This window comes from Pseudoalteromonas sp. 2CM39R, assembly GCF_023161845.1.
The window spans coordinates 1-51,386 of the sequence record NZ_JALNTM010000034.1 but is presented as its reverse complement, the minus strand read 5'-3'; the positions used below and the strand labels follow the sequence as shown (position 1 = coordinate 51,386).

The 51,386-nt window shown below is 41.3% G+C and carries 48 protein-coding genes and 1 tRNA gene; 17 read left to right on the top strand and 32 right to left on the bottom strand.

The genetic code is table 11. The annotated features are described in order from the left end of the window. Positions 1–113 precede the first annotated feature (113 nt). From MTF66_RS36010 to murB, 4 genes are all read right to left on the bottom strand, one after another. Positions 114–189 (bottom strand) — tRNA-Thr (locus tag MTF66_RS36010). Between the two features lie 117 nt (positions 190–306). After that, on the bottom strand, positions 307–1,005 hold the full coding sequence (locus MTF66_RS36005) for a type III pantothenate kinase (RefSeq protein WP_248530165.1): 699 nt from the start codon (positions 1,003–1,005) through the stop codon (positions 307–309). Further along, positions 1,002–1,994 carry a bifunctional biotin--[acetyl-CoA-carboxylase] ligase/biotin operon repressor BirA gene (gene birA / locus MTF66_RS36000; protein WP_248530164.1) on the bottom strand — a complete coding sequence of 331 codons (993 nt, stop codon included), beginning with the start codon at positions 1,992–1,994 and terminating at the stop codon, positions 1,002–1,004. The genes MTF66_RS36005 and birA overlap by 4 nt, the downstream gene beginning before the upstream one ends. After that, the gene (murB, locus tag MTF66_RS35995; protein ID WP_248530163.1) at positions 1,991–3,001 is read right to left on the bottom strand and encodes a UDP-N-acetylmuramate dehydrogenase; all 1,011 of its coding nucleotides are present in this window, start codon (positions 2,999–3,001) and stop codon (positions 1,991–1,993) included. Before murB ends, birA begins: the two co-directional genes overlap by 4 nt. Before the next feature lie 145 nt (positions 3,002–3,146). On the opposite strand from murB, the gene MTF66_RS35990 reads away from it, so the two are divergent. After that, positions 3,147–4,991 (top strand): M1 family metallopeptidase, encoded by a 1,845-nt coding sequence (locus tag MTF66_RS35990; RefSeq protein WP_248530162.1) that lies wholly within the window; start codon positions 3,147–3,149, stop codon positions 4,989–4,991. Between the two features lie 52 nt (positions 4,992–5,043). Here the strand turns inward: MTF66_RS35990 and MTF66_RS35985 are convergent, their stop codons facing one another. Further along, entirely contained in the window at positions 5,044–5,667 is a 624-nt protein-coding gene (locus tag MTF66_RS35985; protein WP_248530161.1) for a DUF2057 domain-containing protein, read from the bottom strand. A 105-nt stretch (positions 5,668–5,772) separates the two neighbouring features. On the opposite strand from MTF66_RS35985, the gene MTF66_RS35980 reads away from it, so the two are divergent. The 8 genes from MTF66_RS35980 (at position 5,773) to MTF66_RS35945 (ending at position 13,398) form a co-directional block, all read left to right on the top strand. After that, on the top strand, positions 5,773–6,144 hold the full coding sequence (locus MTF66_RS35980; RefSeq protein ID WP_054563916.1) for a histidine triad nucleotide-binding protein: 372 nt from the start codon (positions 5,773–5,775) through the stop codon (positions 6,142–6,144). Positions 6,145–6,374: 230 nt separating this feature from the next. Beyond that, the gene (locus MTF66_RS35975) at positions 6,375–7,031 is read left to right on the top strand and encodes a response regulator transcription factor (protein ID WP_054563917.1); all 657 of its coding nucleotides are present in this window, start codon (positions 6,375–6,377) and stop codon (positions 7,029–7,031) included. A 117-nt stretch (positions 7,032–7,148) separates the two neighbouring features. Next, positions 7,149–9,305, top strand: coding sequence for an ATP-binding protein (locus MTF66_RS35970; protein WP_248530160.1), 2,157 nt, complete (start codon positions 7,149–7,151; stop codon positions 9,303–9,305). Between the two features lie 144 nt (positions 9,306–9,449). Then, positions 9,450–9,590, top strand: a complete 141-nt coding sequence (locus MTF66_RS35965) for a DUF3149 domain-containing protein (protein WP_119852677.1) — start codon at positions 9,450–9,452, stop codon at positions 9,588–9,590. Positions 9,591–9,732: 142 nt separating this feature from the next. Next, positions 9,733–10,713: a hydrolase gene (locus tag MTF66_RS35960; protein ID WP_054563919.1), complete on the top strand. Its 981-nt coding sequence runs from the start codon at positions 9,733–9,735 to the stop codon at positions 10,711–10,713. Further along, entirely contained in the window at positions 10,710–10,967 is a 258-nt protein-coding gene (locus tag MTF66_RS35955; protein WP_054554495.1) for a YheU family protein, read from the top strand. Before MTF66_RS35960 ends, MTF66_RS35955 begins: the two co-directional genes overlap by 4 nt. Before the next feature lie 60 nt (positions 10,968–11,027). Then, complete coding sequence (locus tag MTF66_RS35950; protein ID WP_248530159.1) at positions 11,028–12,221, top strand: dipeptidase; 1,194 nt, start codon at positions 11,028–11,030, stop codon at positions 12,219–12,221. 292 nt (positions 12,222–12,513) lie between these two features. Further along, positions 12,514–13,398 carry a hypothetical protein gene (locus MTF66_RS35945; protein ID WP_248530158.1) on the top strand — a complete coding sequence of 295 codons (885 nt, stop codon included), beginning with the start codon at positions 12,514–12,516 and terminating at the stop codon, positions 13,396–13,398. A 199-nt stretch (positions 13,399–13,597) separates the two neighbouring features. On the opposite strand, the gene rpsQ is transcribed toward MTF66_RS35945, so the two are convergent. The 11 genes from rpsQ to rpsJ are packed head-to-tail and all read right to left on the bottom strand — an operon-like array spanning position 13,598 to position 18,565. Beyond that, entirely contained in the window at positions 13,598–13,855 is a 258-nt protein-coding gene (rpsQ, locus tag MTF66_RS35940) for a 30S ribosomal protein S17 (RefSeq protein WP_054552372.1), read from the bottom strand. Further along, on the bottom strand, positions 13,855–14,046 hold the full coding sequence (gene rpmC / locus MTF66_RS35935; protein ID WP_054552371.1) for a 50S ribosomal protein L29: 192 nt from the start codon (positions 14,044–14,046) through the stop codon (positions 13,855–13,857). Before rpmC ends, rpsQ begins: the two co-directional genes overlap by 1 nt. Beyond that, positions 14,046–14,459 carry a 50S ribosomal protein L16 gene (rplP, locus tag MTF66_RS35930; protein ID WP_036974208.1) on the bottom strand — a complete coding sequence of 138 codons (414 nt, stop codon included), beginning with the start codon at positions 14,457–14,459 and terminating at the stop codon, positions 14,046–14,048. Before rplP ends, rpmC begins: the two co-directional genes overlap by 1 nt. Positions 14,460–14,471: 12 nt before the next feature. Then, the gene (gene rpsC, locus MTF66_RS35925) at positions 14,472–15,173 is read right to left on the bottom strand and encodes a 30S ribosomal protein S3 (protein WP_054552370.1); all 702 of its coding nucleotides are present in this window, start codon (positions 15,171–15,173) and stop codon (positions 14,472–14,474) included. A gap of 11 nt (positions 15,174–15,184) precedes the next feature. Continuing rightward, entirely contained in the window at positions 15,185–15,517 is a 333-nt protein-coding gene (gene rplV, locus MTF66_RS35920) for a 50S ribosomal protein L22 (protein ID WP_004588690.1), read from the bottom strand. A 14-nt stretch (positions 15,518–15,531) separates the two neighbouring features. Further along, positions 15,532–15,810, bottom strand: a complete 279-nt coding sequence (gene rpsS / locus MTF66_RS35915) for a 30S ribosomal protein S19 (RefSeq protein WP_010376377.1) — start codon at positions 15,808–15,810, stop codon at positions 15,532–15,534. 16 nt (positions 15,811–15,826) lie between these two features. Next, entirely contained in the window at positions 15,827–16,651 is an 825-nt protein-coding gene (gene rplB / locus MTF66_RS35910) for a 50S ribosomal protein L2 (RefSeq protein ID WP_248530157.1), read from the bottom strand. Positions 16,652–16,668: 17 nt separating this feature from the next. Beyond that, a complete protein-coding gene (rplW, locus tag MTF66_RS35905) occupies positions 16,669–16,971 on the bottom strand; it encodes a 50S ribosomal protein L23 (protein WP_054552368.1) in 303 nt (100 codons plus the stop codon). Continuing rightward, positions 16,968–17,573 (bottom strand): 50S ribosomal protein L4, encoded by a 606-nt coding sequence (gene rplD, locus MTF66_RS35900; protein ID WP_054552367.1) that lies wholly within the window; start codon positions 17,571–17,573, stop codon positions 16,968–16,970. Before rplD ends, rplW begins: the two co-directional genes overlap by 4 nt. 17 nt (positions 17,574–17,590) lie before the next feature. Further along, entirely contained in the window at positions 17,591–18,226 is a 636-nt protein-coding gene (gene rplC, locus MTF66_RS35895; protein ID WP_036974218.1) for a 50S ribosomal protein L3, read from the bottom strand. Between the two features lie 27 nt (positions 18,227–18,253). Continuing rightward, the gene (gene rpsJ / locus MTF66_RS35890) at positions 18,254–18,565 is read right to left on the bottom strand and encodes a 30S ribosomal protein S10 (RefSeq protein ID WP_002957900.1); all 312 of its coding nucleotides are present in this window, start codon (positions 18,563–18,565) and stop codon (positions 18,254–18,256) included. A gap of 431 nt (positions 18,566–18,996) precedes the next feature. On the opposite strand from rpsJ, the gene plsB reads away from it, so the two are divergent. After that, positions 18,997–21,447 carry a glycerol-3-phosphate 1-O-acyltransferase PlsB gene (gene plsB / locus MTF66_RS35885; protein ID WP_062564692.1) on the top strand — a complete coding sequence of 817 codons (2,451 nt, stop codon included), beginning with the start codon at positions 18,997–18,999 and terminating at the stop codon, positions 21,445–21,447. On the opposite strand, the gene tesB is transcribed toward plsB, so the two are convergent. Next, positions 21,444–22,301: an acyl-CoA thioesterase II gene (gene tesB / locus MTF66_RS35880; RefSeq protein ID WP_054552365.1), complete on the bottom strand. Its 858-nt coding sequence runs from the start codon at positions 22,299–22,301 to the stop codon at positions 21,444–21,446. The genes plsB and tesB overlap by 4 nt on opposite strands. Positions 22,302–22,380: 79 nt before the next feature. On the opposite strand from tesB, the gene MTF66_RS35875 reads away from it, so the two are divergent. Next, a complete protein-coding gene (locus MTF66_RS35875) occupies positions 22,381–22,842 on the top strand; it encodes an EVE domain-containing protein (RefSeq protein ID WP_058583714.1) in 462 nt (153 codons plus the stop codon). Between the two features lie 85 nt (positions 22,843–22,927). Beyond that, positions 22,928–23,959 (top strand): cytosolic protein, encoded by a 1,032-nt coding sequence (locus MTF66_RS35870; protein ID WP_248530156.1) that lies wholly within the window; start codon positions 22,928–22,930, stop codon positions 23,957–23,959. Positions 23,960–23,987: 28 nt separating this feature from the next. On the opposite strand, the gene MTF66_RS35865 is transcribed toward MTF66_RS35870, so the two are convergent. Both MTF66_RS35865 and MTF66_RS35860 read right to left on the bottom strand, forming a co-directional pair. Further along, positions 23,988–24,200, bottom strand: a complete 213-nt coding sequence (locus tag MTF66_RS35865) for a hypothetical protein (RefSeq protein WP_054563926.1) — start codon at positions 24,198–24,200, stop codon at positions 23,988–23,990. Between the two features lie 6 nt (positions 24,201–24,206). Further along, a complete protein-coding gene (locus MTF66_RS35860) occupies positions 24,207–25,271 on the bottom strand; it encodes a potassium channel family protein (RefSeq protein ID WP_248530155.1) in 1,065 nt (354 codons plus the stop codon). A gap of 145 nt (positions 25,272–25,416) precedes the next feature. Between MTF66_RS35860 and MTF66_RS35855 the strand changes: the two genes are divergently transcribed. Next, positions 25,417–26,370, top strand: coding sequence for a chemotaxis protein CheV (locus MTF66_RS35855; protein WP_248530154.1), 954 nt, complete (start codon positions 25,417–25,419; stop codon positions 26,368–26,370). 115 nt (positions 26,371–26,485) lie between these two features. Further along, positions 26,486–27,799 (top strand): short-chain fatty acid transporter, encoded by a 1,314-nt coding sequence (locus MTF66_RS35850; protein WP_248530153.1) that lies wholly within the window; start codon positions 26,486–26,488, stop codon positions 27,797–27,799. 541 nt (positions 27,800–28,340) lie between these two features. Here the strand turns inward: MTF66_RS35850 and MTF66_RS35845 are convergent. The 7 genes from MTF66_RS35845 to MTF66_RS35815 all read right to left on the bottom strand — a co-directional run bounded on the left by MTF66_RS35845 (position 28,341) and on the right by MTF66_RS35815 (position 34,227). Continuing rightward, positions 28,341–28,487: a hypothetical protein gene (locus MTF66_RS35845; RefSeq protein WP_161805755.1), complete on the bottom strand. Its 147-nt coding sequence runs from the start codon at positions 28,485–28,487 to the stop codon at positions 28,341–28,343. A gap of 130 nt (positions 28,488–28,617) precedes the next feature. Continuing rightward, a complete protein-coding gene (locus MTF66_RS35840) occupies positions 28,618–30,768 on the bottom strand; it encodes a peptidase domain-containing ABC transporter (protein ID WP_282454252.1) in 2,151 nt (716 codons plus the stop codon). Between the two features lie 26 nt (positions 30,769–30,794). Beyond that, positions 30,795–31,178 (bottom strand): hypothetical protein, encoded by a 384-nt coding sequence (locus MTF66_RS35835; protein ID WP_152968931.1) that lies wholly within the window; start codon positions 31,176–31,178, stop codon positions 30,795–30,797. A gap of 49 nt (positions 31,179–31,227) precedes the next feature. After that, positions 31,228–31,443 (bottom strand): hypothetical protein, encoded by a 216-nt coding sequence (locus MTF66_RS35830; RefSeq protein WP_248530152.1) that lies wholly within the window; start codon positions 31,441–31,443, stop codon positions 31,228–31,230. Next, positions 31,427–31,570: a class IIb bacteriocin, lactobin A/cerein 7B family gene (locus MTF66_RS35825; protein WP_082422993.1), complete on the bottom strand. Its 144-nt coding sequence runs from the start codon at positions 31,568–31,570 to the stop codon at positions 31,427–31,429. The genes MTF66_RS35830 and MTF66_RS35825 overlap by 17 nt, the downstream gene beginning before the upstream one ends. Before the next feature lie 200 nt (positions 31,571–31,770). Then, the gene (locus MTF66_RS35820; RefSeq protein ID WP_248530151.1) at positions 31,771–33,015 is read right to left on the bottom strand and encodes an HlyD family efflux transporter periplasmic adaptor subunit; all 1,245 of its coding nucleotides are present in this window, start codon (positions 33,013–33,015) and stop codon (positions 31,771–31,773) included. Positions 33,016–33,210: 195 nt separating this feature from the next. Beyond that, a complete protein-coding gene (locus tag MTF66_RS35815) occupies positions 33,211–34,227 on the bottom strand; it encodes a metalloprotease (protein WP_248530150.1) in 1,017 nt (338 codons plus the stop codon). A 175-nt stretch (positions 34,228–34,402) separates the two neighbouring features. Between MTF66_RS35815 and MTF66_RS35810 the strand changes: the two genes are divergently transcribed. Beyond that, entirely contained in the window at positions 34,403–35,623 is a 1,221-nt protein-coding gene (locus tag MTF66_RS35810) for an EAL domain-containing protein (protein ID WP_248530149.1), read from the top strand. On the opposite strand, the gene MTF66_RS35805 is transcribed toward MTF66_RS35810, so the two are convergent. Beyond that, positions 35,620–36,684 carry a hemolysin family protein gene (locus tag MTF66_RS35805; RefSeq protein WP_248530148.1) on the bottom strand — a complete coding sequence of 355 codons (1,065 nt, stop codon included), beginning with the start codon at positions 36,682–36,684 and terminating at the stop codon, positions 35,620–35,622. The genes MTF66_RS35810 and MTF66_RS35805 overlap by 4 nt on opposite strands. A gap of 144 nt (positions 36,685–36,828) precedes the next feature. On the opposite strand from MTF66_RS35805, the gene MTF66_RS35800 reads away from it, so the two are divergent. Together MTF66_RS35800 and MTF66_RS35795 are read left to right on the top strand one after the other, a co-directional pair. Continuing rightward, a complete protein-coding gene (locus MTF66_RS35800) occupies positions 36,829–39,324 on the top strand; it encodes a S9 family peptidase (protein WP_248530147.1) in 2,496 nt (831 codons plus the stop codon). Between the two features lie 165 nt (positions 39,325–39,489). Further along, positions 39,490–40,194: a response regulator transcription factor gene (locus tag MTF66_RS35795; RefSeq protein WP_054563933.1), complete on the top strand. Its 705-nt coding sequence runs from the start codon at positions 39,490–39,492 to the stop codon at positions 40,192–40,194. Positions 40,195–40,202: 8 nt separating this feature from the next. Here the strand turns inward: MTF66_RS35795 and MTF66_RS35790 are convergent, their stop codons facing one another. From MTF66_RS35790 to MTF66_RS35770, 5 genes are all read right to left on the bottom strand, one after another. Then, positions 40,203–41,714, bottom strand: coding sequence for a YifB family Mg chelatase-like AAA ATPase (locus MTF66_RS35790; RefSeq protein WP_248530146.1), 1,512 nt, complete (start codon positions 41,712–41,714; stop codon positions 40,203–40,205). A gap of 38 nt (positions 41,715–41,752) precedes the next feature. Next, positions 41,753–42,367: a trimeric intracellular cation channel family protein gene (locus MTF66_RS35785; protein WP_248530145.1), complete on the bottom strand. Its 615-nt coding sequence runs from the start codon at positions 42,365–42,367 to the stop codon at positions 41,753–41,755. 70 nt (positions 42,368–42,437) lie between these two features. Then, the gene (locus MTF66_RS35780; protein WP_248530144.1) at positions 42,438–42,809 is read right to left on the bottom strand and encodes a hypothetical protein; all 372 of its coding nucleotides are present in this window, start codon (positions 42,807–42,809) and stop codon (positions 42,438–42,440) included. Between the two features lie 53 nt (positions 42,810–42,862). Next, entirely contained in the window at positions 42,863–46,366 is a 3,504-nt protein-coding gene (locus MTF66_RS35775; RefSeq protein WP_248530143.1) for a cadherin-like domain-containing protein, read from the bottom strand. Between the two features lie 296 nt (positions 46,367–46,662). Next, the gene (locus tag MTF66_RS35770) at positions 46,663–50,649 is read right to left on the bottom strand and encodes a two-component regulator propeller domain-containing protein (protein WP_248530142.1); all 3,987 of its coding nucleotides are present in this window, start codon (positions 50,647–50,649) and stop codon (positions 46,663–46,665) included. Positions 50,650–51,386 lie beyond the last annotated feature (737 nt).

Genomic DNA, 51,386 nt, shown 5'->3' with positions numbered 1-51,386 from the left:
CTGGATTCGAACCAGCGAAGGCTGAGCCGTCAGATTTACAGTCTGATCCCTTTGGCCGCTCGGGAACCCCTCCACGAAAATTCTTTACTAAGTCACTTCCGGTAAAAGGAAAGTGGTGCCGACTATCCGAGTTGAACGGATGACCTACTGATTACAAGTCAGTTGCTCTACCAACTGAGCTAAGTCGGCACTGCTTTAGTACGGGGCGAGATTCTAAGGTAAGGTTTATTGTGATGCAACCATAAAATTAAAAAAAATGTGAATTTATGTGTTAAACGCTCACTATTCAGGCAAATCCCCGTATTTTTACTGCTTTATAGCTAATTCACGCCAATAATTCAGTCCTTTAAACACGAGCAAGCTGTCAAACTTAGCATCTATATATGTATCTGCTAACAATTTGCCATAACCACCAGCAAATAATAACTGACAACCCTGTTGGTTAAGATGTTGCTTTGCTTGCTCGATTGCACCGAGAGTAGCAACCATAGCGCCATTTTTTAGGCCATTTGGAGTATTACGCCCTAACTCAGTAGTAAATGAGGTTTGCTCATCATCAAACACGCGTTGCGTATTTTGGGTAAGTGATGAGGTCATTAAATCAAGGCCAGGTAAGATCCAGCCTCCTAGATGCGCGCCTTCTTTATTAAGCACATCAATTGTCGTTGCTGTACCGGCATCGATAATAATGCAGTTTTGCTCGGGATATTCTACATACGCAGCGATCACCGCGAGCCAGCGATCAATTCCTAGGTTTTGAAACTGTTGATAAGCACAGGTTAAAGTAGCAAGTTTAGCGGTCACCTCTGCTTCAAAGTAAGGAACAGCATGTTGCTGCGCCTTTGCTAATAACGGTTTAAGTAGCTCTGTGCTACCTACGCAGGCATAGACCAGCTCTGTTATTTGTAACCAAGGTAAATTGCTGAGTTCACAGGTTTGGTAATCCTTGCCATCAAACAAAACGGCTTTAATTGCGGTATTGCCAACATCCACTAATAGTTTCATAGCTCAGCCTTACGTAATGAAATTTCACCACCATAATAACTTTTCACTTCGCCATCTTGACGAATACGTACGCCACCTTGGTTATCAATCCCTTCGCAAATACCACGCCAGCTACGATGACCCGTATTGAGCTCAACACACTCGCCAGCAAATGCATTTAATTGATTCCACTGTAGATACATATCGTTTAAACCTGATTGCTGATACTGAGCTAAACGCTTTTCTAAATAAAAGCATAAATAGGCCACCAGCTTGTTTTTATCTAACCCCTGCACATGCTGACTTAAGTCAGTCCATGCTTGATCTATGTGTTGGCTAACACTTTCTGGCATATGTAAATTGATACCTATACCTATTACAAGCTGACAAGGACCTTGTGGTTGGCCATCAAGTTCAACTAATACGCCCGCTAATTTTTCACGGTTTAAGTAGATATCATTTGGCCACTTAAGCTCTACATCTAATTGATATAAGGCTTTAAGCGTATCGTAAACAGCAAGCCCAACAGCAATAGATACCCCCATAGCAGCTTGCAAACCATCATCCAAACGCCAAAAGTAACTAAAGTATAAGTTTGCGCCAAATGGAGATTGCCAAACGCGCCCACGGCGCCCTCTTCCCGCTTGCTGCATTTCTGCAACTAATACGCTTCCTGATGGCAGTGATACTTCTGTTTGCAAACGGCGCATTAACTCACTGTTTGTTGAGTCAATAATAAGCTGCACTTCAACATTAGCGGTGCTGCCACCTAACTCATTATAATGCAGACCGATCTTATCTTTGTTCAGTAAGCCTGCACTATTATTTAGGCAATACCCTTTGCCCGTAACCTTAAATATATCGAGCCCCATCTCCTGCAAAGAGTGAATATGTTTACCCACTGCTGCACGGCTAATACCGAGCTGCTCGCCCAATTGCTGACCAGAAATAAAACCACCGGTATTTAGAGCTTGTAAAATAGCGAGCTTATTTCCATCTGGCGCTTTCATGATGAAGCTCCCAATTCAATGTGGCATTCATGTTCAGCATTGATCAGGCGTACTTCGTGCTGTAAAGCAATCTGATATTTATGCCAAACCTGTTGTTGTACATGCTTTACCATGGCAATTAAGTCATCACCTGTACTATTACCGTGGTTTACTAGCACTAAAGCTTGCTGCTGATGCACTTCAATACCTGCGACCTTAAAGCTTTTTAACCCAGCTTGCTCAATCAACCACCCCGCCGCAACTTTATGGTGCCCAGCATCCACAAAGTAATGAGGTAGCTCTGGGTAGCTATTTAAAAGTAACGCAAGTTGCTCATTCCTGATCACTGGGTTTTTGAAAAAACTGCCTGCATTAGCAAGTTCACTGGGGTTTGGTAGTTTGCTGTTTCTGGTTGTGATGATTTGCTCAAATACCTGTTGTGGAGAGGGTTCTGAAAGCTGTTGCAATGGTCCATAACTCAGAACTGGCTGCCATTTTTTAGGTAGCAGTAACCCTACTTGGGTGATTACAGCTTTATTCTTCAGTGCATGCTTGAAGATAGAGTCACGATAGCCAAATTGGCATTCGCCTTTAGTTAAGCGCTTTGTGGTTTTGGTGGCAATATCAAAGTATTCGACATAACTCACAAACTTTTCAAGCTCTACACCATAAGCACCTATATTTTGCACTGGTGCAGCACCAACAGTCCCAGGTATTAAAGCAAGGTTTTCAAGCCCAGGCATGTCATTAGCAATAGTCATAGCAACTAATTGGTGCCAGTTTTCTCCGGCTGCAATGTGCAATAAAAAGCCATCGCTTTGCTGCTCTATATCTATGCCCTTCGTATTCATGTGGATCACAGAACCTTGGTAGTCAGATAAAAACACCGTATTACTGCCTTCACCCAAAATACAAAATGGCCCAGAAAAGTCTGTGCTTAAAAGTTGATTCACTTCATCAATTTGATAAAAATGCTGGCATTGGCTTGGCAAAGAAAAGGTATGAAAAGATTGCAGGGACTGAGCCACAAAACGCCTCAAAGGTTACCGGTAACTAATCGCATTAGTGTAACCTATCGTCGCAAAATACGCATTAGATTGTAAAAATCACTCAACCCACTGCACTAATCATGTTATAAAACGGGCTCTTTTTCATTTCCGTTCCAGGGTTATTATGAAGTTTAAACCATTACTTTTAAGTCTTGCTATGGCCGGTGCTTGCTCTCAAGCAACTGCAGATGCAATCAGCCAGCACACTTACGCAAACTTAGATGACGTAACAACCACTCACCTACTACTAGATTTAGATGTTGATTTTGATGACAAACAACTAGAAGGTTTTGTTGAGCACACGCTAGATTGGCACAATGCAACAAGCAAAACACTGGTACTTGATACACGCGATTTAGATATCGACAAAGTAATGTATCAAGATCAAAAAGGCAGCTGGCACAAAGCTGACTTCACCCTTGCTGCACGTGATGACGTGAAGGGCTCAAAATTAACAATTAAATTTAAAAGCCAAGCGGTTAAAGCACGTATTTACTACAACAGCCGCCCAGAAGCTTCAGGTTTACAGTGGTTAACACCAGAGCAAACAGCCAGTAAGTCACACCCATTTATGTACAGCCAATCACAAGCAATTCATGCTCGTAGTTGGATCCCAGTACAAGATACGCCAGCAATGCGCGTAACCTACTCGGCACGTATTCACACTCCTAAAGACATTCGTGCGGTAATGAGTGCTGATAACAAAGATGCACTTTATAAAGACGGCGATTACCTATTTAATATGCCACAACCAATTTCGCCATACTTAATCGCAATTGGTGCAGGTAATTTAGAATTTAAAGCCATGTCTAAGCAAACGGGTATCTTTGCTGAGCCAACAATTTTAGATGCATCAGTTGCTGAGTTTAACGATACGCAAGCGATGATCGATAAAACTAACGCGATGTATGGCGAATACGCATGGGGTCGTTATGACTTATTAATGCTACCGCCAAGCTTCCCATTTGGTGGCATGGAAAACCCACGTTTATCATTCATCACACCAACGGTTGTTGCTGGCGATAAAAGCTTAGTAAACCTAATTGCTCACGAGCTTGCTCACTCTTGGTCTGGTAACTTAGTAACTAATGCGACGTGGGAAGACTTATGGCTAAACGAAGGTTTCACGTCTTACGTTGAAAACCGCATTATGGAAGAAGTGTTTGGTCGTGACCGTGCAGTTATGGAACAAGCGCTTGATGCAGCCGGCTTACGTGCATTACTTAAAACTCTACCAGCACCAGATACGCGTCTTAACTTAAAACTTAATGGCCGCGATCCTGATGATGCATTTAGCTCAGTGCCTTACACTAAAGGTCAGCTTTTCTTAATCTATCTAGAAAACAAATTTGGCCGTGATAAGTTTGACCCATTCGTAAAGGGTTACTTTGACCAATTTGCGTTTAAGTCTCTTACAACAGCGCAATTTGTTACTTACTTAAAAGCTAACTTGATCGAAAAATATCCAGGCGTTGTGAGCATGGATAAAGTTAATGAGTGGATCTTTGAGCCTGGTTTACCAAGCGATGCTCCTAACCCAACGTCTGATGCCTTCGATAAAGTTGATGCTGAAACCAAAACATGGTTAAACGGTGAGATCAGTGCAGCCCAGTTACCAACAGCGGATTGGTCAGTTCACGAATGGCTACACTTTTTGAATAACCTACCTCGCGATTTAAGCATCGAAAAAATGACTGAGCTTGATAATCAATTCAACCTAACACAGTCAACTAATGCAGAGCGTGCTTTCGCATGGTTTATGCTAGCGGTAGGTAATGGTTATCAACCAATTTACCCAGCGCTTGATGAACACCTATCAGGCATCGGTCGTCGTAAATTAATTGTGCCACTCTATAAAGCACTTATTAAAAACGGTAAAAAAGACTGGGCGCATGATGTGTACTTAAAAGCACGTCCGGGTTACCACCCACTTGCACAAGGTACTGTTGACGACTTATTTGCAAAGTAAGTCATCAAACACAAAAAAGGCGCTGCAATCAGCGCCTTTTTTAATTATTTTATTAGTTACTTACTTTTTGTAAGAACGCACGGCGCTCTTCAGGGCTTGCTTGTTGCCACCAAAACTCAAGCATCGCAGCCGCACTTGGCATATTTTTCAAACCCGCTTGTCCGCCGGGTACTTTTGCAGGCAATGTGACAGGGACTGCAGTCGCAGGCTTGTTGCTTGTAGCAGCAACTGGGGCACTGGCTACAGCTTGTGCAGGCGCGCTAGCTGCACGATAGCTAACTATCGATAGCGGAACAGCAAGTTCACTGCCCTTGGCTTTTAAGCTTACTTGCGGTGATTCAGCAAACACTTCTGCAGCAACAGCATTACTGGCACGATTAAACACTAGGTCATAGTCTTTGCCACTCTCTACCGTAAGCTCAACCCAAAATGGCTCTGACTCAACAACTTGATGGTCATCATAACCTTGCTCGTAAAGATCGGTATATTTCATCTTCACTTGGTAGGTACCAGGAGCAAGCTCAACATCGTCAACACGACTGAAAAACGACTGTTCAATTAGGCGCTCTCCAACTTGTAAGGGTACAAACTCTTCGGGAAAGTGAATAGTCTCAGCTACACTGCTGAAACTATTAAATAGCATTAACGCACTACTCAGTAATACTAACTTACGCATGTTCACTCCTTGGTTGTTCAACTTGCGGCAGTTTCAGTTTGACACTGCAAATAAAGTTTGTCATTAGTGGACGGTCATTTAACCACATTTATAAGAGAGCTAAGTATGAGCCAAGAGACTATTTTTACAAAGATTATTAACCGAGAGATCCCTGCTGATATTGTTTATGAGGACGATCTATCTTTAGCTTTTAAAGATATTAACCCACAAGCCCCTTTTCATGTGCTGATCATCCCAAAAACGCCAATAGCGACGATTAATGATGTTACGGAGGAAAACTCAGCTTTAGTCGGTCACTTATATGTAGTTGCTGCAAAACTCGCTAAACAATTTGGCTTTAGTGAAGACGGATTTCGCGTCGTAATGAACTGTAATGACCACGGCGGACAAACTGTGTACCATATACACCTACACATGTTAGCAGGTAAAGAAATGGGCTGGCCTCCATATCAGGACAAGAAAAAAACAGCAATCTAATACTTTGATATGTAAACAAGTGTAAAAAGTAGCACAAACATATTATTTTTGGCTATAATAAATATATATCAGTTAGTTAACATATTGCGATTAGTTAACTAACTGTAATTTTTGACACAAAACAGACACAAACTGTACTTTTCCTGCACAACTCTCAGAAATTTCTAATACGAAAGGGGTGGATTGCGTGATAGGATTTAACTGTCAACTTTATTCAAGAGTGTATATATATGAGTAGTTCAGCCTTTTTATTATTAGATCCAGAGCCAATTAACACTATTGGCATTAACGTATTAGAGCCATTGTTAAAAACACAAGGACTAGCAGTGACATCTGGTACTGATATCTCTGAAGTACCAGAAGGAACACGCTTGTTATTTATTGAAACGTCAAGCACAGATCCGTGGGGCAAGTTAAAAGAGCAGCTAGTTAATTTACGATTAAAATGCGATATCGTGCTGTTTAACCTAGATGAAAATCCTGAACTTGCAAACCGTGCTCTATTAAGTGGTATTCGTGGTGTGTTTTACACAACAGATAATGCTGATGTGTTAATGAAAGGCATTCGTTTATTACTTGAAGATCAACTATGGTATCGCCGCGACATCATGTGTAATGCACTAAATCGTATGTTGCAGTTCAATAAAGACGCACTCCACAAATTGACAGATGGTGACATCGAACCGGTTAAACTTACTAAACGTGAAAAAGCAATTATCTCACTAATGAGTAAAGGTTCGAAGAATAAAGAAATTGCTGAAGACTTAAGCATCAGCCCACATACAGTTAAAACTCACTTATATAGTGCATTTAGAAAAACTAAATGTCGTAACCGTATCGAGCTATTGTCTTGGGCACAGCAGAATATTCCAGACGAAATTCGCTAAACTAAACAAAACATCCTACAAGTTAAAACAGACGCAGCCGCGTCTGTTTTTGTTTCTGGTTGCTAAACATTGTAATTGACTTTATGCTCAAACTGATTGCAAAACACCGGAAATACAATGCTCGACTCAGCCACTTTATATTACGCCAGTGCTGCCATGATGGCAGTGATGACTCTTCTTAATTACCTTACATGGCGAACCAATAATAATACTCCGGGCACCTTACTCTATATTTTCTACCCTCTAGTGATGTTTGCATCGGTAATGAGTTTTGCACTGCATGGTCATATCAATAATATTGCCAGTGTTGCTATCGCAAACACCCTACTCTTTAGTGCTTCCATTATTCATGTACTTGCGATTTGCCAATTTTTAAATGCCAAATGCGTTGGCTTTAAAACCTTTGTTGCGATAACGGTGGCACTCGCGATTACCATGATTTACCTTGCCACTGATAGCGCAGAGTTACGTAGTCGAATTTTGGTTTCTGATCTTCAGCATATAGTTGAAGCCTTGTTTTTACTGGCATTATTTATTCGAAATGGCCGTAAAAGTTACCCTAATGGCAGCATTGTCTACATTTTAATTCTCAGCATTATTCTGGCTATATTTACAGGCCGAACCTTAATGATGGGAGATGTCACAACAGCAAGCTTATTGTCAGCGGATTGGTTTAGTATCACTTTATTTATTAATGGTGTTATTGCGCCGATGTTTTATGCAACTGGTATGGCACTATTATGTAATGAACGCCGCGAACAAAACCTCAATCAGTTAGCAGAAAAAGCTCATAAAGACTTAGAAATTCGTGGTTTATTCCTATCAACTATTAGCCATGAAATACGTACACCGTTAAATGGCATTTTGGGTAGTGCACAGCTAATCATGAACCAGTCGAGTGACCCACGTGACAAACCTTATTGCGAAGCAATAATTAACTCAGCTGAGTCGCTAAACTTACTGGTAGATAAAGTACTCGATTACGCTAGCCTTGATCAGCGTGATGAAGCGCTCTACGAAGAAGACGTCGAGTTTAAAACCTGGCTCAATAACCTGTGTCTTTTACTCAGCCCTTTAGCAGAGCAAAAACATTTAAAGTTTGAACTTATATACAACTTGCCCGATCAAGCATGTTATTACTGCGACCAACAAAAGCTCAGACAAGTTATTATTAACTTAGTAGGTAATGCGATTAAGTTTACCGACCAAGGAGCCGTAAAAATCCAAGTAAAATTGCTCAATGAAGGGCAATTAGATCACCTTGTTCGCATTAGTGTTATTGACTCAGGACCTGGTATTGAAGATGAAGAAATTGCATACCTGACAGAACCTTATGTTCAAAGCAGCGCAGGTAAAGAAAAAGGTGGTACAGGCCTTGGCTTAGCAATCACCAGCCGCTTACTGGAAAAGTTAGGCAGCAAGCTCAATATTGAGAGTGAACTTAATAAAGGCAGTACTTTCAGCTTTGATATTCCACTTGCCATTGGCGAGCTTAGCCTTGTTGAACAGCGCCACCAATCAAAAGATTATGTTACTGGCCTAGACGTGTTATTAGTTGAAGACCTCGATTTAAATCAGAAAATTGCCATTGAGTTCATGGCAGATGATGAGCACAAAATTAAGCTGGCAAAAGATGGGACAAGTGCCATTGAATTGATGCAAAAACATCATTTTGATGTGGTGTTACTCGATATGAACTTGCCTGATTTAACAGGCCAAGAAGTGCTGAAAAAGCTAAAAAATATCGACCATTTAAACCAGCGAACCCCGGTGTTAGCGTTCACCGCGAGCCTTAGCCCTGATGAAATAAAAGAATACTTAGCACTTGGCATCAAAGATATTGTTGGCAAACCAATTAAGCAACAAAAACTACGCCAAGCACTTAGTGATTCACAAAGTAATCAAGCAGCAAGCATTGCTGTTGAGCTGCGCGATACACTCTATGATGAAACAGCCGCAGCAACTCTTGTCAGCTCATTCAGTGAAGACGAAGTGTCATCGATTTACAACGAATTTGTATTGTCAGCCAGAAACAAACTGATCCGCTGCCAACAGCTCGTCGAGGGTGATAAAGAGCAGTGCATCAAGCTACTGCACCGCCAAGCCAGCACCGCTTTACAACTAGGCTTTAACCGCTATGGTTTAGAGCTTAAGAAAATCGAGCGCAAACTGCTCGACAACAAGCCTTTAAAGGAATCACTTACCGACGCATTAGTCCTATGGCAAGAAAGCCTACAAGCCTACTTAAAGCATGTTAGAAGTGAATTAGCATAGGAGCTCCGAACTCCCCAAATAAATTTGATCCAAATCAACTATTAAATCGCCTTATTTAGCATCAGGAAAATAGCTTGATCTGGATCATATCAGCCGCCCTCAAGCCAGCCTATGATTAACTCATAGACATTAGGAGGCACAACCATGAACGTATTCTTCAGAGATTTTTTTAGCGACCCAGTTTTATTTATGTCATTCGGCATTTTGGCAGTTGTTATCGTTTTATGCCTTTTCTATGTTGGTTTCTTCATTAAGAAAATACACGACGCAGAAGTTCCTAAGTAAGAATTAAGCACGACGCACAAAGCCCCTATCCAATTTATTGTTTAGGGGCTTTTTATTTGCAGTTAGCTAAAACCCTGTAGCTGTTCTCAAAAAGCAAAAACTTGCTACAATAGGCGCTTATTTTGTTTCGAAAGTGTCAGCTATGTTACCTGAGTTTAAGCCTGCGTGGTGGATGCGCAATCGCCATTTACAAACCATAATGCCGCGCTTTTTTCGCCCTTTTCATAATACCCGCTACGACTTATCGACAATCGATACTCCAGATGGCGACTTTTTAGAACTGGCTTGGGCAACACCTCATAACGAGCAAGCACCCCTCGCTATTGTATTGCATGGTTTAGAAGGCAATATAAACAGCTTTTATGCTAAAGGCATGATGAAAAAGCTTAAACAACAAGGCTTTGCTGTTGTATTGATGCATTTTCGAAACTGCTCGCGCGAAGTTAACCGTTTAGCACGTGCTTATCACAGCGGCGAAACAGAAGACCTGCGCTTTTTCATCAACCACCTTAAGAGTAAATTTCCAAAACGTCCGTTATTTGCCGTGGGCTTTTCGTTAGGTGGTAATGTACTGGCAAAGTATTTAGGTGAGCAAGGTACTAAATCGAACTTAACAGGCGCAGCCGTTGTGTCTGCACCATTTGACTTGTCATCATCTTGCGAAGTTATTCGCAAAAGCTTAGGTAAGATTTATCAAAAGTATTTGCTCGACCGTATGAAAAAGTCGATGCAAAGAAAGCTGCCACAAATCGAACAGCAAATTAGCCTAACGCCAGAAAAGCTCATGGCGATTGATGACTTATGGCAATTCGATAATATGCTCACGGCACCATTGCATGGCTTTGCCGGTGCTGAAGATTACTATCAGCAAGCGAGTGCAAAACCATTTTTAAAAAGCATTGCAACACCTACGCTGATTGTGCACGCAAAAGATGACCCGATGTTATCAATAAAAGCCGTGCCAGATAGCTTAGATGTGAGTGAACATGTTACGCTGCGCATCTCAGAACAAGGGGGCCATGTCGGATTTATTAGCGGTAAAAACCCTTTTAAGCCCGAATATTGGCTTGAACGAATTGTTCCTGAGTATTTTCAACAATTAGTTAAAAAAGAGCAGTTATGATCATTCCCCACGAACGCCTCGATAAAGAGACTCTGTATAATTTAATCGAAAGTTATGTTTTACGTGAAGGCACTGATTACGGCGAACAAGAATTTAGCATTGAAAGCAAAGTAGCGCAGGTTCATCAACAGCTTAAAAATGGTGAAGCCATGGTGTTTTTTTCTGAGTTACATGAGTCAGTTACGATTATATCTAAAGCTGAATTCATTGCTCTACAAGCTGACCCAGAGTACCAAGCGTCGTTTAACGACTAAACTTGTAAGTTACACTGTAACCCTTCACAATGGCTTTTTAACTTAAAGAGCCATTAAAAAATGAAAAAACTAAGCTCACTGGTTGCTGCAGTTTCTTTGGCCTTAATTGGTCAAGCAAATGCAGATCAGGTTACTGCATCAGATAAAGCCATTAAACTGGCAAAAGACACTATTTTAATCGATACCCATATCGATGTGCCTTACCGTATTCATAATAAGTGGGCTGACGTAACCAAAGCTACAAGCGACGGTGACTTTGATTATCCGCGTGCTGTGCAAGGTGGTTTGAACGCTCCTTTCATGTCAATTTACATTCCTGCAAACCTAGAATTTGAAGGCAAAGGTAAAAGCTATCAATTAGCAAATCAGCTAATCGATTCTATGGAAGCCATTGTGCAACGCGCACCAAGTAAATTCGCTATTGCTGACTCAACTGCCGATATTAAAGAGCAGTTTAAACAAGGTAAAATGTCGATTGCTATGGGCATGGAAAACGGCTCACCTATCGAAGGCGACATTAAAAACCTTAAGCACTTTTATGAGCGTGGCGTACGTTACATCACGCTAGCTCACTCGCAGAGTAACCACATTTCTGATTCATCTTATGATATTCGTCGTAAGTGGAAAGGCCTGAGCCCATTTGGTAAAGAGCTGGTAAAAGAAATGAACAACATTGGTATGCTGGTTGATGTTTCGCATATTTCTGATGATGCGTTTTACCAAGTGATGGAAATTTCAAAGGTACCCGTGATTGCTTCACACTCGTCACTGCGTAAATACACCCCAGGCTTTGAGCGTAATATGAATGACGACATGCTGTTAGCACTTAAAAAGAATGGTGGTGTTATTCAAATTAACTTCGGCTCAAGCTTTGTTACAGCAAAGGCTGGCTCTTGGTACGATCAACTTAAATCAGCAAAGGCTGAAAAGAAAAAAGACGGTACTAAGCTAAGCAAAGATTTTGATGCTGCTTATCGCGCTAAAAACCCGTTTCCATTTGCAAGCTTAGAACAAGTACTTGATCACATTGACCATGTAGTTGAGCTAATTGGTATCGATTATGTGGGTATTGGCTCAGATTACGATGGTGTAGGCGACTCTCTACCTACTGGCTTAAAAGATGTATCTAGCTATCCTAACCTAGTGCAAGGTCTAATGGACCGTGGTTATAGTGATAAAGACATCAAAAAGATTTTAAGTGGTAATATGCTACGTGTATGGCAACAAGCTGAAGCATACGCAAGAGCTCATTAATCGACCTAAACTCTATTTAAAAGCGCAACTAACTAGCTGCGCTTTTTGTTTTTATCATCATAATACCAATCCGCAATAATACTTAATCATTTTGAGGGATTAAACCTGTCGCTATCTGCGTTAAAAATTTCTGATTTAGAACAACTAAATAACGAAATTTTTGCCTTGCTATCAACGAGGTTTTATTGCCTCAAAATAGATCACTTAATTAAGCGAATTGGTATAAGTAATTGATAATACAAATAGCTTGTTTTAATCTGCTGATATTACAAAGCAACTTGGATGATGTGATATGTCGACTTGGCAAGGGAATACTGCGCTGGCATTTGCAAGCATTGCGTTGGGCTTATCAATTTATAGCTACACAAAAGCAAACTCGACTGACAAGCCTATAGTTATTCAGCAAGCAAAACCTAATTTAAAAGAGTTAGCCATTCCAGAGCAAGACAGAGAAAATCTAGTCGCCTTACATGGCTATATTTTAGATCTCGAAACACGCATTCACGAGCTTGAAAATCAAGCGCCAACAATTGATCCTGAGCGACTTTCCTCATTAGTTAAACAAGCAATGGAGCAGCAAGAAAAAGAGCGACGAGTCGAAATCGAAAAAAGAAATCCAGCGCTTGGCTGGCTAAGTAATTTACCTGATGACTACCGCGAACGCATCAAAGCAGACCCACAATATGCCGACAGCTCAATAAATGAAGCACTTGCCACCTTACTGAATTTAAGCAAATCAGAAAATGAGCGCTTAGCAGCCTACGGGCAACTAAAAATGACCCTAAGCATGCTCAGACGCGACTTGGACGACAGCCAAGCAAATGCAGTAATCGATGCCATGATAAGTATTAGCGAATACACAAACGATCCTAAAATTCGTGTCAGTACATTAGAGAATTTATCCCGCCAAAATAACGTCTCACCTAAGCTCGCTGAGCATTTTCAAAAACTGTTACAAACTGATGATAATGATTATGTTCGCAATATTTCTGCCACAGCCCTCATTGGCCAATTTTTCCGCGCCACAAGAGACGGCAACAATAGTTATGCCAGTGATTTAGCAGAACGAATTACCATTCTTGAGAATAGCAGTAATGCAAAGGTTGCCAAAATCATGGCTGAAAACCTAAAAGGCCCACGGTTAAGAGAAGAGATAGATAAAGCGTTGGGGAAATGATTGAAGGTGCTAGGTGCTAGGTGCTAGGTGCTAGGACAAACTAAACCCAGTTTAACCTGAAGTAACTTTTCTTACACTGAAATGAAAGCCCCTTCTCGATCTAATCTGACGTCTGACAGCTGAAAGCTTCCAGCTATTTTTAAAAACAAAAAGCCCCAGCAGATGCCGGGGCTTTTTAGTAAGGAAACTTAATTAAAAATTAAGCTTTCTTTGGACGCTCAACAACGTCTACTAAAGTCCAAGACTTAGTCTTAGAAATAGGAGCACACTCAGAAATAGTAACTACGTCACCAGTTTGAGCTGTGTTGTTTTCGTCATGTACGTGTAGTTTAGTCGTACGTTTGATGAATTTTCCATATACTGGATGCTTCACGTAACGTGCGATAGCAACAGTGAAAGATTTATCCATCTTGTCGCTGATTACACGGCCTTGAAGAGTACGGATTTTATCGCTCATTATTGACCTGCCTTCTGGTTAATAACTGTTTTTACACGCGCGATATCGCGACGTACTGTTCTTAGCGTGTGTGTCTGAGCTAACTGACCAGTGCTTGCTTGCATGCGCAGGTTGAACTGCTCACGAAGAAGTCCTAGAAGTTCAGCATTTAGCTCTTCTACGCTTTTGTCTTTTAGTTCGCTAGCTTTCATTACATCACCGTCCGAGTTACGAAAGTTGTTGTGAATGGTAATTTACGCGCTGCAAGGTTAAATGCTTCACGAGCAAGCTCTTCAGAAACACCTTCCATTTCGTAAAGTACTTTACCAGGTTGAATTTCAGCAACCCAATATTCAACAGAACCTTTACCTTTACCCATACGAACTTCTAATGGTTTGTTCGTAATTGGCTTATCTGGGAATACACGAATCCAGATTTTACCTTGACGCTTTACGTGACGTGTCATAGCACGACGAGCTGCTTCGATTTGACGAGCAGTCATACGGCCACGGCCAGTAGCTTTCAAACCGAAAGTACCGAAGCTTACTTTGTTACCGTTTTGCGCTAAACCGCGGTTGCGGCCTTTGTGCATTTTACGGAATTTTGTACGTTTTGGCTGTAACATTACTCGCTACCTCTACTTAGCACTTTTTTTGGCTTTCTTTGGCGCGCGTTTAGCTGGCTTCTCTTGCTCTTGTACTAGTGGTAAACCACCAATAACTTCGCCTTTGAAGATCCAAACTTTAACACCAATGATACCATAAGTGGTTAAGGCTTCAGAAGTTGCGTAGTCGATATCAGCACGAAGAGTATGTAGAGGTACACGACCTTCACGATACCATTCTGAACGTGCGATCTCAGCACCGCCAAGACGACCGCTAACTTCAACTTTGATACCCTTTGCACCAATGCGCATTGCATTTTGTACCGAACGCTTCATAGCGCGACGGAACATAACACGACGCTCTAGCTGTGACGCAATACCGTCAGCTACTAGTTGTGCATCAAGTTCAGGCTTACGAACTTCAGCGATATTAATCTGAGCCGGAACACCTGCAATCTTAGTTACTGCTTGACGTAGTTTTTCAACGTCTTCGCCTTTTTTACCGATAACAACACCAGGACGAGCTGTGTGAATTGTTACACGGATAGATTTAGCTGGACGCTCGATAACGATTTTAGACACAGAAGCCGCTTTTAATTCCTTAGTAAGGAAAGTACGTACTTTGTGATCGCCAAAAAGCTGATCAGAGAAATCTTTTGAATTCGCGTACCAGGTAGAAACCCAAGGTTTAGAGATACCTAGGCGAATACCAGTAGGATGAACTTTTTGTCCCATTACTTATACTCCTAGCTATCTGAAACCACAACAGTGATGTGGCTTGTACGCTTAAGGATGCGGTCTGCGCGTCCTTTAGCACGTGGCATAATACGCTTCATTGTTGGACCATCGTCCACAAAGATCGTAGTTACACGAAGCTCATCAATGTCAGCACCTTCGTTATGCTCTGCGTTAGCAATAGCAGACTCAAGTACTTTTTTAACTAATACAGCCGCTTTTTTAGGGCTGTACGCCAGGATTTCTAGAGCGCGATCAACCGGAAGTCCGCGGATCTGATCTGCAACTAGACGTGCTTTTTGCGCCGAACCAGAGGCGAATTTATGTTTAGCTAATGCTTGCATTTATCATTCCCCTCTTAACGTTTCTTCGCTTTCTTATCCGCAGCGTGACCGCGGTAAGTACGAGTTGGTGCAAATTCACCTAGTTTGTGACCGATCATTTCGTCTGTGATGAACACAGGAACGTGCTGACGACCATTATGGACAGCGATGGTCAATCCGATCATGTTAGGTATGATCATTGAACGACGGCTCCAAGTTTTAATTGGCTTCTTGTCACCGCTTTCCAACGCTTTCTCTACCTTCTTCAGCAAGTGTAGGTCAATAAAAGGACCTTTCTTGAGAGAACGTGGCATGGCTATTCCTCAACTATTATTTAGTACGACGACGTACGATAAATTTATCAGTACGCTTGTTCTTACGTGTCTTAGCACCTTTAGTCGGCTTACCCCATGGAGACACAGGATGACGACCACCAGATGTACGACCTTCACCACCACCGTGCGGGTGATCTACCGGGTTCATGGCAACACCACGAACTGTCGGACGGATACCACGCCAGCGATTTGCACCAGCTTTACCTAGTGAACGAAGCATATGCTCAGAGTTGCCTACTTCACCAAGTGTTGCGCGACAGTCAGCTGGAACTTTACGAACTTCGCCAGAACGAAGACGTAGAGTCACGTATTGACCTTCACGAGCAAGGATTTGAACGTATGCACCAGCAGAACGTGCGATTTGCGCGCCTTTACCTGGTTTTAATTCTACGTTGTGAACAGTCGAACCTACAGGTATGTTACGCATTGGTAACGTGTTACCAGCTTTGATTGGTGCATCAATACCAGATTGGATTGAATCACCAGCTTTTAAACCTTTAGGTGCAATGATGTAACGACGCTCACCGTCTGCATATAATACAAGAGCGATGTTTGCGCTACGGTTTGGATCATACTCTAGACGCTCAACAACAGCTGGAATGCCATCTTTAGTGCGTTTAAAGTCGATTACACGGTAATGATGCTTATGACCACCACCGATATGACGAACCGTGATACGACCTTTGTTATTACGACCACCAGACTTAGAGTTTTTCTCTAGTAGTGGTGCGTAAGGTTTACCCTTATGTAGATCTGGGTTAACCACTTTAACCAGGTGACGACGACCCGCAGAAGTTGGTTTACACTTTTGAAGTGCCATAATTCTAACTCCCCTTATTACTCGGCGCCGCCGACAAAGTCTAGCTCGCTACCTTCTTTAAGAGTAACGTAAGCTTTCTTCCAGTCTGAACGACGACCGAAACGCATGCCAGTACGTTTTGTTTTACCCTTAACGTTTAGTGTGCGAACACCAGTTACTTCTACTTCAAAAAGCTTTTCTGCTGCAGCTTTGATTTCAGCTTTAGTTGCATCAGAAGCTACTTTGAAAACAATCGTGTTGTTCTCTTCAGCAGCGATAGTGCTTTTTTCAGAGATGTGTGGAGCAAGGATCACTTTTAAAAGACGTTCTTCACGGATCATGCTAGCGCCTCCTCAAGTTGCTTAACAGCAGCAGCTGTAATAAGTACCTTATCGAAAGCGATTAGGCTTACAGGATCGATACCAGCTACATCACGCGTGTCAACCTTGTATAGGTTACGTGCCGATAAGAAAAGATTCTCATCTACTTCTTCAGTCACGATTAGAACATCTTTAAGCTCAAGTTCTTTAAGCTTAGAAACTAGTTCTTTAGTTTTTGGTGCTTCAAGACCAAACTGCTCAACAACGATTAAACGCTCTTGACGAACTAATTCAGATAAGATGCTTTTGATCGCACCGCGGTACATTTTACGGTTTACTTTTTGGCTGTGATCTTGTGGTTTAGCTGCGAAGCTAACGCCACCTGAACGCCAAATTGGGCTACGAATTGTACCAGCACGTGCACGGCCAGTACCTTTTTGAGACCATGGTTTTTTACCACCACCGCTAACTTCAGAACGTGTCTTCTGAGCACGAGTACCTTGACGAGCACCTGCTGCGTAAGCAACAACTACTTGGTGTACTAATGCTTCGTTAAACTCACGTCCAAAAGTAGCTTCAGAAACTTCAAGAGCGCCAGAAGCGTCTTTAATTGCTAATTCCATCACTAAATCTCCAGGACTTATGCTTTAACAGCTGGTTTAACGATAACGTCACCGCCGATAGCGCCAGGTACTGCACCTTTAACTAAAAGCAAGTTACGCTCAGCGTCAACGCGAACTAGTTCTAAGTTTTGAGTCGTTACACGCTCAGCACCCATGTGACCGGCCATTTTCTTACCTTTAAACACCTTACCAGGTGATTGGTTTTGACCGATTGAACCAGGAGCACGGTGAGATAGAGAGTTACCGTGAGTAGCGTCTTGCATGCTGAAGTTCCAGCGCTTAACACCACCTTGGAAACCTTTACCTTTAGAAGTACCGGTTACGTCAACTTTGTTGATTTCGTTGAATAATTCAACAGTAAGCTCAGCGCCTACTTCAAAATCGCCTTCACCACCATTTAGGCGGAATTCCCACAGACCGCGACCCGCTTCAACACCAGCTTTAGCGAAGTGACCCGCTGCTGCTTTGTTTACACGGCTTGCTTTTTTAGTGCCTGCGGTTACTTGAAGCGCGTTATAACCGTCAGTTGCTTCAGATTTGATCTGAGCAATGCGGTTAGGTGTCGCTTCGATAACTGTCACAGGGATAGATACACCATCTTCAGTGAAGATACGTGTCATACCCACTTTACGACCGACTAGACCTAATGCCATTTTCCTAAAACCTCTCTAATCTTCCGATTAACCCAGGCTGATTTGAACATCAACACCAGCAGCAAGATCTAAACGCATTAGAGCGTCAACAGTCTTGTCAGTTGGTTCTACGATGTCGATCAGACGTTTATGGGTGCGGATTTCGTACTGATCACGCGCGTCTTTGTTAACGTGCGGTGAAGTTAGTACAGTAAAACGTTCAAAGCGTGTAGGTAGTGGGATTGGACCACGTACTTGTGCGCCAGTGCGTTTCGCAGTTTCCACGATTTCCGCCGTTGATTGGTCAATCAAACGGTGGTCAAAAGCTTTTAGGCGAATACGAATGCGTTGATTTGACATTCTTAAACCTCAATATAAAGAGCATTTAAAAAGAGCATAAAAAAACGACCGAAACAATCTTAATAACTAAGATGTCGGCTGCTTTCTTATATCTACGATGAATTCCAAATCGGAATTCCTGTTTATTAGCTTGAAATCCAAGCTTAATCTTTCCTTCCAAGTTCCCGAGGGAATTTTGAAAGCCTGCGTATTATAGATAGATTGGTGATAAATGCAACAACTATTTTGAAAATCTCAAAGGTCTAAATTAAATTTTGTTTAATTTTCGAACTTTATCAATAACATTAGCGTCTTTAAATTATACTTGTGCGAGTAAAGAGGCTAGAAAATCGCTTTTAAATGGTCAGTCCAGTTAATAATTGTTATTCTATGCCGCTTATTTTTGACCACACTCGGTCTATTTAATATCTACTAATAACTTTGGTGAGTTGATGCGTATCATTAATCGTTGTTTAAATTTCATTTCTGCCGGTATGAACCGCTTGTTTGTAAAAAGTAAGGTACTGCCAGAAAATCCGATTGAACAATACAATCTAAACCCAGCCAACCCTACTTTTTATATTGTTAGGTTAAATGCACGCTCTGATTTAGCGGCACTGGCAAGGGTATGTAAAAAATACGGCTTACCTAACCCGACCGAAGAGCAGTTATTAGGTAATGCAGAACTTGATCGCTTTATAGGTATTCAAAACCCACCACCGCTATTTGGTAATAAAAGCAAACCAAGCAATGCCCTGCAGCAAGGCAAACAAATTATTGACCACCTGATGCAATCAGGTGAGAAAAACGTCCAAGTGATCCCGGTGACTATTTTATGGGGCCGAAACCCAGGCAAAGAAAAGCCTGGTTTAGGTACTTTGGTGTCTCATTCATTAACACCCAGCTGGTTTCGTAAATTCTTTGTGTTGCTATTTTCTGGGCGCGATAATTTTATCCGCTTTAGTCAGCCGCTCGATTTATCGTTATTGGTCAATGAAAAAGCTGAGGTTGATGAGCTACCGCATAAACTATTACGTGTAGCCCGCGTGCACTTTCGTCGTCAAAAATTGGCAGCGACAGGCCCGAAAATGCCATCACGTGAGCAGCTATTTAATTCGCTACTTGCCTCACCAACAATAAAAAAAGCAATTCAAATAGAAGCGAAAGAAAAAAACATCAGCCAAGAGCAAGCTCGCCAAAATGCGCTGAAGCTACTTGATGAGATTGCCGCCAATTATAGCGATGCCACCATTCGTGTTGCAGACCGTATTTTAACTTGGCTGTGGAATAAGCTTTATAACGGGATTGATATTAAGTTTTCTGAGCAGGTGCATGAGCTTACAGATAAAGGCCACGAAATTATCTATATGCCATGTCACCGATCGCATATGGATTACTTATTGCTGACCTATTCTATTTACCATTTAGGGTTAGTTCCGCCACATATCGCTGCGGGTATTAACTTAAACTTCTTCCCAGCAGGGGGGATTTTCCGTCGCAGTGGTGCTTTCTTTATTCGCCGCTCATTCGCGGGCAATAAACTGTATTCGTCAGTATTTAAAGAGTACCTGAGCCAGTTATTTATCAAAGGTTATTCAGTAAAGTTTTACACTGAAGGTGGTCGTAGCCGTACTGGTCGCTTGTTACCGCCAAAAACAGGTATGCTCGCTATGACATTACAAGCTATGTTACGCGGCATTGATCGCCCTATTTCGATTGTGCCTGTATACATTGGTTATGAGCACGTAATGGAAATTAATACTTACTTAAAAGAGCTTGCCGGTAACGATAAAAAAGGTGAGTCGGTATTAGGTATCTTTAAAGCAATTAAAAACCTGAAAAACTATGGTCGTGGTTATTTAAACTTTGGCGACCCTATATCGATAAACCAATACCTCAATGATCAACAACCTGATTGGCGAGAATCGATCCACCCAACCGACGTGCAAAAACCACAATGGCTTGGACCGCAGGTCGCTAACCTCGCTGATAAGGTAATGGTTAATATTAATAGCGCCGCTGCACTCAATGCAGTGAATCTACTTGCGATGATTTTACTGGTAAATGATAAGCACGCGTTAAGTAAACCTAAGCTGATTGCTCAGCTAGAGTTTTATTTACATTTACAGCGTAGCGCAAGCTACAGCGAAAAGGTGACCACACCAGACGAAAGCGCCGAGCAGCTATTAGAGCATGCACTTAAACTTAATAAGTTTGATGTGATAAGTGACGAGTTTGGTGAAATTATCGCGATTAACGATAAAGAAAAAACACTATTCAACTACTACCGTAATAACGTGTTGCACTTATTTGCAGTACCGAGCTTATTGGCGCTGCATTTATTCAAAGCACATCAAACTACCATGGCTGATTGCCAAGCCTTGATTGCACGTTTTTATCCGTTGTTTGCCAAAGAGTGGTTCTTACACGAGCTAGATGAAAACTACATTACTCGCGTACTCGCAAGCTTCGTTGATCAAGACCTGATTGAAATTGATGGCGATAATATCAAGATCACTAACAGCAACGATTGCTTAGCGAAACTCGAAATGCTCGGTCGTGCCCTAAGCTTAACACTACAACGCTACGCTATCGTGGTTGGTTTTATTCAAACTAGCAGTGGTATTGAGCGTGAAGAACTTGAACATGAAAGCCAAGTGTTAGCAGAGCGCTTAGGCACCTTGCACGGCATTAAAACCCCTGAGTTCTTCGACAAAAAAGTACTTATTGGTTTTATTTCAAGCTTGCGAGAGCAAAAGCTAATTACCGAAACAGAGCAAGGCCTAACGGGCAGCAATGAGCTGTGTGAAGTGTATTTATATCTTAAAGCATTGCTGCCAGCACGGGTCTGGCAGTCAATTGACGATATAGTGCAAAGCCAAGCTCAGCACGTAAAAGATTAACGCTGACGCATGACCCCTTCTTGGATCGTTGAGGCAACCAAATTGCCTTGACGGTCAAAGAACTGACCTCGCACCAAACCACGACCCGAGCTCGCACTTGGGCTATCAATCGAATATAAAATCCAATCGTCTAGTCTAAACGGGCGGTGAAACCACATTGCATGGTCAATTGTTGCAACCTGCATATTCGGCTGCATAAACGATACGCCGTGCGGCTGTAATGCAGTTGGTAAAAATTCAAAGTCAGATGCGTACGCAAGTAAGTAATTATGAATGCGCTGATCGTCAGGCATCTCGCCATTAGCTTTAAACCAAATATGCTTAACTGGCTCCATCACTTGTGGTTTGAATGGGTTATGAAAAGTCACAGGGCGCATTTCAATTGGCACTTCACGAATGAACTTATTTCGAATTGGTTCAGGAATAAGCTCTGCATTTGCTTGGTAAAATTCAAGCGATGACTTTAGTTCTTCAGGCTGAGGTACATCAGGCATCTGCGCTTGGTGTGATAAGCCCTCTTCTTCACCTTGGAAAGAAGCAGTCATGTAAAAAATCGGCTTACCATATTGAATTGCTTTTACACGGCGAGTACTAAAACTTTTACCATCACGGATATTCTCTACATCATAGACAATCGGCTTTGCAGCATCACCTGGGCGCAAAAAGTAAGAGTGTAAAGAGTGAACAATACGACCTTGTGGTAATGTTTCTTTTGCAGCAGATAGGGCTTGGCCCATTACTTGGCCGCCGAATACAGCTCTAAACCCTAAATCTTGGCTTTGCCCGCGATATAAGCCTTGCTCTATCTCTTCTAACGACATTAATGACAGTAGGTCATCTAATACTTGGCTCATTTATTTATCCTCAATCCCGACAAGCGTTTAATGATACTATAGACTAATTGGAAGTAAATCTTTGTAAGAGCACCTTATTATGGCTTATTGGCTTTTTAAAACCGAACCCGATGCATTTTCAATTGATGATCTAAAAAACGCACCTGAGCAAACCTCTATGTGGGATGGCGTGCGGAATTATCAAGCTCGCAACTTTCTTCGCGATGGTATCAAGCACGGTGACTTGGTGATGATTTATCATTCAAGTTGTAAACAGGTGGGTGTTGCAGGTATCGCTTTGGTGACTCGCGAAGCCTATGCCGACCCAACACAGTTTGATTTAAATAGCGATTACTACGACGCCAAAGCAACCGCTGATAACCCGCGCTGGTTTGTGGTCGATGTGCAATACCAATCACACCTTAAAAAGCTAGTTAGCCTGCAAGCGATTAAAGCCAATCACTCAATTACCGAAATCGCCCTTAAAAAAGGTGGCCGATTGTCAGTAATGCCAGTCACCGAACATGACTGGCAACAGATCATAGCAATGAGCGAAAGCTAAGATTCTAAAATGGAAGCCATTTTTAATTAGCTGCTATTTTTGCTATAATTTTGCCCCTTTATTTTAGAGGTAACGTGGGGGATGTATGAAATTATTGTATTGGTTAGAGGAATGGACCAACCTCCAACGCGATGAGCAACAAAGCCTTGTCCCTATGACTGGCGGTGATTTGCTCGGCGATGTTTATGTGAAATACCATATCATTGATGCCAATAAGCCCCTGCTAATTACCTTCTCTCCTGCTGGAACAAATTATCAAGAGCATGATATTAATGATGATTTTTCGCCTTGGGCTTATAAGCTCGCGAAAAAGCAAGATGTAAATATCATCGCCTTTCAACATTTAGGCATTAGCAACTGGTTTAGGCACCGTAATCTGTTGTTTTTCATTGAGCAGCTAGCACCACTGATTGGCGGCTTCAAAGAACGATTAGGCTACGGTTTGAGCCGAGGAGGCTTTGCCGTTGGCGCCTTTGCCAATCTATTAAAGCTTGATAAAGTTTTACTCTTTCACCCTGTTAGCACAAAAAATAAAGAAAAAGCGCCATGGGATGATCGTTCAAGTACCGACATCGCGCAAAAATTTGATTGGAACGGTGATTACCACGATTTAGATTTAGGTCATGCAAAGGGTTATATTATTTACGACCCAACTAATCGCATCGACCGAGCTCATGCTAAACGCTACCCTCAACTAACCCATTTACGCGTGTTTGGTATGGGTCATAGTATTCATGCAACATATTTAAATAAGTTTGGTTTTTATAAAGATGTTGCTGTTGATTTTATTAGCCACCAGCAAGTTGATATAGCTCAGTTCCGCCAGCAAACAAAAACGCTGCGCTTTAAAGAAGACTATTATCGTCGCCTAAATAAGGCAAATAAGAGTTCACCACATCGATTAGCCTTACTGAGCACCGCGCATACAATTTTAGCTGAAGAAAAAGCTGAGCATATACAAGAGCAAAAGAATGCAATTGATGTGCAACCGCTGATTGATGTTGCAATCAAACATCAAGATGAACACCCAAACGATGCTATTAAGGTCTTAGAAGTGGCTCAGCAACTCTCACCCGATGATCCTGTGATAGATCATAAACTAAAACAGTTGAAGTGATACAGCTGCTGTAAGCTTAAGGTGTAAGTTAACCCTTAGGTTTTACTTTACGGTGTTTTTTGACCCGCCCGTGTTTAGGGATGATTGTTAAATACATTACCAAAGCTAACCACGAAAAGAAGATGATACCTATTAACCAAGCATTCTTTTCGTGGCCTTGTGTGCGTTTACTATTGAGCACAATGACCACAGGTAAAATGTAGGCACTGAGTACAATAATTAAAAACACAACTTCATTCATAGCTCATCAAACCAACGCAGACCAATCAACTTCGTCACTCAAAACACGCTCCGCAGCAATATAATGCAAAATATCTCCCTCACTTACTACATAATCAAGTGGCGGGTTTAAGTCCATATTTTTTGCACTCAAATTATGTGCAACACCCAGCAGTATAGCATCGTGACTATATTTAAAGTGATGAAACAGCTTGCCAAATTCCATTGCTTGCACGCCTTTTGGGATAGGTAAACTAAACTGAGTATCCCCATGTAGTGTCGATAACAGCTCTTCTTGCACACGACTTGAACCTGGGTCTTGCATTGAACGCACTAATATCTCGGCTGATTTGGCACTGCTACATTCAACATTGTGGCAATGCTCATGTAGCATTTCGATTTTAGTTTCATCATCAAAGTGCGCACTAATGTGGCACTGTTCATTGACCAACTTGCTAATGCGCAGGGCTGTTGTAAACGTTTGGTCATCGTCTTGGCCATCAATGATAACTTTGTCGGCGCGATCAATGGCAATTCTTTTCAACTCATCTAAATCAGTAAAGCTACTTAGACGAGCAAAATCAACCATTGGATTTGCTAAAAACGGATGTTCCATTTGTTCAGTAACCGCCAATAAAATACGACGATCTAAGCGTTTATGATCGGCCAAGATATAGTCAACCATCTTTTTAGTACGTGTATCGTGCCAACCAAAGATAATAATGTGATTGTTTATATGTGCGAAACTTTTATCACCCGTCATAGCGCGCCTAATTAAATAAGTTACTGTTTGCCCTGTTTTTCCTAACAGAACGCCAAATAATGCTAAACCAAAAGGTATTTGCAGTAATGCGACGATCCAACGGCCAAGCTCAGTGCTAGCACTAAAATCGCCATAGCCAACTGTAGATGTAGTTACTACATAATAATAAAAATAAGTACTAAGTGGTGTGAGCGCTTGCTCTCCTGCAAGCATAAGCAGCCACCAAATAAGTAACATATGCAAAAGCGTAGTAAATACCACAGCCTGCCAACTTACTTGATCAATGTGACTGCGAATAAGTACCACTAAACGATTAAATATATGATGCATAATCCTTGCGATTTATAGTGGAAGAAATTATCGATACGGTACTGTAATGCTTGCATTTTGGCAACTGATGGAAAATTACTAATGCATGTCGATGAAAAATGATAGTAGACTATACTATCTCTGTATTAGGTGTTTAGGGTGAAATATGTCAGGTGTTCTTGCTTCCGTCGATAAGCGTACGCAACTGGTCGGTGAAAACCGCTTAGAGCTTTTACTATTTTACCTACACAGTCGCCACTTATTCGCTCTCAATGTGTTTAAAGTTAAAGAAGTGGTGAAGTTACCGCAAATTAGTAAAATTCCCCATGCACACCCTAAAGTATCAGGGGTCGTAACAATTCGTGGCGAATCAATTCCGGTGATTGATTTGCGCAGAGCGATAAACATGCCTGAAGCTAAACACATCGAAGATACAAACCTCGTTATCACCGAGTACAATCGTACCGTGCAAGGCTTTTTAATTGGTAAAGTTGATCAAATCATCAATATGACATGGTCAGATATCATGCCACCACCAACTGCAATTGGTAAAAATCATTACCTAACAGCCTTAACTAAAGTAAAACGCGATGGCCAAGAGCAGCTGGTTGAAATTATCGACGTAGAAAAAGTGCTCGCCGAAATCGTTGAGTACGAAGTCCAAATATCTGAAGACATTCTAGATAAAAGCATCGTGAACGAGTTTGCAGGCCGCAAAATTCTTCACGCCGATGATTCGCCAACTGCCCGTAAGCAAGTAAGCGATACCTTGTCGCAACTTGGTATCGAAATCATACCTGCTCGTAACGGACTTGAAGCACTCGAAATGCTAAAAGGCTGGGCTGATCAAGGTAAAGATGTTGAGAAAGAATTGCTCATGGTGATCACCGATGCTGAAATGCCAGCAATGGATGGCTACCGTTTAACACACGAAATTCGTAACGACAGCCGCATGAAGAACCTACATATTGTGCTTAATACATCTTTGAGTGGTAGCTTTAACCAAGCTTTAGTTGAGAAGGTTGGTTGTAATGCCTTCTTATCAAAATTCCAGCCAATACTGTTAGTAGAAGAAGTTCAAGCCCGCTTAAAAGCCGTGCTAGAGCAAGATTCACAGTAAGTGCATTTAGCATCAGTTTTTAAAGGCATAAGCTAAAGCAACGACGTCGCAATTTGCCAATCATCGTTAATCATGATTTATTGGCATTATCGATTCGACGACAACAATAAAAACTATGCTAAATCGCGTTGCCAAACCATTCACTAAACTAGTAGAGCGTTATCTACCCGACCCGTTTGTATTTGTTATATTACTCACCTTGCTGAGCTTTATCGTTGCGAGCCTCTTTACGCCGTCAACGCCCACGCAAGTGCTCGCGGCTTGGGGTGGTGGATTTTGGAACCTATTACAATTTGCCATGCAAATGCTGCTAGTGCTGCTAACGGGCTACATGCTAGCGAGCACCCCGGTAATGCGCAGTATACTCAACAAACTCGCGACTCTTGCCAACAGCCCTGCTAAAGCGATCATACTCGTTACTTTCGTGTCTTTATTAGCAAGCTGGCTAAATTGGGGCTTTGGTTTAGTGATTGGCGCTTTGTTCGCCAAGGCAATTGCGAAGCAAACCCGCGTAGATTACCGTTTGTTAGTGGCCAGTGCCTATTCGGGCTTTATTGTTTGGCATGGCGGCTTAGCCGGTTCAGTGCCGCTGACAATCGCAACCGATGGCCACTTTGCAGAGCAAAGTATTGGGGTAATAGGCACCGAAAACACGATTTTTTCGGCATTTAACATCGCTATTGTTGTGGGCTTGTTTATTATCATGCCGCTGGTAAATCGCTATATGTTGCCAAGCGAAAAAGACAGCGTTTATGTTGACCCTGCAAAGCTTGAAGATGAATCAAAGCAAGCAGATACACCTACACGCCCTGCCGAAGTAATTGAACATAGTCGTTTGCTTGGTATGGGGATAGGTGCCTTTGGTCTTGCCTATTTATTCTATTATTTTGTACTAAACGAAGGCGGCTTAAACTTAAATAGCGTGATCGCTATTTTCTTATTTAGCGCAATTTTACTGCATCAAACGCCGCATAATTTACTTAGCAGCTTACAGCAAGCAATCCCTAGTGGCGCTGGTATTGTGATTCAATTTCCCTTTTATGCGGGCATCATGGCGATTATGGTAAAAACAGGACTTGCTCAACAAATCTCTGAAGGATTTATTGCCATTGCAACAGCCGAAACACTACCATTTTGGAGCTTTTTAAGTGCAGGGTTTGTAAATATATTTGTGCCGTCAGGCGGCGGCCAATGGGCAGTGCAAGCGCCGATTGTCATTCCTGCAGCACAAACACTTGGCGCGGATATGCCACGGGTTGCTATGGCTGTCGCATGGGGCGATGCTTGGACTAACCTTATTCAGCCGTTCTGGGCACTCCCCGTACTTGCTATTGCCGGCTTAAAAGCCAAAGACATCATGGGCTTTTGCCTTGTGCAGCTGATCATCACCGGCGTGTTTATATCGTTAATGCTGAGTTTTTACCCTTAAGAAAGCTTTATAAACATCACCTATTAGAGAGGGGCAAAAGCTCATAGCGAGAGTCCCTCTTCAAAACGGTTTTTTGTCAAAGCTAGCCAAAACTCAAATTCGGTCTGCAATCACCGCCGAAACAGGGCTTCATTCTACGAAAACAACAGTCTATCACTTACAATTAGAATCACTGCTATCGCTTCTTTTATCTCTTTTTAATACAAAACAAACGATCTTAGAAACAACGAAGTACACTAAAATGAACGCAGATATATCGATAAAATAATCTACCAAGCTACTACTTTTTGAAATAGAAAAATCAAAAGTAAAAAAAGCAACTCTGGTTATGATGTAAGTGATAAAGAAAATTAATAAAAACTTTTGCATAAACAGAACTTTCAATAGCTAATAGTAGAGCAAACTCATCTAGTCATTTCAGCATAAAAATAAGCGCGTAATAAAAGCTACTCACTTAAGCATGTGATAGTTACTAACCAGTTTACTATTCTTTAAATGATATTTAGATAAGGAGAACATTACTCCTTATCTAAAAAATAACTCAATCATCAGTTTCTGTTGGTACAGGCAAGTGTGGCATGCCAAACCCAGGCCTATCTTTCCTTTCAAAGTCTCCTTCATTAACTGTTGTATTCGATAGCACTCCACCAATAACCAGTTCAATTTCAATTGTGGTTAATTCACGCATAATATACTCTCCATGTATTCGAATTTTTTGCCGGATTGTTAATAGGTTAGGCCGTTTTCCGACAAAATTTAACGTGCCTAGCCTTTGCTTTAGTAGCTTGTAAAATACAAGCTACTAAAATCACATTCGATTACGCAGTTTCATTTTGAGCTACTGTACTTGTTAAAGCTCCACCTTGTAACTCAAACACTTTATCCGCCATATTGATAGTCTCTTGCCTGTGAGCAATCATTATTCGCGTCATCTCTAGGTGCTTAATTTGCTCACTGATTTTTGCTTCGTTCTCTTGATCTAAATGACTAGTTGCTTCATCCAAAAATAAGACGCTGGGAGATTGGTACAGCGCTCTGGCAAGTAATAACCGTTGAAGTTGTCCGCCGGATAAATTAGAACCCATATCGCCCACTAATGAGTTATAACCCATAGTCATTTTAGTAATATCACTATGAATTGCTGCATGACGAGCGCACTGTTCTATTTTTAAGTAATTAGGTTGTGGATCAAAGAAGCTAATATTATCGGCGATTGAGCCAGCTAATAGCGTGTCATCTTGCATTACTGCGGCTATTTGTTTGCGGTAATTTTTAAGGCCAAGTTGGGTAATATCCATGCCATCAAGTAACACTTTGCCTGATGTGGGTTGTAATAAACCCAACATAATTTTCATTAACGTCGTTTTACCCGCGCCAGACGGCCCAGTAATAGCAATAGACTCGCCTGAATTTAGCGTTAAATTTATATCTTTTAAAATAGGTGCTTGGTCATCGCTATAACTAAAACTGATATTTTTAAGGCTAAGCTGACCTTTCACTTTATTGTCGTTACTCCCTCTGTAGGCCAAGTCACCATCGCGATTCGCTTCTTGCTTAGTAAGCGCAATATCAGCGATACGGTCAAGGTGTAAGCGCATCATTTTAAATTGAATAATTTGCTCGATGAAATTTGCAAAGCGACTTGTTAGCTGATTTTTATAGGCTATAAATGCCAACACCATACCGACAGATAAGCTATTACTCATAACCAAAAGTGCAGCAAGGTAAATAACCACTACATTCTCAAGACCAAACAGTAGTTTATTAAAAGACTCAAAACTAATATTTAATCGCCCTAAACGTATTTCACTATTTATTACTTCAGCATAACGGTTTTGCCAAATACCTTGGCGCTGCGCTTCATTACCAAACAATTTAATTGTTTGCATACCACGAATGTTTTCTAAAAAGTTTGATTGCTCTTTAGCGGAGTTTTGAATCATTTCTTCTGTGGCTTGATGCAGTGGCCGATACAGCACTAAGCGTACAAGCGTATAAAGGGTAATTGCGCCTACAACAACAGCTGTCAACTTAAGTGAATAAATCAACATCATAATCAATACGGTGATAGCCATAACGCCATCAACAAATGTTTCTACAAACCCTGTGGTAATACGCTCACGTATTTGTGCTAGTGAGCCAAAACGCGAAACAATATCGCCAATGTGGCGGGATTCAAAGTAGTTCATAGGAAGACGCAGTAAATGACGTAATAGATTAACCCCCATTTGCATGTTTAGCAGACTCGAAAGCCTTAGAATCAACCAACTCCGCACTGCATTAGTAATAACTGAAATGATCGCAATGAATGCAAAGCCTAGCGCAAGCACTGTGAGCAAAGACTCATCAAAGCTCACCAACACTTCATCCACGACCCACTGCATATAATAGGGTGTCATCAGTGAAAATAGCTGTAAAACTAACGACAGCGCAACTAATTTAATTAAGCCAGTTTTTAGACCAGTAACAGCACTCCAAAGCTGACTAAACCTCATTCGTGCCTGTTCTTGTTTAGCTTCAAACTTACTGGTTGGCGTGAGCTCCAAACAAATACCGGTAAAGTGCTTACTAAATTCCTCGCTATTTAGATTCCGCTTCCCAAGGGCTGGATCATTAATCGCTAATTTAGCTGATTTTCCCTTCCCAGAAACTTTGGTCAAAACTACAAAGTGATTCATATCCCAATGCAATATACAAGGAGTCTGAAGTTTATGTACCTCTTCAAATGGACACTGTAACGCACGACTCGCTAATCCTAAGCTATCCCCAAGCTCAATTAGCTGCTGTAAATTCATCCCCTTTAGGTTCGCCGAAAAGCGCTTTCGCATGGCAGGCATATCTAGTTGATGGCCGTGATAACTTGCCACCATGGCCATAGAGGCGAGACCACATTCAGCTATTTCGGATTGGATAATTACAGGTACTCTTTTTGAGAGAGAAAATGTTATAAATCCATTTACAGAGTTCATAGTAACCTCAGTCAAAATACTGTTTATTAATCAAGCTCATTTTTTGAGAAGATAACCTCTGAGTCTAACCCCTGCACAACTCGCATTACTATCCCAGACACACCTAAAGTACAAATAACAATCCAAAAATCAATTAATTCCAAACTTCCATTAAGATTTATTCTTAACATAATAAAATTCCCTCCCATGAAAAAAACTAATGAGATAAAAACATATAATGCCCATTTTTTATTTTTGTATATCCCCGTTAGAATAGCTAAAGAAAAACCGAGAACTACAGTAAAGAAAGCTAATTCACCGTAAGAAATTACAGCATCACGAAGCAATAAATTAACGTCTCTTATAATTACATATGTAGACCCCAAAACTATTAGAAAACACATTGCAAAAATTGATACTATTGCAGACAATTTCATTTTCAAAAAAGAAGGGAATTACTTCCCTTCTATCCCTTTCGTTTTATTTCTCAGAAGCATTATGGTAAATGGCTGCTATACCGCCCACTATTGCACCAAAGCCAGCCCCAATTCCAAGAGCAGTAGCTAAACCACCAGTAGTGATAGACGAGCTAGCATATAAGCCAGCAATGATCGCTGGTAAGGGACCACCATTTACTTCTTGTATTTCATTATTGGTTAATTCTCTCATTTTATTTTCCTTACTTTCTAAGTGCATTATAGGTTCCTATACCACTTATAATTGCAGCAAAACACGCTACTTCCCCGTATACCGCTATAGCAACAAATAGAGGTAATGGTCCCCCACTAACTTCTTTAATTTCATTTACATTTAATTCGCGCATATCTATGCTCCAAATTTGTATAGCTGATTATTTATATCTATACTCAGCAAATGTTGATTATTTATTTTGCAATATAAAAATATAGGCAAAATAGGTTGTTAATAGGCTAGCTTTAGCTGCTCGCTAAAGTTAACTAAAGCTGGCCGCTTTTTTAGTAATTTGCATTTAGCAAACCACCAAAACTTTCAAATTTAATTGACTTAACTCACACGCCCTTTGAGGCTGTACAGTGGCTCTAGTAACCACTCAATTAATGTGCGCTGTTCTAACATTATGTCTGCCTCAAACAACATGCCGCTTTTTAACTCAAAGGCCTTTCCATACGCAGACATTTGCTGCTGACTTAAGGTAGCCCTAAGTCGATATACTGGCTCTTGCAATGTAATAGGTAACCGCACTTCGTTTGGTGTAATAAGTGCCTTATCAATACGGCTAATTGTGCTATTGATAAAACCAAAGCGTTGATATGGAAAGGCATCAAAACGTAACCTAGTTTCGTTGCCTATTTCTACAAACCCTGCGGAGCGCGTTGGTAATAGTAATTCAGCAACTAACTCAGAACCCTCAGGTATAATATGCAGTAAAAGCTTTGCTTGGCTTAACACCTCTCCTTCGACTACTTGGATGCCTGTAACAACACCATTATTGCTAGCCGTAATTGTGTAGCTATAGTTGCTTTTTAACTGCGATAGTTGGTTTTGTGTATCTGAGATTTCTCGTTTTAAGTTACTGATGCGAAGTGCATATTGTTGTGGAACGTTAGCAAGATTAAAGCGTAATTGACTCAGTTGGTTATTTTGCTGCATCAGTATTCGAGCTAAGTTTTGCTTTTCTTGCTTAACATCGAGTAAAGCTTGTTGTTGCTGCTCACGTTCTATATTCGATAAAAAGCCACTCTTATTAAGCTGGTTGAAATTAGCTTGTTGACTTTGCAATAGATCAAGCTTTTCATCTGCGAGTGTTAATTGACTTTGTAGTGCAAGCTTTTCTTCATTTAAAAGCGTTTGCTGTGCTTCAAGGTTTAGTATTTCTTGTTTTTGCAACACTTTCGTTTGCATAACCTCATGATTCAAAAGTTTAATTTGCTCTGTTAATTGTTCAACTAACTGTGAACTGAGATCTAAACCTTGACTATCACTTTGCTGAACAACAATTGAAGCAAGTGCTTGTCCTTTAATGACAGAGTCACCTTCTTTTACATGAAGTTTTTCAATTGTTCCGCCTTGATTAGCAAAACTTTGAATGACGCCTTTACTAGGCATGAGAAAACCACGTACGGTTTCTTTGCGGGAATATTCTGCTGTAAAAAGAAATACTATAACCGCAGCTGCAACAGAGCTTAGGGTTACAACAGTTAATTTAATCGATAATGGTTGCGCTAAAGTGATTACGCCAGTTAAACGTTCACTTTGTTGTGCAATCGCTTCCTTTCTAAACAAGCTCATAACAAAATCCTTTTGCTATATCTCTTGAATTTAAAATTAGCGGGACATTCTAATTTTTGTAAATCAGAATTTTCCTAAAAATAAAACAAAGCACAAATTAAAGGTTTAATTACTAAAATAAAGTGGAAAATTAATTAAAATACATTAATTAAATTTAAGCACCAAGCTGAATATAACTTAGTGCTTAAATATTAATTAACTTGCTAAAATCTTCATTGGTAAGCTGAGGATTGGGCTTTCTGAATCAGCAAAATGCATCATCACTGCAACGTGACCTGCAACAACCAGTGCGTACATTACCGCTGAAAAGCCTTGTCCATAAGTATCAAGAGGGGTGAGGTGTGAGTAGTGACGTCCGCGCCACTCAAAGATAATCTCAAGTGCCCCTACAAATAAGAAAAAAACCAGTAGCATCAAGCCAAAGGTGTAACTTAACCACAAGCCAAATAACACACCTAATAAACACACACTAAGGCCTATCCATGAACGCATCGAAAAACTAATGCTTTTAAGTGCATGGCCGCCATCCAAGGGCAGAATAGGTAACAAGTTAAATAGGTTTAACAGTGCACTAAGTACTGCCACACCGGCGAATATTTCCATTTCGGTGGCGTAGTAAAGCACCACTCCCAGCACTGAGGTAATTAATCCAAAAGCGGGCCCCATGAGTGAGATCACCACGTCTTGCCATCGCGTGGTAATTTTATCATCAGAAACAGCCAAACCACCGACAAAGGGAATAAGGTAAATACCTTTAGTTTTAATGCCAAAATATTTCATAGCACGCACATGACCATATTCATGCACCACCAAGCAAGCAATTAGCATCAAGGCAAATTCAATGGAAAATAACCACGCATAGCCTGCCACCGAAGCACCCGCTAAAGCCGCTTTCACGACTTTTGCACTTTTGAAAAATTTAAAGCCCAGTGCCAGCAAACCAATAATGCCGCGTTTTGGTTCAGCTTCTTGTAACTCAGGTAAAGCAAGTTGGCTCACCTGCTGCTGGTTAACAAAGATTGCTAAGCTTTTTTCGTGCACTTTACTAGTATCAAGGCCAATACGCTGCCCCTGAAAATCAAACTCATAAAGATCTGACTCTGGGTTATCGAAGGCAATTGCTTGTTGTTGATGAAAAAGCTGAATTAACTGTGAGCCATTTAAATGCAAAATAAAGGTTTCGTCTGCGAGGCTCAGCTGAAGTCTGACCATAGTTCTTATAAATACGAATAAAAAGTGCGGCTATTATACTGAGGCCTTACAAAATTACGAATTTCCTTTAGGTACAAGGAGGTATATTTTTCGCACCACAAAACAAGCAAAAAACATGACGAAATAACGTTTGTCTACTACTTTTAACTATAGCGTTCTTGTTCATGGAGTGAATATGGTGAAGTCAAATAGACACATTCTCGTAGTGGATGACTCAAAAGCCATCCTGATTGTTATGCATGCCATTTTGAATGAGCTTGAGGTTCCGCACATCACAACCTGCCTAAGTGCAGAAGAAGCTTTAGAAAAAATTAAAAAAGCACCTCGATTCTTTGATGCTATTTTTACCGACCTCAATATGCCAGATATGGATGGTATGGAGCTTATTCGCCACTTAGGCGCTATGAAGTACCAAGGTGCAATTGCCATTATTTCTGAGATGGATCCTAAAGTCATTGACCTTGCAGCAGACCTTGCTCGTAAACATAACGCTCACTTAATTGGTAACGTCACTAAACCTGTACAACTCAATCAAGTCTATTTACTACTGCAAAAACTTGAGCACTTTGCTATTCATGTTGAGCGTACAAAAACCCCTGTTTCTGAGTCACTGCTACTACATGCCATCAGTCATAATGAGATTATTCCGTTTTATCAACCTAAGATAAATCGCCACGATAATCGGGTTGAAAGTATTGAGGTGCTTGCCCGTATCAACACAAGCCAAGCAGATGAAATTATCTTACCAGAGCGCTTCATTTGTATCGCTGAAGACCTAGATTTAATAAACCTTATTACTTTTCAATTGTTTGAAAAAGCCACTAACGACTTTGCAGAAATCAAAGAGCAGTTTGATCCCAACTTAAAACTGGCGTTTAACTTATCTCCTACGCAGCTCGAGGACTTAAGCTGCCCAGATAAACTGGCTTTAATACTGCACCTTAACAATCTAACACCCAGTGAAGTTATTTTAGAAATTACCGAACAGTATGCTTTACGCAGCACTGCACAACTCGAAACACTCAATCGCTTACGAATGCGCGGTTTTGGTATTTCACTTGATGACTTTGGTACTGGCTTTACCAATGTTCAGCAGCTAAAAACATTACCATTTACCGAAATTAAGATAGATCGCACCTTGATTAGTAATATTGAAACCGATCAGTTTTCCCAAGTGATTGTCAGTAGCTTGGTGAATATAGCGATACAAGAAGATCTCGCTATTGTGGCCGAAGGCATTGAACGCGTTGAAGAGCTTGAATACCTCGACCGCTACAAAGAGTTTATTTTAATGCAGGGCTTTTTGCTGTGCCGCCCGAAAGCCAAAGAAGACTTTTTAAACTGGTCGCTCTCATGGCGGCAAATGGTAAAAACTGCAGCAGGACATCGCCGCTAAGGTTTACGCTTATCGTCACTGACGATGGTATTACTGGATTCTAAACGTTGTCGCCAACGCTGTTTGGCGACTTTTTGCATATTGGCTGATTGATCATGCTCATCAACAATTTCGAGCCCCATTAATGCTTCAATTAAATCTTCAAGAGTGACAATACCTTGCACATCACCGTATTCATCCACGACTAAACAAATATGCGTGCGTCCAGACAGTAAGGTTTCGAGTAAAGTAGGTACATGCAAGGTTTCTGGTACGGTGTAAATAGGCTTAACGAGTTTACTTATCTTATAGTCTTCACCTAAACGATGATAAGCCAGCATAATGTCATTTTTATGTGCAAAACCAATAATGTCATCACCATTTTTGTCATAAACCAATACCCTAGAGAACGAAGAAGAACCATGCTCCGCCAAGTATTGGTTTACGGTTAAATCTTTATGCACTTTAAAAAGCACCGTACGTGGTGTCATTAAGGTATCGAGTTTGGCATGACGAAAATGCAGCAGGCTGCGTATGATTTCAGATTCATCTTGCCCAAGCGCTCCAGACTCAGTACCAATATCAGCCATAGCTTCAATCTCTTGGCGAATATAGTAGGCTTCATCGTAATTACGCCCTAAAAAGCGCGTTAGAATATCTGCAAACCATACGAAAGGTTTTAGAATAAACACCAACCAAATTAGGCTCACACTAACAATGGGTGTTAATCCTCGCCAATAATTAGCCCCTAATGTTTTAGGGATAATTTCAGAAAGCACTAATACCAATAACGTCATGATTGCTGAAGCTATACCGACGGCAGCATCAGAGAACACCACCGCAGCTTGTGCGCCAACACCAGCGGCACCTGCTGTGTGCGCTATGGTATTTAACGTGAGTATTGCAGCTAAAGGTTGGTCTATATTGTCTTTAAGCTTACCAACACGTTTTGCCAGTTGTGGTTGTTGCTTTCTGAGCATGGCAACATAGCTTGGTGTAATACTTAACAGTACCGCCTCCATCACTGAGCATAAAAACGAAACCGCAATGGCAACAAACATATAAACAAGTAACAATGTCACTGTAAGCCCTCTTAAAAAGTTAACCTGCTCACCATAGCAATTGAAAACCACAAGCTCAAACCCGACTGCAATCTAACGCAGAGCACTTTTTGGGTAATTTGCAGCGTGCTATATTGGTTTAAATTACCTTCAACAGGCGAAACTATGACACTTTCAACTACTTGGCTAAGCCAATCAGCCAAGCTAAAGACAACATTCAGTGCATTAGCGCTATGTGCGTTAAGCAATACATCAATGGCCGCTGCCATTGATAAATCAGCGGTGCAATTTATTGGCCCTCTTGGCGAAGATATGCAACTTAAGCCATATCAAACGGATCATCGCGATGCCATTATTGCTAACCTATTACCTAGCTTGCAAAAAAGCAGCGATAGCATACGCGTTTTTGGTAATGAGCTTGACTGGCAATCATTCGACAAAGTGAGCGCGCTAACACTCGGTGGTTTGCAAGCACTAAAATTTACCGCCTCGACAGAACGTTTTAGCCAAGGCTCATTAACACTTAAAGGCATTGAAAACGCGCAGCTATTTATTGATGGTGAAAAGCAAACAGAAAAAAATAAAAGCTATGAGCTAGCTTTAAGCCAAGGCGATCATCAGTTTGTTATCATCACTGAGCAAGTAGCCAACTGGAATGAGGTTGAGCTTGATTTTACGGCTAAGTCAGAACTAGATGCTGTGCAATTTAGCGCTAAACAACAACACGGTTTGTCTGCTAAGCAATTATTTGATGCGCCAACAGTCAGTTATATTTCAATGGCACCAAATGGTGATTACTTCATTACTAGCCAACGTCATTACGAAGATGCAACCGCTAATCAAGCGCAATTTGTTACTGAACTTAAAGACGCAAAAAACAATACGCTTTATCGCTTTGAGTCAGCCCAACCGAGTAACATTACTTGGAGCCCAGATAGCAAAAGTTTAGTGTATTTATTAAATGGCGAGCTTAAGCGTTTAAACCTAAAAACCATGCAACTTAGCGTCATTGCTAAAAACCTCTCTGGTGCAAGTGGCTTTCAGTTTTTTGATAAAAACAGCTTAATTTTTAGTTGGTCAAAGTCTCCAACAGACAATGGCAAGCTCACTAAACATTATCAAGGTCTGCAAGACCGTTGGTCTTATGCTCGTACTACATCGCAAGTCTATTTACTCGATATATCAACAGGTCTTAGCAAAATCTTAAGCCAAGGCCCACTTAGCCATTCACTTGAAGATTTTGACGCTAAAAGCGGTCACGTCTTAATGAGCCGCTCAGCACAAGCAATGCAGCTATCACCACAGCCAGCAACAGAACTTGTTGAGCTAAACCTAGCGACATCGGCTACTACGGTAGTTGGTCAATACAATACATTTAATCAGGCTAAATATACTGACGACGGAATTTATGTCACTGCCGGCCCAGATTTTAATAATGGCTTAGGTCGTGATCTTCCTGAAGGAATGCTTGCTAATAACTATGACGGTCAACTTTATTTACTCAGCCGTGACGGTAAAAAGGCAAGCGCTTTAAGTAAAGAGTTTAACCCGGCTATCGGCCAGTTAAACGTACTTAAAAATGGTGATGCGCTTATTAAAGTTACCGAGCAAGATACTGTACAACTTTATCAATTCGACTTAAGCAAAAAGCGTTTTAATAAAGTGAATACGGGTTTTGATGTTGTTGAGCAAGTTAGCTACTCACACGAACGCACCCCGCGCATTTTGGTTACCGGCACCACAGCGTCAACACCTCAGCAGTTAAAACAACTAAGCTTAGGTAAGAGCCGCGCTAAAGTAATGTGGGACTCTAAGCCAATTGGCTATAAAAATACGCAAGTAGCCTCACTAGAAGAATTTAACTTTACTAATAAAGATGGCATTGAAATAAAGGGGCGTGTTTATTTACCGCATGATTTAGATAGCAATAAACAATATCCTGCGCTGGTTTATTATTATGGCGGTACATCACCAGTAACTCGTGGTTTTACCGGTCGCTACCCATTCAACCTATGGGCTGAGCATGGCTATGTTGTTTACGTTGTACAACCTACTGGTGCAACCGGCTTTGGCCAAAAATTTTCGGCTAAACACGTCAACGCATGGGGTGAATACACCGCCAACGACATCATCGACGGCACGAAAGCCTTTTTAGATAAATATAGCTTTGTAGATAGTAAGCGTGTAGGTAATTTAGGAGCCTCTTACGGTGGCTTTATGACCATGCTACTCGCAACTAAAACGGATATGTTCAGTGCATCGATTGCTCATGCTGGAATCTCAAATATCACCTCGTACTGGGGCCAAGGTTGGTGGGGTTACTTATACTCAGCTGAGGCATCTAAAAATAGCTACCCGTGGAACAATCCTACACTTTATAGCCAACACAGCCCGGTGTTTCATGCTGACAAAGTAACAACGCCGCTATTACTCCTTCATGGTGATTCAGACACCAATGTACCGGTTGGTGAAAGCCACAATATGTACACGGCATTAAAGTTATTAGGTAAAGATGTTGACCTGATTGAGTACAAAGGTGCAGATCACCAAATTTTTGCTCGAGATAAACGTTTCGACTGGTGGAATACCATGTTGGCTTATTTCGATAAAAACTTAAAAGATCAGCCACAATGGTGGCAATATCTTTATCCTGAAAAGTAGATTAATCACTTGGCTGAGTACTGTGCGAGTGCTCAGCTTTCACCCTTTTCAACTATAGCTAAGCCATTAAATTGTAAGAAATAGTTACAAACCTCGCCAATACACTTCTCAGCCTTTGCCATACAGTGCTAACATAACAACAAATCAAGTGTGAAATTAAAGCGAATGACTATTCAGGTTTTATTGGTTGAAGACGACGAACTACTCGTTAAACGCATTCTTAATCATTTCAAAGAAACTGAGTTTAATATTGAGGTAGATTCAACGGGGGCCGATGCATTAAGCATTGTGCAATCGCGTGCTTCATCAAAAGAAGCAATTTCTCTAGCCGTTATCGACATTGTGTTACCAAAACGCGATGGGCTTTTGCTTGCCAAAGAACTTAATGCACTAACAGATATTGGTGTTATTGTGCTGTCTAGTCGTGACTCGCAAGCTGACCGTATTGCAGGCCTTGCACAAGGTGCCGATGACTATATTTGCAAGCCGGTTGACTTACTTGAACTTGAACTTCGAATGCGCGCTCTTTTTAAGCGCATAAAAGGCTCTCAGCAAGATGATGAGAGTGAAGAGTTTATTGAATATGCCGACTTTAAACTGCACCCAGATAACCGCACATTAGTGACCCCTAATGGTGAAGAGTCTCGTCTTACAGAAGCAGAGCACAAGGTACTTATTTGCCTTATTGCAAATGCAGGTAAAGCGACATCACGTGAAAAAATTTCCGAAGAAATAGGTCAACCAGACTGGAGCCCAAGCGATCGTACCGTTGATGTACTTATTGGCCGCTTACGTAAAAAGCTAAGCGATGAAAAAGATCAAAAGCGTATCGTTACCGTTCGCGGCAAAGGCTACATGCTATCTATTTAGCAAGCTTACTAATACTGCGTTAATTGGCTAATTAACCGTTCAAAGGCGCGATAATTCAACGCCTCTTTTAATTCATTTAAGGTAATCGCTGGCTGTGCTTTCAAGTCGCTAATTGTGCGTGCAACTTTAATAACACGATGATACGAGCGTGGTGACAGAGCCAGTTTTTCGCTGGCTTTTGCTAAAAACTGCAGCTCAGCAGCTGCCAACTCACAATGAATGCTCATTTCTTTATTATTCAAGCGAGCGTTCACTTTGCCTTGCCGGTTAAGTTGAATTGCATAAGCTCTTTCAACTCTGGCTCTTACTTGTTCACTGCTTTCTTCTACTTGCGTGCTCTGTAATTGGCTACTAGTGAGTCTCGGCAGCTCAATTTGTAAATCAATCCTATCGATAAATGGTCCAGATACTCGAGATAAATAGCGCAATACTTGATCTGGCGTTGCACGCTTATCAGTATGACTTCCTGTGGGGCTAGGGTTTAATGCGGCGATTAGCTGGAATTGCGATGGAAATTCCATTTGTCGTGCCGCTCGCGATATAGTCACCACGCCCGTTTCCATTGGTTCACGCAGTGAATCGAGCACCTTTCTCTCAAATTCGGGCAGCTCGTCTAAAAACAATACGCCATTATGAGCAAGAGAAATTTCCCCCGGTTTAGGATTCGAAGAGCCACCAACAAGGGCAACAGCAGAGCAAGTATGATGTGGATTTCTGAAGGGTCGCTCACGCCAATTCGATAAATCAACCGATTGACCAATTATCGAATATAACGCGGCAGTGCTAATTGCTTCATCATCCGACATGGTTGGCATAATCGTAGGCATACGCTGGGCAAGCATTGACTTGCCAGTACCTGGAGGGCCAAGAAACAGTAAATTATGGCCACCAGCGGCTGCTATTTCGAGTACCCTTTTCGCGCCAGGTTGGCCTTTCACATCACTTAAATCGAGTAGCGAGTCACGCTGCGACTGCTGCTCTGGATAACAAATATTAAGTGGCAGAGGTTGCTGATTTAATAAGTCATTCCAAACATCTTGTAAGGAGTAAACGGCTTTTCGAGAAACGCCCGAAACAAGACTTGCGAGATTATCGTTTTCGGCGGGTAAGAAACAACATCGGCCCTGCTCTTTCGCCCCTAACACCGAAGGCAAAATAGCGTTAACTCCTCTAACTTCACCATTTAAAGCCAACTCTCCGTAAAACTCATAGCGATGAATATCAGGGCAGTTTATTTGCCCAGAGGCAACTAAAATACCCACAGCAATAGCCAGATCAAAACGGCCACCTTCTTTAGGTAAATCTGCAGGCGCAAGGTTGACGGTTATTCGTTGATCTGGAAAACCAAACTGAGAGTTTTCGAGTGCGCTACGCACTCTATCTTTTGACTCTTTGACTGACGCTTCAGGTAAGCCAACGATATGAAAAGCTGGCAAGCCATTTCCTAAGTGTACTTCTACAATCACTTCAGGAGCTTGCACACCCACTTGTGCACGTGAAAATATTCTAGCTAAAGACACGATCCATGATGTCCCTATCATTCATCCTTAAATTAAGTTTAGTCGGGATATTTAAAAACGTGTAATGTCAGTTGCCATTTCATTGCTGCTAAACGCAGTGATAAGGTCATAAGCATGGCTAATATCATAGCTACTTCAGTCACAAAACCCAGCGAGATACTTAATGTATAAACAATGCCACCAGCGATACAAGCAATGGCATAGAGCTCGCCCTTTAATAGCATCGGCATATTTCCAGCCAGCACATCGCGGATAACACCGCCAAAACAGGCTGTTATTACACCCATGATAATCGCGGTGGTATCTGGCATACCTGCGAGCATGGCTTTTTGTGTACCCATCACCGCAAAAAATGCCAAACCGAAAGCATCAGCAACTTGCAGCGCATTAAGTGAAATAGAACGCTGCTTATTGATTAATCGAGTGGTGACAAATACAGACAATAAAATAGCCCAAAAGTAGCTTTGATCATGTAGCCAAAATACGGGAACATCTAAAATAACGTCGCGTACAGTCCCACCGCCAATAGCAGTAACTGTGGCTAACACAACAACCCCAAAGCCATCCATTTTTTTGTTGTACGCCAGTAGCGTTCCAGAAACTGCAAACACGGCTACGCCGAATAAATCAAACCAATGGTAAAGTTCAGTCATGTTTGTAACTAAAAAGTAATGTTAGTGCCGTTGTAACATAAACTTTTCAATCTTTTAAGCGAAGTTTCTATTACTCGCCTTTTTCGACCAGCTCAATAAACTTTAAACTCTGCATCATAACGCTGTCTGCAAGTGTAGAGTCTGAAAAGTAAGATTCCTTCTCAGTTGCTTTGCTAGGAGCTGCCAACAAGATGTTATAATCATCCTCTAACTCGACCCATAAGCTTCGCTCTTGGGCATTTAATTTCGCATGCTTCTTACGAACATTGTCAGCCTCATAAAACGCCTCTTGTGCTTTTAAGAATGCATCTTGTGATTCTTCGCTCATATCCTCACTTGAAAACAAGCTATTACTTAAATCACTAATGTCTTCTTGCATTGCATCCATTGTTTGGCACCCACCAAGGGTAAGAAGTAATACTGAGAAATATAACGCTTTCATAAACTAACTCCTCAAAAAAGCCCAGTAGCATTGCTGCCACTGGGCTCAGAAAATTACTGCTTAATTAAACTGCCCGATACAAAAGTGTGTAACTCGGGATCATCATTATCATCGTAGGTTTCAGGTACTTCGAAACCTAGCGTTGCTACACTAAAACCACCTTCAATAGTTATTACGGGTGTCATAGTCACACCATAGCCATAATTTTGCGTAGCTGTTGGTTCGCTATACATCATCAACGACCCAAGATCTAATGCCCACTCTGCTGATCGTACTTCACCATCTAACTCAAATGTTGCAGTACCATCATTATTTATAACGACATTAGAGGTTTCTAAACCACTGCCATCATCAGCCATAAAGGTAAACACATGTGAGCCAATAAGATCTGCTTCAGTGAAAGCTGCTTGATCAATAACTCGTGTAACGCGTTCGAAGAGGCCAAAATCATCGCCGTCTTTGAACTGTATAAAGTTACCTTGTGGCTTCACAATAAAGTAAGGGTCAGCAAATTCAATTGGGTCACCATAGGTTTTTACATAGAAATCAACAACTACCTTTTGAGTTTCTGCATCATAGGTGTAGTAACCACCTGATATACCTAACTCATCAAACTCAGTATCATGAGCAAGCTCTAAGAAAGTGCCATCCTCTTTAAATACAGCAATGAAGAAATCTCCATCGTAAGAACCATATGTATAACCCCCTATTAGCGGGTTTGATTCACTGTAGATTCTACTTAGCGTAATAATACCCTCACCTTCGATATCGAATGTCAGCGTATCTCCATCAACACTGGCAACAATACTGCCAGCATCATCTATACCGAAACTACCATTGGCATCTTCCGTAATAGTGACATCAAAAGCGCCTGTTGCTTCATCCCAAGTAAAGTCACCAATTTCAAAACCAGGGAATGCGGTATCATCATCAGGGTCGTCCATTCCTTGAATTTGTAACCATTTTCCATCACGAATAATTACCGCGACATCAGGCTCATCAGCAAGCTGCCAAGCCCCATCTAATGGATGATCCGTTGCTGGACGCTCTACAACAACTTGCTCTTCAGCCATTGCCTTATCAAAGTACCACGCTTGTTTAGCATCTTCAGTACAACTACCTGCTTGCTCATACACGCAAATAGTTAAGAAGTTTCGATCAAAGTCACTCACTTCAGCCTTCATGCTATCAAATAGTAATTTCCCTGATGCTAAACTGTAGTCGTATTGATTGACCACTCCAAGGTAAGTGAAGGTGATTTGATGGCTATACTCAGCCGTCATCTCATCATAAATAGTCGCTATTTTAATAGTTTCTACACCTAGCTCTCTAGGTGAATAAAGTTCAATGTAGTTCGTTGTAATTGGGTAGCCATTATTATCAAAACTTGCGTTTTCTTCTAACCAATAGGGTGCGAATTTGGTTACCCCATACTCATCTGACACAGAGAAGTTACGTAGATGAGATGAATAATCTTCGACACGTTCCGAACCATCATAGTTAAAAAAGCGATATTTACGATAGGTAAAGTTTTGACCATTGTTAGTGGCTAATAATCGCTGCGAGAACTCACTGTATACTTGGCAAACTTCCCCTTCAGGACAAATTGGCTGAACACCATTGCTCGTAAAATAGTTATATCTTAAGAACACTCCCTCACTGCTTACTTGCCAAGAACGAAAGTTTTGATTCAGGTTAAAGTTCATTAAACCATCATCATAAACATCATAGTGGAGGTCTGTTTGAGGTGAGTTATAGCCTTGGTAAACAGTCCATTTACCCAGTAGGTCTGGCTTAGTAAATGAAAGCTGATTATCTCTCATCATTAAACCAGTTACTGTACGTGAGCTATCGTCCGCTTTAGCTTCGAGTGATGCCGCAAATTGATAGCCCACTTGTACATTTTTAACGAGCCAAATAGCGATGTCATAACTAATAGTTTCTGCATTATTGCTTATAAGCAGTCGATTCCCATCAACTTGCCAAGTCACACTAACAGGCGTGTTATCGTTATCAATAAGCGTTCCTGTTCCACCAGAAAGTAACTCAACACTTACTGCACTACTATATCCACCAAACTCGCTTAGGTTATCAATAACCCAATTACCAATAAGTTCATCAGCTGTCACAGCAAGTGTTTGCTGTTGTTCAATAAGGGTGGCGTTATAGTTCGATTCTGTAGTTCTATATACAACATCTGAACTGGTTATGCGTGTTTCGCTTTTACGGAAAAACTCAACCGTTCTGTTTGCATCGTTTTCAAGAAGAATAGTTAGGTCTAACTCAACTAAGTACTCACAAACATCTAGCTGTTCATCGTTTCCATCAGTAACCACAAAGCAACTCATTAATGCTGGCTCAGCCAAAGTAATTGTGATGTCTTGCTCTTGTTGCGACCAACTAAAGTCAGTATCAACATCCAGTAAACTGACATACCCGGTACCATCATTATTAAACTCAAACTGGCCAACTGAAGTTCGATAATATTGTGGCTGCATTAATAAATAGTTGCCGGTCAGATTATTGATTGTTTGATCAACTAGTTCATCATCATCTTTAATCTCTTCTTTTGTAGAGTCTATTAATCCTGGGTCTTGGCTTTCAACTGTATTTATAAAGTCATCAATTTGTTCAGCGCTAGATATTAAATCAAGGGTCGAATCGACACCCTCAGGTAGTTCGTAGTCATCATTATCTACAATGATCTTAATTAACGCTGCAAGTAGCAGTTTTTCGTCAGCATCAACAGCGAGTAAAGCTTCATCTAATGCTTGTTCAGAATCGATGTTTGTACCGTCGCGGCTTAAAAGTGCAAACTCTGCAGTACTGACATTAGTAATGTTTACGCCAAAGTTTTCATCTTTGCTTAATGTGCCATCGGCTCCTGCTTGTGAAACAAGCGTTGCGATAGACTTCAGTTGGGATACAAATTCAACGCCAGGATCAATGGAGTTATTACCCAATGCCACCAGCTTAACCAGTTCATCAGCATCTGAGTCATCAACCTCAATGTTTACGCTATAGCGGCCTTGTGCATCAGCGGTAATCTCAAATTGTTCATCACCAATCTGCACCACAATACTTGAGTTGATAATCGGCTCATCGGTTACAATACCGGTGATCGTTACGCTGAGCACTTTACGTTTAAGCTCAATCGTTACTGTTGCTGTGGCGGTTGCACCATCATCATCGGTGACTGTCAATGAAACAACGACATCTGCATCATCTTCGATCTCAGGCGCGGTGATCGTAAGTGTACTTGTATCGCTGCCGGTAAGTGTTAGATCTGGACCTGATGTTTGCTGCCATGCGTAACTTGCAATTGTGCCATCACTGTCTGTTGCCGTCGCTTGTAGAACTAAATCGCCACCTTCTGTTACGCTGCTATCACTACTAATAGATACCGTGGGATTTTTGTTTGTAGCGACAGGAGGGGTATCATCATCGTCATCACCACCTCCACCGCCTCCACCACAAGCGGTTAAAGCGACAAAACTTGTCGCTAGTAATAATTGTTTTAGATACTTTATGGAATGAAAATTAGGGGGGCTCATCATGCTAATCCTTACATTGTGTGTTGTATTCCCCTAAAAATAGGCAACTGCATGCACAGTTGCCATAACTCAAGGGAAGCAAAACCTATTTTGAACATGAATAAAGGCGGGATCTCAGTGTCGTCCTTAACCATAATCTGAATTCAGTCATGTTTGCCCGTCAAATATGAACACCCGAGATCCCATCAAAGCGATTCATTTTACGTTAAGGTTCAAGGGTAGATTAGATACAAGAAATAAGTATGCTGAATGCCGACAAAAATGTACTCAAATACGACATTTCCTATATAAACAGCATGTTATATGTAATGACATTGGTACTCTTTCGCTGTCATGCCATATTTTGCTTTAAAAAATTTAGAAAAATACGAGCGTGACGAAAAGCCCACATCATCTATTACTAAGCTTATTTGTCGCCCTTGTCTTAGTAATTCAGCAGCTTTACTCAGTCGATAATTACGCAAATACTCACTAGGAGTAATGTTTAATAGAACTTTTAACTTACGTTGTAATTGACGCTCACTAAGCGCTAATTCTTTCGCACAATTCACCATAGAGAAACCTTGTTGCTGGTAATGCTCAGCAACATACAGCTCAAGCTTTTCAAGCAGCTGTTTGTCACGAGGATCAACCACAACCGGTTGCTTTGTCTCAACATGCTCAGGTGCATCCTTAGTTTGCTGTTGAGAATATAAATTGACCCAATGTATCCAATTCTCAACCTTTAAAAAAAGCTCTTCTCTATCAAATGGTTTTGTGATCACATCTAGCGCATGCTGTTGCAAACTACTTACTCGGGTTTCATAGTCTCCCTTGGCGGTCAAAATAATCACCGGAATATGACAAGTAACGGGCGAATTATGTAATGAATCTAAAACAGTAAAGCCATCGACTTTTGGCATCATTAGATCAGTAATAATTAAATCTGGTACTTGGCTCAGCGCTATTTGCAAACCGATCTGACCATCTTCAGCTAATAATACTTGATAGCGATGCTGTAACTCTGTTTTTAGGTAATGACGTAGCTCGTCATTATCTTCAATAATTAATACACTCGCTTTGTCATGACTCACTTTTGATTTTAGGCTTGTACTATCAACAGGAACTTGCTCTGCAAATTGTGCTGTTTTAAATGCGAGTTTAAAGTTGGTTCCTTCTCCTAAACGACTTGCTAACACAATATTGCCTTTGTATTTATCGACCAGACGTTTAACGATAGCTAAACCTACGCCACTGCCTTCTACATTTGCATGACTACTTACTCTGTAGAAAGTATCAAACACCTTGTCTTTTTCAGCGTCTGCGATGCCTTTACCTGTGTCTGTTACTTCTATGTAGGCAAGCTCACCTGATGCGCTTACGATTAAGCTGACTTGGCCTTGCTGAGTATATTTAAAAGCATTGCTTAATAGATTAGTAAGAATCGTGATCACCCCTTCTCGGGTGCTTTCAATAAATACAGCCTCTTCAATATCAACCTTAAAGTCGATGGACTTTTCACCTAACACAGCAAACTGCCCCGCGACCTCTCTGGCTATTGCCGATAATGATACAACTTTAATAATCTCTTCATGGCGCTCATCATAGCGAGTCAAGGTTAGTAGCTTATCGACCAAGTTTTCTAAACGCCTACTATTACGCAATACCAAATTCAGTTGCTCACGCTTTTCAGTATTTCTCTCATCTGCTATGAGCTTTTGCAAAGGCGCAATTAACAAACTCAAAGGAGTTCGTAATTCATGAGATGCATGTGTGAAAAAACGCACTTTATTTTCGAGTGAGTCACTCAGAGCGTCAGCTTGCTGTTCGATTAGCATTTTTTGCTCTGCGATTTCGTCAGTGCGTTCGCTAACAATTTGCTCCAGATAATATTTTTGTTTGCGTATACGGCGAGTCCAAAGCACTGTAAATAACCACACCATCGCCAAAATCAGCATGGCTGCTAGCAGATAAAACTCACTAGTTTGCCACCAAGGCGCAAGAACCGTTATGTTTAACAGTAATGGGGTGAGCGCATTTGCCCCATTTTCACTACTAGCATTAACTTTCAACTGATATTTACCAGCAGGAAGATTAGTGTAGTCAACAGATAAAAACGACCCTGTAGCTTTTCGCCATTGCTGTTCAAAGCCTGCTAACTGATAGGAGTACTGGTTAGTCTGTGGCTCAGAGTAGTGTAGGTAACTAACCTGAAAATGAACCCGTTTAATTCCCGCAGGAATAGTCACTGAACGGCTTTTTTCTATTTGGTATAAGCTGCCTAAACGGCTGACTCCCTGATTTACCACATCCTCATCATCAAACTGCAAACTAGTGAGTGCTAATTGCCCGCCAATAGTATTAACTTCAAGGTCAGCGGGATTAATGACACTAACCCCTTGAGTGCCACCAAACATCAAGCGGCCATCACGGGTTTTTAAATAAGCACCGGCATTAAACTCATTACCTTGTAAGCCATGTCGAGCTTTATAATTTTTTATGCTCATGGTTGCAGGGTCTATTTTAGCGAGGCCGTTGTTAGTACTTAGCCAGACCCTATCTTCATTGTCTTTTAGCAACGCATAAACGACTTGATTAGGAAGGCCTTGAGCGACATTAAGCTGATGAACTTGCTGGTTGCTCAAATCAATAATATTTAAGCCGTTCGATGTTGCGAGCCACATTTGCTGATCAATTTTTAAAAACGCTCGCACTGTATTATCAGATAAAGCCAAGTTGCCTTTGCGATAATTAGTGAGAGTATCGGTTGCTGTGTTGTAGTGATAAGCCCCATCACCATCTGTGCCTATCCATAAATCTACTTGCGAGCTTTTGTATAAACTCGTCACCCGCGCCGTTGGAATTACAAGTTGTGTATTTGCTACAGGCTGTGCAAAACTAGTAAATTTGCCGCGCTGCCTATCAAAGCAAAACAGCCCCCCTCCATTAGTGCCGACCCAAACATTATTTTTCTCATCGACTAAAAGGGCATATATACTGTTTTCAGTTAAGCCATGCCCGCCTTCATCTGCCCGAAAGTGACTGATGCTGCCATCAGTATGCAAAACATCAATCCCTTGCTGCCAGCTGCCAATCCATATATCGCCATTACGATCTTCGGCGATGGCTTTAATTGCATTGCTACTGATTGAATACGGTGAACTTTCGGTGGTTATGCGATCTAAACGATTTAATTGCTGATCAAGAATATCGATACCGCCACCCCAGCTGCCATACCAAATACGTTGCTTTGAGTCTTCAAATAACGCCCACGCATCGTTACTTGAAAGTGGCGTTGGCTTTTTTAACTTACTAAATTGCAATGATGCTGGGTCGAGCTTACTGATCCCATGTGCAGTACCAAACCACATAATGTCGCTACTGTCTCGGTAGATACTATATACCCGGTCATGAGCAAGACTATATTTATCAAACGGGTCATGCGCTAAAACGGTGAAGCTTGCATCAATAGGGTCGTAAACATTAATTCCGCCGCCTCGCGTTGCCAGCCAAACCCGGCCTTGGTTATCAAACTCAATATCACGAATCTCATTACTACTAAGCCCAGAATTATCATCATTAGAAGTCAACCACTGCGTTATTGTTTGGGTGCTTAACGCAATTTTATATAAGCCGCCGCCCTGACTTGCCAACCAAATACTGCCATCAGCAGACTGTTTGATAGCAAAGATACTAGCATGAATATCTACAGGCTCAGCAAAGCCAGAAAAAACCGAATTGATTTGTTGATTATTAATAAGGTCATAATGAAGTAACCCAGCTCCATGCGTTCCTATCCAAAGGGTGTCAGCGATTTTTGATAGCGCATAAATAGGTTTTTTTAACCCTGTTATTAACGTTTCAAGCTGCTCTGCTCGCTTATCGTAACGAAACAGGCTGCCGTCGTAAGTGCCAATATAAACTTGCTGCTGCGCTACTAATAAGCTGGTTATTCGGCGCTCTTTTAAAAGCGGCTCAGAAAATTGATAATTATGTAATGCGAGTTGGTTTACACCACTATTTCGAGTGCCTATAAACAACGTTGACTCGTTGTCGATTGCCAATGGGTAAATATAGTTATTCGCTAGACTATTCGTCTCATCAGAGGCTGTGAATACAGTAAATTCATTACCATCAAAACGGTTTAAACCTGCCTGTGTTGAGATCCAGATAAAGCCTTGCTGGTCTTGAACAATATCAAACACAACACTTTGCGATAGACCATCATCAATATCGTAGTTTTGAAATGCACACAAAGCTGAAGGTAAAAACAGAAGTGCTAACAGCGCTATTAAAAAACGGATCATCCCTAAATCTACACATTTATTATTAGTTATTAATCAAGCGTAGTTCAGTTCAGCTAACATTCATAATCATTTCCCAATTTAGGGATGAATAACTAGGATAGATATCAAGGAGTTGGATTTAGGTGTGAGTTAGCGAGTTAGCGAGTTAGCGAGTTAGCGAGTTAGCGAGTTAGCGAGTTAGCGAGTTAGCGAGTTAGCGAGTTAGCGAGGGTAAAGGTTCTAGGTGCTAGGTCAAGCCTAATCGTGGGAGTGCTTTATGGTGGTTTGGGTTTACTAAAGAAAAGGTTTACATGGATTGTGTTGGGTTTCGCTACGCTCAAACCAACCTACCCGTAGAATGAACGGGTGAATTTTGAGAGCGAACCGACGACCTTCGGGCTCTGAACCTGAATTTCAGGCATAAAAAAACACGCTTTCGCGTGCCTATTATATAATTTCAGTTGGTTGCGGGAGCTGTGAATTTTGAGAGCGAACCGACGACCTTCGTGCTCTGAACCTGAATTTCAGGCATAAAAAAACACGCTTTCGCGTGCCTATTATATAATTTCAGTTGGTTGCGGGAGCTGTGAATTTTGAGAGCGAACCGACGACCTTCGGGCTCTGAACCTATATTTCAGGCATAAAAAAACACGCTTTCGCGTGCCTATTATATAATTTCAGTTGGTTGCGGGAGCCGGATTTGAACCGACGACCTTCGGGTTATGAGCCCGACGAGCTACCAGGCTGCTCCATCCCGC

What these genes read in the sequence shown, in the direction of transcription:
- MTF66_RS36005 (WP_248530165.1), bottom strand. Translation starts at nt 1,005, where the DNA reads ATGAAACTATTAGTGGATGTTGGCAATACCGCAATTAAAGCCGTTTTG.
- birA (WP_248530164.1), bottom strand. Translation starts at nt 1,994, where the DNA reads ATGAAAGCGCCAGATGGAAATAAGCTCGCTATTTTACAAGCTCTAAAT.
- MTF66_RS35990 (WP_248530162.1), top strand. Translation starts at nt 3,147, where the DNA reads ATGAAGTTTAAACCATTACTTTTAAGTCTTGCTATGGCCGGTGCTTGC.
- MTF66_RS35985 (WP_248530161.1), bottom strand. Translation starts at nt 5,667, where the DNA reads ATGCGTAAGTTAGTATTACTGAGTAGTGCGTTAATGCTATTTAATAGT.
- MTF66_RS35980 (WP_054563916.1), top strand. Translation starts at nt 5,773, where the DNA reads ATGAGCCAAGAGACTATTTTTACAAAGATTATTAACCGAGAGATCCCT.
- MTF66_RS35975 (WP_054563917.1), top strand. Translation starts at nt 6,375, where the DNA reads ATGAGTAGTTCAGCCTTTTTATTATTAGATCCAGAGCCAATTAACACT.
- MTF66_RS35970 (WP_248530160.1), top strand. Translation starts at nt 7,149, where the DNA reads ATGCTCGACTCAGCCACTTTATATTACGCCAGTGCTGCCATGATGGCA.
- MTF66_RS35965 (WP_119852677.1), top strand. Translation starts at nt 9,450, where the DNA reads ATGAACGTATTCTTCAGAGATTTTTTTAGCGACCCAGTTTTATTTATG.
- MTF66_RS35960 (WP_054563919.1), top strand. Translation starts at nt 9,733, where the DNA reads ATGTTACCTGAGTTTAAGCCTGCGTGGTGGATGCGCAATCGCCATTTA.
- MTF66_RS35955 (WP_054554495.1), top strand. Translation starts at nt 10,710, where the DNA reads ATGATCATTCCCCACGAACGCCTCGATAAAGAGACTCTGTATAATTTA.
- MTF66_RS35950 (WP_248530159.1), top strand. Translation starts at nt 11,028, where the DNA reads ATGAAAAAACTAAGCTCACTGGTTGCTGCAGTTTCTTTGGCCTTAATT.
- MTF66_RS35945 (WP_248530158.1), top strand. Translation starts at nt 12,514, where the DNA reads ATGTCGACTTGGCAAGGGAATACTGCGCTGGCATTTGCAAGCATTGCG.
- rpsQ (WP_054552372.1), bottom strand. Translation starts at nt 13,855, where the DNA reads ATGAGCGATAAAATCCGTACTCTTCAAGGCCGTGTAATCAGCGACAAG.
- rpmC (WP_054552371.1), bottom strand. Translation starts at nt 14,046, where the DNA reads ATGAAAGCTAGCGAACTAAAAGACAAAAGCGTAGAAGAGCTAAATGCT.
- rplP (WP_036974208.1), bottom strand. Translation starts at nt 14,459, where the DNA reads ATGTTACAGCCAAAACGTACAAAATTCCGTAAAATGCACAAAGGCCGC.
- rpsC (WP_054552370.1), bottom strand. Translation starts at nt 15,173, where the DNA reads ATGGGACAAAAAGTTCATCCTACTGGTATTCGCCTAGGTATCTCTAAA.
- rplV (WP_004588690.1), bottom strand. Translation starts at nt 15,517, where the DNA reads ATGCAAGCATTAGCTAAACATAAATTCGCCTCTGGTTCGGCGCAAAAA.
- rpsS (WP_010376377.1), bottom strand. Translation starts at nt 15,810, where the DNA reads ATGCCACGTTCTCTCAAGAAAGGTCCTTTTATTGACCTACACTTGCTG.
- rplB (WP_248530157.1), bottom strand. Translation starts at nt 16,651, where the DNA reads ATGGCACTTCAAAAGTGTAAACCAACTTCTGCGGGTCGTCGTCACCTG.
- rplW (WP_054552368.1), bottom strand. Translation starts at nt 16,971, where the DNA reads ATGATCCGTGAAGAACGTCTTTTAAAAGTGATCCTTGCTCCACACATC.
- rplD (WP_054552367.1), bottom strand. Translation starts at nt 17,573, where the DNA reads ATGGAATTAGCAATTAAAGACGCTTCTGGCGCTCTTGAAGTTTCTGAA.
- rplC (WP_036974218.1), bottom strand. Translation starts at nt 18,226, where the DNA reads ATGGCATTAGGTCTAGTCGGTCGTAAAGTGGGTATGACACGTATCTTC.
- rpsJ (WP_002957900.1), bottom strand. Translation starts at nt 18,565, where the DNA reads ATGTCAAATCAACGCATTCGTATTCGCCTAAAAGCTTTTGACCACCGT.
- plsB (WP_062564692.1), top strand. Translation starts at nt 18,997, where the DNA reads ATGCGTATCATTAATCGTTGTTTAAATTTCATTTCTGCCGGTATGAAC.
- tesB (WP_054552365.1), bottom strand. Translation starts at nt 22,301, where the DNA reads ATGAGCCAAGTATTAGATGACCTACTGTCATTAATGTCGTTAGAAGAG.
- MTF66_RS35875 (WP_058583714.1), top strand. Translation starts at nt 22,381, where the DNA reads ATGGCTTATTGGCTTTTTAAAACCGAACCCGATGCATTTTCAATTGAT.
- MTF66_RS35870 (WP_248530156.1), top strand. Translation starts at nt 22,928, where the DNA reads ATGAAATTATTGTATTGGTTAGAGGAATGGACCAACCTCCAACGCGAT.
- MTF66_RS35865 (WP_054563926.1), bottom strand. Translation starts at nt 24,200, where the DNA reads ATGAATGAAGTTGTGTTTTTAATTATTGTACTCAGTGCCTACATTTTA.
- MTF66_RS35860 (WP_248530155.1), bottom strand. Translation starts at nt 25,271, where the DNA reads ATGCATCATATATTTAATCGTTTAGTGGTACTTATTCGCAGTCACATT.
- MTF66_RS35855 (WP_248530154.1), top strand. Translation starts at nt 25,417, where the DNA reads ATGTCAGGTGTTCTTGCTTCCGTCGATAAGCGTACGCAACTGGTCGGT.
- MTF66_RS35850 (WP_248530153.1), top strand. Translation starts at nt 26,486, where the DNA reads ATGCTAAATCGCGTTGCCAAACCATTCACTAAACTAGTAGAGCGTTAT.
- MTF66_RS35845 (WP_161805755.1), bottom strand. Translation starts at nt 28,487, where the DNA reads ATGCGTGAATTAACCACAATTGAAATTGAACTGGTTATTGGTGGAGTG.
- MTF66_RS35840 (WP_282454252.1), bottom strand. Translation starts at nt 30,768, where the DNA reads ATGAACTCTGTAAATGGATTTATAACATTTTCTCTCTCAAAAAGAGTA.
- MTF66_RS35830 (WP_248530152.1), bottom strand. Translation starts at nt 31,443, where the DNA reads ATGCACTTAGAAAGTAAGGAAAATAAAATGAGAGAATTAACCAATAAT.
- MTF66_RS35825 (WP_082422993.1), bottom strand. Translation starts at nt 31,570, where the DNA reads ATGCGCGAATTAAATGTAAATGAAATTAAAGAAGTTAGTGGGGGACCA.
- MTF66_RS35820 (WP_248530151.1), bottom strand. Translation starts at nt 33,015, where the DNA reads ATGAGCTTGTTTAGAAAGGAAGCGATTGCACAACAAAGTGAACGTTTA.
- MTF66_RS35815 (WP_248530150.1), bottom strand. Translation starts at nt 34,227, where the DNA reads ATGGTCAGACTTCAGCTGAGCCTCGCAGACGAAACCTTTATTTTGCAT.
- MTF66_RS35810 (WP_248530149.1), top strand. Translation starts at nt 34,403, where the DNA reads ATGGTGAAGTCAAATAGACACATTCTCGTAGTGGATGACTCAAAAGCC.
- MTF66_RS35800 (WP_248530147.1), top strand. Translation starts at nt 36,829, where the DNA reads ATGACACTTTCAACTACTTGGCTAAGCCAATCAGCCAAGCTAAAGACA.
- MTF66_RS35795 (WP_054563933.1), top strand. Translation starts at nt 39,490, where the DNA reads ATGACTATTCAGGTTTTATTGGTTGAAGACGACGAACTACTCGTTAAA.
- MTF66_RS35785 (WP_248530145.1), bottom strand. Translation starts at nt 42,367, where the DNA reads ATGACTGAACTTTACCATTGGTTTGATTTATTCGGCGTAGCCGTGTTT.
- MTF66_RS35780 (WP_248530144.1), bottom strand. Translation starts at nt 42,809, where the DNA reads ATGAAAGCGTTATATTTCTCAGTATTACTTCTTACCCTTGGTGGGTGC.
- MTF66_RS35775 (WP_248530143.1), bottom strand. Translation starts at nt 46,366, where the DNA reads ATGATGAGCCCCCCTAATTTTCATTCCATAAAGTATCTAAAACAATTA.
- MTF66_RS35770 (WP_248530142.1), bottom strand. Translation starts at nt 50,649, where the DNA reads ATGATCCGTTTTTTAATAGCGCTGTTAGCACTTCTGTTTTTACCTTCA.